This is a genomic window from Chthonomonas calidirosea T49 (assembly GCF_000427095.1).
Classification (GTDB): Bacteria; Armatimonadota; Chthonomonadetes; order Chthonomonadales; family Chthonomonadaceae; genus Chthonomonas; species Chthonomonas calidirosea.
The window spans coordinates 1459381-1516615 of record NC_021487.1 but is presented as its reverse complement, the minus strand read 5'-3'; the positions used below and the strand labels follow the sequence as shown (position 1 = coordinate 1516615).

The 57235-nt window shown below is 54.2% G+C and carries 55 protein-coding genes and 1 pseudogene (1 of these 56 cut by a window edge); 31 read left to right on the top strand and 25 right to left on the bottom strand.

Annotated elements, in window-relative coordinates; all coding sequences use genetic code 11:
* Window positions 1-265, top strand: partial view of a beta-galactosidase gene (locus tag CCALI_RS15035; protein ID WP_016482644.1) — the 3' portion only. The gene continues 2792 nt to the left of window position 1, outside the view; the window shows 265 of its 3057 coding nt (coding positions 2793-3057); its start codon lies beyond the left edge, outside the window; its stop codon occupies window positions 263-265.
* A gap of 301 nt (window positions 266-566) precedes the next feature.
* A complete protein-coding gene (locus CCALI_RS06330; protein WP_016482643.1) occupies window positions 567-1103 on the top strand; it encodes a hypothetical protein in 537 nt (178 codons plus the stop codon).
* Window position 1104: 1 nt separating this feature from the next.
* Here CCALI_RS06330 and CCALI_RS15030 read toward each other — a convergent pair whose 3' ends face one another.
* The 7 genes from CCALI_RS15030 to CCALI_RS16450 form a co-directional block, all read right to left on the bottom strand.
* The gene (locus CCALI_RS15030) at window positions 1105-2259 is read right to left on the bottom strand and encodes a GntR family transcriptional regulator (protein ID WP_016482642.1); all 1155 of its coding nucleotides are present in this window, start codon (window positions 2257-2259) and stop codon (window positions 1105-1107) included.
* Window positions 2260-2487: 228 nt separating this feature from the next.
* Window positions 2488-3288, bottom strand: coding sequence for a phytanoyl-CoA dioxygenase family protein (locus CCALI_RS06320; protein WP_016482641.1), 801 nt, complete (start codon window positions 3286-3288; stop codon window positions 2488-2490).
* Window positions 3289-3332: 44 nt separating this feature from the next.
* On the bottom strand, window positions 3333-4247 hold the full coding sequence (locus CCALI_RS06315) for an ABC transporter permease (RefSeq protein WP_016482640.1): 915 nt from the start codon (window positions 4245-4247) through the stop codon (window positions 3333-3335).
* Entirely contained in the window at window positions 4244-5182 is a 939-nt protein-coding gene (locus tag CCALI_RS06310) for an ABC transporter permease (RefSeq protein WP_016482639.1), read from the bottom strand. Before CCALI_RS06310 ends, CCALI_RS06315 begins: the two co-directional genes overlap by 4 nt.
* Before the next feature lie 3 nt (window positions 5183-5185).
* Window positions 5186-6856: a peptide ABC transporter substrate-binding protein gene (locus tag CCALI_RS06305; protein WP_016482638.1), complete on the bottom strand. Its 1671-nt coding sequence runs from the start codon at window positions 6854-6856 to the stop codon at window positions 5186-5188.
* A gap of 77 nt (window positions 6857-6933) precedes the next feature.
* On the bottom strand, window positions 6934-7848 hold the full coding sequence (locus CCALI_RS16455) for a heme o synthase (protein WP_016482637.1): 915 nt from the start codon (window positions 7846-7848) through the stop codon (window positions 6934-6936).
* On the bottom strand, window positions 7841-8821 hold the full coding sequence (locus CCALI_RS16450; RefSeq protein ID WP_016482636.1) for a COX15/CtaA family protein: 981 nt from the start codon (window positions 8819-8821) through the stop codon (window positions 7841-7843). The genes CCALI_RS16455 and CCALI_RS16450 overlap by 8 nt, the downstream gene beginning before the upstream one ends.
* Before the next feature lie 176 nt (window positions 8822-8997).
* Between CCALI_RS16450 and CCALI_RS06290 the strand changes: the two genes are divergently transcribed.
* The 12 genes from CCALI_RS06290 to CCALI_RS06235 all read left to right on the top strand — a co-directional run bounded on the left by CCALI_RS06290 (window position 8998) and on the right by CCALI_RS06235 (window position 22862).
* Window positions 8998-10368, top strand: coding sequence for an NAD(P)/FAD-dependent oxidoreductase (locus CCALI_RS06290; protein ID WP_016482635.1), 1371 nt, complete (start codon window positions 8998-9000; stop codon window positions 10366-10368).
* A 179-nt stretch (window positions 10369-10547) separates the two neighbouring features.
* Window positions 10548-11195, top strand: coding sequence for an MBL fold metallo-hydrolase (locus tag CCALI_RS06285; protein WP_016482634.1), 648 nt, complete (start codon window positions 10548-10550; stop codon window positions 11193-11195).
* A complete protein-coding gene (locus CCALI_RS06280; protein ID WP_016482633.1) occupies window positions 11176-11751 on the top strand; it encodes a DUF1802 family protein in 576 nt (191 codons plus the stop codon). Before CCALI_RS06285 ends, CCALI_RS06280 begins: the two co-directional genes overlap by 20 nt.
* A gap of 10 nt (window positions 11752-11761) precedes the next feature.
* Window positions 11762-12961, top strand: coding sequence for an L-2-hydroxyglutarate oxidase (lhgO, locus tag CCALI_RS06275; RefSeq protein WP_044949967.1), 1200 nt, complete (start codon window positions 11762-11764; stop codon window positions 12959-12961).
* Window positions 12958-13953, top strand: coding sequence for an ABC transporter ATP-binding protein (locus tag CCALI_RS06270; RefSeq protein WP_016482631.1), 996 nt, complete (start codon window positions 12958-12960; stop codon window positions 13951-13953). The genes lhgO and CCALI_RS06270 overlap by 4 nt, the downstream gene beginning before the upstream one ends.
* Window positions 13954-14190: 237 nt before the next feature.
* Entirely contained in the window at window positions 14191-15372 is a 1182-nt protein-coding gene (locus CCALI_RS06265; RefSeq protein ID WP_016482630.1) for a glycine C-acetyltransferase, read from the top strand.
* Between the two features lie 274 nt (window positions 15373-15646).
* A complete protein-coding gene (locus CCALI_RS06260) occupies window positions 15647-17878 on the top strand; it encodes a GumC family protein (protein WP_016482629.1) in 2232 nt (743 codons plus the stop codon).
* A 71-nt stretch (window positions 17879-17949) separates the two neighbouring features.
* Window positions 17950-19230, top strand: a complete 1281-nt coding sequence (locus tag CCALI_RS06255; RefSeq protein ID WP_172636634.1) for a polysaccharide biosynthesis/export family protein — start codon at window positions 17950-17952, stop codon at window positions 19228-19230.
* 77 nt (window positions 19231-19307) lie between these two features.
* Window positions 19308-20432 carry a glycosyltransferase gene (locus tag CCALI_RS06250; protein ID WP_016482627.1) on the top strand — a complete coding sequence of 375 codons (1125 nt, stop codon included), beginning with the start codon at window positions 19308-19310 and terminating at the stop codon, window positions 20430-20432.
* Entirely contained in the window at window positions 20425-21378 is a 954-nt protein-coding gene (locus CCALI_RS06245) for an exosortase/archaeosortase family protein (protein ID WP_016482626.1), read from the top strand. The genes CCALI_RS06250 and CCALI_RS06245 overlap by 8 nt, the downstream gene beginning before the upstream one ends.
* Before the next feature lie 12 nt (window positions 21379-21390).
* Window positions 21391-22014 carry an exosortase C-terminal domain/associated protein EpsI gene (locus tag CCALI_RS06240; protein ID WP_016482625.1) on the top strand — a complete coding sequence of 208 codons (624 nt, stop codon included), beginning with the start codon at window positions 21391-21393 and terminating at the stop codon, window positions 22012-22014.
* Window positions 22011-22862 (top strand): ABC transporter permease, encoded by an 852-nt coding sequence (locus tag CCALI_RS06235; RefSeq protein ID WP_016482624.1) that lies wholly within the window; start codon window positions 22011-22013, stop codon window positions 22860-22862. The genes CCALI_RS06240 and CCALI_RS06235 overlap by 4 nt, the downstream gene beginning before the upstream one ends.
* Before the next feature lie 2 nt (window positions 22863-22864).
* On the opposite strand, the gene CCALI_RS06230 is transcribed toward CCALI_RS06235, so the two are convergent.
* Complete coding sequence (locus CCALI_RS06230; protein ID WP_044948942.1) at window positions 22865-24778, bottom strand: DUF6785 family protein; 1914 nt, start codon at window positions 24776-24778, stop codon at window positions 22865-22867.
* Between the two features lie 320 nt (window positions 24779-25098).
* On the opposite strand from CCALI_RS06230, the gene CCALI_RS06225 reads away from it, so the two are divergent.
* Complete coding sequence (locus CCALI_RS06225) at window positions 25099-25545, top strand: hypothetical protein (RefSeq protein ID WP_016482622.1); 447 nt, start codon at window positions 25099-25101, stop codon at window positions 25543-25545.
* A 67-nt stretch (window positions 25546-25612) separates the two neighbouring features.
* On the opposite strand, the gene CCALI_RS06220 is transcribed toward CCALI_RS06225, so the two are convergent.
* The gene (locus tag CCALI_RS06220) at window positions 25613-26731 is read right to left on the bottom strand and encodes an SMI1/KNR4 family protein (protein WP_016482621.1); all 1119 of its coding nucleotides are present in this window, start codon (window positions 26729-26731) and stop codon (window positions 25613-25615) included.
* A 326-nt stretch (window positions 26732-27057) separates the two neighbouring features.
* Between CCALI_RS06220 and CCALI_RS06215 the strand changes: the two genes are divergently transcribed.
* The gene (locus CCALI_RS06215; protein WP_016482620.1) at window positions 27058-27975 is read left to right on the top strand and encodes a phenylalanine 4-monooxygenase; all 918 of its coding nucleotides are present in this window, start codon (window positions 27058-27060) and stop codon (window positions 27973-27975) included.
* A complete protein-coding gene (locus tag CCALI_RS06210; protein ID WP_016482619.1) occupies window positions 27965-28729 on the top strand; it encodes a hypothetical protein in 765 nt (254 codons plus the stop codon). The genes CCALI_RS06215 and CCALI_RS06210 overlap by 11 nt, the downstream gene beginning before the upstream one ends.
* A 36-nt stretch (window positions 28730-28765) precedes the next feature.
* On the opposite strand, the gene CCALI_RS06205 is transcribed toward CCALI_RS06210, so the two are convergent.
* The 4 genes from CCALI_RS06205 to CCALI_RS06190 form a co-directional block, all read right to left on the bottom strand.
* On the bottom strand, window positions 28766-29812 hold the full coding sequence (locus CCALI_RS06205) for a sigma-70 family RNA polymerase sigma factor (protein WP_016482618.1): 1047 nt from the start codon (window positions 29810-29812) through the stop codon (window positions 28766-28768).
* A gap of 264 nt (window positions 29813-30076) precedes the next feature.
* Window positions 30077-30769 carry a DUF1559 family PulG-like putative transporter gene (locus tag CCALI_RS15025; protein WP_052572347.1) on the bottom strand — a complete coding sequence of 231 codons (693 nt, stop codon included), beginning with the start codon at window positions 30767-30769 and terminating at the stop codon, window positions 30077-30079.
* Between the two features lie 306 nt (window positions 30770-31075).
* Entirely contained in the window at window positions 31076-31426 is a 351-nt protein-coding gene (locus tag CCALI_RS06195) for a tyrosinase family protein (protein WP_044948938.1), read from the bottom strand.
* Window positions 31427-31495: 69 nt separating this feature from the next.
* Window positions 31496-31918: a tyrosinase family protein gene (locus tag CCALI_RS06190; RefSeq protein WP_044948935.1), complete on the bottom strand. Its 423-nt coding sequence runs from the start codon at window positions 31916-31918 to the stop codon at window positions 31496-31498.
* Window positions 31919-32139: 221 nt separating this feature from the next.
* On the opposite strand from CCALI_RS06190, the gene CCALI_RS06185 reads away from it, so the two are divergent.
* The 3 genes from CCALI_RS06185 (at window position 32140) to CCALI_RS06175 (ending at window position 35871) form a co-directional block, all read left to right on the top strand.
* Window positions 32140-33354: a trans-sulfuration enzyme family protein gene (locus CCALI_RS06185; protein WP_016482616.1), complete on the top strand. Its 1215-nt coding sequence runs from the start codon at window positions 32140-32142 to the stop codon at window positions 33352-33354.
* A 4-nt stretch (window positions 33355-33358) separates the two neighbouring features.
* Entirely contained in the window at window positions 33359-33610 is a 252-nt protein-coding gene (locus tag CCALI_RS06180) for a hypothetical protein (protein ID WP_016482615.1), read from the top strand.
* A 200-nt stretch (window positions 33611-33810) separates the two neighbouring features.
* Window positions 33811-35871 (top strand): discoidin domain-containing protein, encoded by a 2061-nt coding sequence (locus CCALI_RS06175; RefSeq protein ID WP_172636633.1) that lies wholly within the window; start codon window positions 33811-33813, stop codon window positions 35869-35871.
* A gap of 100 nt (window positions 35872-35971) precedes the next feature.
* Here CCALI_RS06175 and CCALI_RS15020 read toward each other — a convergent pair whose 3' ends face one another.
* The 3 genes from CCALI_RS15020 to CCALI_RS15010 all read right to left on the bottom strand — a co-directional run bounded on the left by CCALI_RS15020 (window position 35972) and on the right by CCALI_RS15010 (window position 40992).
* Window positions 35972-37144, bottom strand: coding sequence for a redoxin family protein (locus tag CCALI_RS15020; RefSeq protein ID WP_081648295.1), 1173 nt, complete (start codon window positions 37142-37144; stop codon window positions 35972-35974).
* 439 nt (window positions 37145-37583) lie between these two features.
* Entirely contained in the window at window positions 37584-39590 is a 2007-nt protein-coding gene (locus tag CCALI_RS15015; protein ID WP_016482612.1) for an HD domain-containing phosphohydrolase, read from the bottom strand.
* A gap of 244 nt (window positions 39591-39834) precedes the next feature.
* Entirely contained in the window at window positions 39835-40992 is a 1158-nt protein-coding gene (locus CCALI_RS15010) for a VIT1/CCC1 transporter family protein (RefSeq protein ID WP_016482611.1), read from the bottom strand.
* Between the two features lie 208 nt (window positions 40993-41200).
* Between CCALI_RS15010 and CCALI_RS06155 the strand changes: the two genes are divergently transcribed.
* The 7 genes from CCALI_RS06155 to CCALI_RS14995 all read left to right on the top strand — a co-directional run bounded on the left by CCALI_RS06155 (window position 41201) and on the right by CCALI_RS14995 (window position 47139).
* Entirely contained in the window at window positions 41201-41590 is a 390-nt protein-coding gene (locus tag CCALI_RS06155) for an ArsR/SmtB family transcription factor (protein ID WP_016482610.1), read from the top strand.
* Window positions 41591-43024, top strand: a complete 1434-nt coding sequence (gene merA, locus CCALI_RS06150; protein WP_016482609.1) for a mercury(II) reductase — start codon at window positions 41591-41593, stop codon at window positions 43022-43024.
* A gap of 17 nt (window positions 43025-43041) precedes the next feature.
* Window positions 43042-43698: a mercuric transporter MerT family protein gene (locus tag CCALI_RS15005; protein WP_016482608.1), complete on the top strand. Its 657-nt coding sequence runs from the start codon at window positions 43042-43044 to the stop codon at window positions 43696-43698.
* Window positions 43699-43834: 136 nt separating this feature from the next.
* Window positions 43835-45331 (top strand): rhamnulokinase, encoded by a 1497-nt coding sequence (locus tag CCALI_RS06140; protein ID WP_016482607.1) that lies wholly within the window; start codon window positions 43835-43837, stop codon window positions 45329-45331.
* Between the two features lie 526 nt (window positions 45332-45857).
* Window positions 45858-46271, top strand: a complete 414-nt coding sequence (locus CCALI_RS16915) for a DNA methyltransferase (RefSeq protein ID WP_425481273.1) — start codon at window positions 45858-45860, stop codon at window positions 46269-46271.
* Window positions 46201-46812, top strand: coding sequence for a hypothetical protein (locus CCALI_RS06130; protein ID WP_156415946.1), 612 nt, complete (start codon window positions 46201-46203; stop codon window positions 46810-46812). Before CCALI_RS16915 ends, CCALI_RS06130 begins: the two co-directional genes overlap by 71 nt.
* Before the next feature lie 21 nt (window positions 46813-46833).
* Window positions 46834-47139 carry a hypothetical protein gene (locus tag CCALI_RS14995; RefSeq protein WP_052572343.1) on the top strand — a complete coding sequence of 102 codons (306 nt, stop codon included), beginning with the start codon at window positions 46834-46836 and terminating at the stop codon, window positions 47137-47139.
* A gap of 55 nt (window positions 47140-47194) precedes the next feature.
* Here CCALI_RS14995 and fliI read toward each other — a convergent pair whose 3' ends face one another.
* The 9 genes from fliI to CCALI_RS15995 form a co-directional block, all read right to left on the bottom strand.
* Window positions 47195-48565, bottom strand: coding sequence for a flagellar protein export ATPase FliI (gene fliI, locus CCALI_RS06125; RefSeq protein ID WP_016482605.1), 1371 nt, complete (start codon window positions 48563-48565; stop codon window positions 47195-47197).
* A 4-nt stretch (window positions 48566-48569) separates the two neighbouring features.
* The gene (locus tag CCALI_RS06120) at window positions 48570-49472 is read right to left on the bottom strand and encodes a FliH/SctL family protein (protein ID WP_016482604.1); all 903 of its coding nucleotides are present in this window, start codon (window positions 49470-49472) and stop codon (window positions 48570-48572) included.
* Window positions 49472-50491, bottom strand: coding sequence for a flagellar motor switch protein FliG (gene fliG / locus CCALI_RS06115; RefSeq protein WP_016482603.1), 1020 nt, complete (start codon window positions 50489-50491; stop codon window positions 49472-49474). The genes CCALI_RS06120 and fliG overlap by 1 nt, the downstream gene beginning before the upstream one ends.
* A 23-nt stretch (window positions 50492-50514) precedes the next feature.
* Entirely contained in the window at window positions 50515-52179 is a 1665-nt protein-coding gene (fliF, locus tag CCALI_RS06110; RefSeq protein ID WP_016482602.1) for a flagellar basal-body MS-ring/collar protein FliF, read from the bottom strand.
* A gap of 77 nt (window positions 52180-52256) precedes the next feature.
* Window positions 52257-52583: a flagellar hook-basal body complex protein FliE gene (fliE, locus tag CCALI_RS06105; protein WP_016482601.1), complete on the bottom strand. Its 327-nt coding sequence runs from the start codon at window positions 52581-52583 to the stop codon at window positions 52257-52259.
* A 20-nt stretch (window positions 52584-52603) separates the two neighbouring features.
* On the bottom strand, window positions 52604-53065 hold the full coding sequence (gene flgC, locus CCALI_RS06100; RefSeq protein ID WP_016482600.1) for a flagellar basal body rod protein FlgC: 462 nt from the start codon (window positions 53063-53065) through the stop codon (window positions 52604-52606).
* Between the two features lie 27 nt (window positions 53066-53092).
* Window positions 53093-53482, bottom strand: coding sequence for a flagellar basal body rod protein FlgB (gene flgB, locus CCALI_RS06095; protein WP_016482599.1), 390 nt, complete (start codon window positions 53480-53482; stop codon window positions 53093-53095).
* A 108-nt stretch (window positions 53483-53590) separates the two neighbouring features.
* Window positions 53591-54130 (bottom strand): sigma-70 family RNA polymerase sigma factor, encoded by a 540-nt coding sequence (locus CCALI_RS06090; RefSeq protein ID WP_016482598.1) that lies wholly within the window; start codon window positions 54128-54130, stop codon window positions 53591-53593.
* Window positions 54131-54314: 184 nt separating this feature from the next.
* Window positions 54315-54479 (bottom strand): hypothetical protein, encoded by a 165-nt coding sequence (locus CCALI_RS15995; RefSeq protein WP_016482597.1) that lies wholly within the window; start codon window positions 54477-54479, stop codon window positions 54315-54317.
* Window positions 54480-54672: 193 nt separating this feature from the next.
* On the opposite strand from CCALI_RS15995, the gene CCALI_RS14990 reads away from it, so the two are divergent.
* The 4 genes and pseudogenes from CCALI_RS14990 to CCALI_RS06075 form a co-directional block, all read left to right on the top strand.
* Window positions 54673-55347: a type II secretion system protein gene (locus CCALI_RS14990; protein ID WP_016482596.1), complete on the top strand. Its 675-nt coding sequence runs from the start codon at window positions 54673-54675 to the stop codon at window positions 55345-55347.
* A complete protein-coding gene (locus CCALI_RS06080) occupies window positions 55344-56729 on the top strand; it encodes an amidohydrolase family protein (protein ID WP_016482595.1) in 1386 nt (461 codons plus the stop codon). Before CCALI_RS14990 ends, CCALI_RS06080 begins: the two co-directional genes overlap by 4 nt.
* 207 nt (window positions 56730-56936) lie before the next feature.
* A pseudogene (locus CCALI_RS16910) lies at window positions 56937-57047 on the top strand (hypothetical protein); the annotation flags it as partial.
* Window positions 57001-57235 (top strand): flagellin N-terminal helical domain-containing protein (locus CCALI_RS06075; protein WP_484481993.1); only part of this gene is annotated, 235 nt, incomplete at its 3' end. The pseudogene CCALI_RS16910 and the gene CCALI_RS06075, both read left to right, overlap by 47 nt.

Below are 57235 nucleotides of genomic sequence, written 5' to 3'. Positions count from 1 at the left end.
GTGGCTTAATGGCCATAATTTAGGCCGTTATCCTGAGAAGGTGCCTATTGACGGCTACTACTTGCCTGAATGCTGGCTGAAGCCGGGTGTGAATGAGTTGATAGTGTTCGATGAAGAGGGCAACGCTCCTGTTGAGGCGCATCTATGGATCGAGAAGACGGCAAGCAGAACGGTCTATCAACTAGAAACAAGCGGAAAACTTTCCTTCGAAGCGTCGAAAGCGCTTTCTGCTGAAAGAAGTCCGCTCAATGAGCGTGCGAAGTAGGGACGCAGGGCCTTGCGCCCCTACATTCGCATCTGTTTGGCTGGGCTGGCGGGTCGCGTTCGTGGCTGCCCCCATTGCCAGTTGACTGCTGTAAGTTAGTCCTGCGGCTTTGAGGTAGATAGGTCGGTCCTGCTAGCGCAAAGCCGCCACCTTTAGACGCATAAGTCGTTTGCTGTGACCCCTGCTCGATCGCGGGAGCCGATTATCTCATTCTTCTTCGCATTCTCCTCATCTCTTTTTTGTTGGCCGTTGTTGCGCTAAATTCGGTGTATAGGAGAGATGGCAAAGGTACAATGAGGGTATGGCACGTGCGGTGGGTTTTCTTCTTCTCACGGCACTGGCGGGGTTGGTGGCCTACTGGCTGCTGGCGCCGCGCCTTCTTCGCACGACTGCCATCTCTCAGCCCAACGGCTCCTTGCCTACAACTCATGTTCCTGCCGCCAGGTCCACACCGGCTTCGAGCAGCGCAAATATGTCAAACGGTGCCACAATACCGCCATCCAGCATTCCTCCACCGTTGAGCCAGGAGCAGCTTAACGACATAGCACGTGAAAATCAGAGGACTCCCTACTACGCCTGGCTGCGTAATAGCTCCAATGGTCTTGTACAACAAGCCTATGCCGACACCGATCGCACGGTTCTTATTGTTCAACTGGCCGGGGCCGAGCCGGACGCGCTGACCGTGCTGTTTAACAGGGCTATTGTGCCTTATGCGAACCGCTATGGCTTCCTCCATGTGCGTTTCTATGTGCCGATCTCTCCGGACAACCCTCAAGACAGACGGCTTTACGCCGAGGCGTCTCTCACCAATAACAGCTGGCAGCTCTTCTTTCAGTAAGTCAATCGGGAGAGTCTGTCGTCGTGCCTAAGAGAGTAAGTGCGGCTTGCTCAGTGGAGTGCGACCACTGGACGGGGGAAGTAAGGCGCTGAATAAGCACCATGGTGACATAGCGATGTTGAAAGCTACCGGTTAACAGGTTATGACGTCGTTCCCACAAAAGATCGGCGGCCGTACGCCCGATTTCGTACCAAGGTAGGCGAAACGAGGAGACGTTGTGAATAGCTACTTCTGGCTGATCGTCAAAACCCACGATAGCTGGCCAGCGGTTAGGGGGGATGTTGGCGGTCTGTAGAGCACGAAGAAGCCCAAGCGCCGCCGAATCGTTAGCACAGACCACGGCCGTAACGTCTTCGCGCCGTACAAGGGGCTGGGCGGCCGTATACCCGAGGGCTTCCATGGAGTAGACCTTTTCATAAGAGAGCGTTTCTGGCGGGTGGTAGGCCAGTCCTTGAGGCGATAGTCCAACCTGGAGAAGGGCCTGTTTCCACCCTTCTTCACGCTGCACAGACCAGTCGAACACGAGGTCGAGAGCGTTCTTATGTAGCCCAAGAAAGGCGATGCAGCGATGCCCTAGTTGCAGAAGATGTTGCGTTGCCCTTCGCCCCCCATCGCGATCGTCGAAGGAGACGTGATCGCACATACGGAGAAAAGCGTTTGAAGCGCGGAACTGCACCTTAGGCACCCTACGCAACTTCGCTTCTTGCGGCCAGACGGGGTTCTCCTCATCGAAATAGAAGATGCCGGCAAGCGGAGGCAGCTGCTTTTTGTGGGTGCAGTCGGCAAACACCTCGTGGGTTAAAATCAGTGTAGCGCCGCCTAAAGCGGCAATACGCTCTTCAAAGCCCTCTCGCGTTTGCCAGGCGTGCCATTGAGAGCGCTCTAAACGGCGCACCAACATAAGATAGAATTCAGAGGGGGGTTGTGTGGGAGGGCCAATAAAGGTTCCAACACGGGGTATCGTGTAGATGAGGCCTTCGGCTTCCAACTCTTTAAGAACTTGCCAAACCAACATAGCCGAAAGACCAAACGTATCGGAAAGCTCACGTACTGGCGGTAACAGCTTATTGGGTTTGGCTTGATTCCGAAGGCACTCCTCACGAATATAGGCCTTCAGCTGAGCCTTTTTATGTTCTGTCTCCCGCCGAGGCGCCATATATAACTGTCTCCTTATTCATAAAATGTGCGCGCGGGAGGATGCGCGCCCCCTTCGTTGTTAAGTAGTTAAGTAGCTGACACTTATCCATAGAGAAAAAGAGGTTGTAGGGTGCGACGCATACGTCACCCGTTCGGCGCAGGCCGTAACCAGTCGTACGGCTCGGACGCCGATGTGTCTGTCGCGCCGGCGCAAAGCCATCACACCTTTAGATGCGCGCTCGTAGGGTTACGCAAGCTGAAGCGCGCGCTCCACCTCCTCTTGCCAGGTGCCGGCTATCCGTTTACCATACGCACGTGTGCCATCATCCGTTTCAGGGCCGGTGAGGGGAATACGTCGTTCTAGAGGATAACCTCCATCGGCAGCATAGTTCCCATTATGAAAGTGGTATGCAACTCCTGCTCTTTCCCTACTGGAGTGATTCGCTTTTGTGCAATGCGGGGTGCCATAGGCGAAGAAGACGACACCGCCTGCGGGCAACTCGATAGGAATGGCCTTCTCTTCCGGTGGATAGCAGCGGATATGGTGGTCGCTTTCTGGGTCGCGGCTATGAGGGAGCTTTTCGCGGAAGGCATCCGGAATGATGTGCATGGTGCCGTTTTCTACCGTGGCCTCATGCACAGCTATCCAAAGCGCGGTACCTTTCAACGGATCTTCTAATGCAAAGTAGGCGTTGTCTTGGTGCCAATTGGTGCCAGCCCCATGATGAGCCGGTTTCAGGAAAATCTGGTCGAGATGGAGCAGCACGGGGTCTCCAATAAGCAGTCGAACGGCCTCTATCACTTTCGGTTCGAAGGGAAGCGCCCGAAAGAGGGGGCTTTTGTCAGCCATAGGGCACAGTTGAAGGTTTTGGCGTGTTTTGGAGTGGGTTTTTCCATCACCTTCCGTGGTGACGTTACGCAGCAAGCCCTCTCGCTTAAAGCGCTCGACCTCAGCCTGCATGGCGGCCACCTCACGTGGCGTCCAAAACTCAGGAAGAGCTAAATAGCCGTGCTCTTTGAAAAAGGCGACTTGCTCTGCGGTAAGCATCGTAATACCTCCGTACGCAGGAGATGACGAACTCTCATTATATCCTATTTCATTCCACGTTGACGTGGGTCCAACGCATCGCGGAGAGCGTCACCGAGAAAATTGAAGGCCATGACTGTAATGGCTAGGAGAAAACAGGGGGCTATAAGCATCAGCGGAAAGGTCTCTTTGTAGGAAAGAGCATCAAAGATCATACGGCCCCAACTAGGGTAGGGGGGCTGTACTCCAAGGCCTAAGAACGATAGAGTGGCCTCTGCGATGATCACCCCCGCGACATCTTGCGTGGTTTGTATGAGGATGGCGTCGAGCAGGTTTGGCAAAATATGACGCCAAACGATCTGCCTGTGAGGCACACCAATGGCGCGCGCTGCCTCAACGAATTCACGGTGACGTAGGGCTGCAGCCTGTCCACGTACCAGTCGCGCGAGGGGAGGCCAGCTGACGATGCCTAGCGCAAGGAACAACGTGAGCACGTTGAGGGCGGGCGAGACAGGCTGCGTTCCTGAATTGAGAATCGCCATCAACAGAATAGCCAGCAGCAGGTCGGGGAAGGCAAACATCACATCGGTGAGACGCATCAGCATTAAGTCAACTCGGCCACCGTAATAGCCGGCGATGAGGCCTAGCGGTAGGCCGATGAGCACTTCAATAAGAACGGTGACGATGCTGACCCCCAGCGAGACCCTGGAACCATAGATGAGGCGACTTAGCACATCGCGACCCAAATTATCGGTGCCAAGCCAGTGATGGCTGTCCGGTTTAGAGGGGACTGAGACGTAGCGAGCCGTATCCTCAAAGTCGTAGCGATAAGGGGCGATAAGGGGCGCGAAGAGAGCCATAAGAACTAGCACAAAGATGGTCGCCAGACAAAACCAAACCACCCGGTGACGCAGCAGTCGGCGCAGGGCTTGCCGACCCGGACTAATGGCTTTGTAGGTGGGTAGCTCTTCTGCCGTCATTGGGAGGAGCCTCCTACAAGGCGAGCGCGCGGATCGAACCACCCGTAAAGAATATCTACGAGCAGATTCACCACCACAAAGATCAACGCGACAAGTAAGGCGGTCGCCTGAATGATGGGATAGTCGCGTGCAGCGATGGAGCGCACCGATTCATAGCCGATGCCAGGCACCTGAAAAATCGTCTCTACCACAAAGGAGCCGGTTAGGAGATAGCCTAACGTCGTTCCCAAAACGGTGAGAACCGGTAGAAAGGCGTTTTTCATGCCGTGGCGCCACACAGCCTGCGCGCGCGTAAGCCCTTTGGCCAAGGCCACGCGAATATAATCTTGTTGGAGAACTTCTAAAAGCGAGGAGCGCATCATGCGTGCCACGAGTGCGGCCGAACGCGCGCCCAATGTAATGGTTGGCAAGATGGTGCTGGCCGGCGTGTCCCAGCCACTGACGGGTAGCCAGCCGAGCCGCACCGCAATAAAAAGCACAAGAAGAGGGCCGAGCACAAAGGAGGGGACAGAAACAAGCAGTACGACGACCGTCATTAAAACCCGATCGAACCAGGAGTTATGGTAATAGGCCGCGAGAAGACCAGCTGGAACACCCACAAGAAATGTGAAGAGAAAAGCCTGGAGAGCGAGTTGGGCTGTAACCGGGAAATCGCGTGCAAAGATAAGGCGAACCGGCTCCTGACCGTGTACGAACGAGCGGCCTAAATCGCCATGTAGAAGCCCGACAAGATAGGCTCCAAACTGAACAAGGATGGGGCGGTCTAACCCATAGGCGTGCTCTAAAGCGCGTCGTGCTTGGGGAGTGCCCTTGCCGCCTAGGATGATGTCAATGGGACTAGCCGGGGCAAGCCGAGCGACAACGAAGACAATGAACACAATGGCCAACACCATCGGCACGGCTACCGCAAGGCGACGTAAGATGTAGAGCAGCATAGGCTAGACCGTGGTGGTTGTGTAGGGTAGATGTCCGAGAAGACTATCACGGATGTTGTGTACGTAGGAGCGAATGAGCTCGAGATCCCGCTGGAAATAGAGGGGAACCCAAGGGCAATCGTCGAGTGCGATCTGCTCTGCTTGCTGGTACAGCGCATAACGTTTTGCACGGTCTAGCTCGCTGTCGGCTTCATCGCAGAGGGCATCAAACTTAGGGTTGCTATAGCCCACATCGTTATAGGGATGGTCTTCCATGCCGTTGACCTTATGGCTTGTGTGTAGCAGCACGGAGAGAAAATCTTGTGGGTCCAGATAGTCGGCTCCCCAGCTGGCCAGTGAAAAAGGCATCGTTTTTTGGTCGCTCTCTTTCAAAAACTGTCCCCAATCCATGCCTTGACATTGCACCGTGATGCCAAGGTTGTTTTTTAGCTGATAAGCCACTACCTGGGCGGCTGCAGCAACCTCTGGCATATCGTTGCGATAGGTTAGCGCCAGCGCCGGAAACGGCTTTCCTCCCGGCCCATAGCCGGCTTGTGCCAGCAACGCGCGCGCCTGAGTGGGGTTAAATGGTATCGGTTTGGCCGTTGGCATGTAGCCTCCCATTCCGGGAGGCACAATGCTATTGGCCGGCGTCATTACACTTTTCAGAGCCACCCGAACCACCTCCTGCTTATCAATGGCCATATTGAAGGCCACACGCACCAACTTGCTGGTAAAAGGTGAGCCGGCCGCCGCTTGGTTCAGCGCTAAATACCATATTCTCGCTCGCGGAAAGCTGTGCAGATCCGATCTCAGCTTAGGGTCTTGGTTTACGTGGTCTAGATCGGAGGGTGCGATGCCGACGAGGTCGAGGTCTCCTGCTTCATACTGATTGAGGCGCGTGGAGGCGTCGGGAAGAATGGGGCGAACGATATGAGAAAGTTTTGGGCTGCCGGCATAGTAATCCGCGAAGGCGGTGAGCACAATGCGGTAGTCGCTGCGATAGTCCTGAGGCGATGCGATACGAAACGGCCCGCAACCTACAGCCGAGGTCGCGTCAATGATGCCACCGGTGCGTTCAACAGCCTCCTTACATACGGCATAGCCCGTTGGATAGGTCATCTTATCAAGCCAATAGGATTTAGGTGAGTCGATAGTTATCTGGAGGGTATAGGGATCCAGCACTTTGACACCGGATACCTCTTTTGCTTTACCTGCCCGACAGTCCAGTGCGCCTACGATATCGTTCAGGTAGGTGTAGGCGGTTTGGGAGTTGGTTGCTGGGTTGCAAGCACGGTCGATGCTGTATTTGAAATCTGCTGCGGTGACCTCACGCCCATTGTGGAAGCGCACGCCGCGCCGAAGATAAAAGGTGTAGGTGCGTCCTCCGTTGCTCACCTCCCATCTCTCGGCTACGCCAGGCACCACCTCGCTCTTGGTATTCCAGATAACAAGCCCTTCATAGATGTTTTGCAGAAGATCAATGGTGGTACCGTCCTGAACAGTGGCGGGGTCGAGGGTGGTTGGCGGGGACGTAAGGGGATAGCGGAGTGCGTTTTGCTGCTCTGTGGCATTGTGACTGCTTCCAGTGGTGCATCCGGATAGCATGGAGAGAAGTCCACCGCTTCCGAGCAAGAGGACCTCTCGACGCGAGAGAGATACGGTTCTGTTTTCTTTGGGATGGCTGTACGACACGTAGGCGCTCCTCTGAGAGTTTGAAAGCTAAGCGCAAAGCCGCTTGTTACTTAATTATAGCGGTTTCACAGAGTTGGTTAGATGTGTCGAGCGATGGCCATCGTCAAAAAGATGAGGGCGAGATAGATCATCGAGTATTTGAACAGCCAAAGCGCTTGTGGGCGTGACGGGTTGCTATGGATGCGGCAGACGTAGTAGATAAGCCCAGCGTTAATGATCACGCAGCTAAGAAGGTAGAACGTTCCCATCGCGTAGATTTTGAGAGGGAGTAGAGTGGTAAGAACTGTTGGCACCGTATAAAGGGCGATCTGGTTGACGGTAGTTTTGTCTCCGCGAATCACCGGCAGCATCGGGACGCCAGCCCGCGCATAGTCGTCTTTGATGAGCAAAGCAAGCGCCCAGAAGTGCACCGGAGTCCAGAAGAAGATAATAGCAAAGAGCAACCATGCCATGGGCGCCAGGTGATGGGTAACGGCTGCCCAACCGACCAGCGGGGGGAAGCAGCCGGCGGCTCCTCCAATAACGATATTTTGGGTTGTTCGTCGTTTTAGAAGCAGCGTGTAGATGACAACGTAGAAGAGCAGACCGGAAAAGGCCATGAGCGCGGAGAGCAGCCCGGTAACCGCCCAGAGTAGACCAAAGGAACCCACCGTAAGGGCAGTGCCGAAGAGGAACGCATTGCGGGGCGTGACCTCCTGGGTAACGGTGGGGCGTTCCGCGGTACGAACCATGGTGGCATCAATATCGCGGTCTATCAGCATATTGAAGGTATTGGCAGCTCCTGCGGCCATATAGCCGCCGATGGCTACGGCCAAAAAAGCCGTCCACGTAACCGGATGGTGCGCGTCTGAAGCGATGAACATCGCCGTAAGCGCCGTAAAGAGCAATAGGCTAATAATACGTGGTTTGGTAAGTGCTAGGTAGCTGCGCCAACTTACCGTGCGAGAAGCGTGTACGGTTGTAGCTTCCGGTAGATAGACAGATTCATGCATTTCTTGTAGCGACATAGTGTTTTGGTAGGGCGGCGGCAGCCAGCAGCACCACGTTGACCCAAAGGAGGTCGGCGATGAGAAGATGAAGACCGCGCGCCCAAATAGGTGCCAACAGGCTAAGGTTTATAATACCGGCCGTCAGTTCGATCAGGAAAAGGAGATACACACGCTGCGCATAGCGTTTTGTGTGAAGGGTAGGTCTCAACTGCCATATGCGTGAGGCCACGTAGCAGGCAAAAACCATCACGATAATGGCCAGGAACGGATGAAATGTCCGCAAATGAATGAGATAGGGTGTTCCACTGCGAAAATCGTCACCAATGGCCTGGGCTAAGTTATGCGCTGGATAGAGCGTGTCGGCAAGCCCTGCGATGGCACCGCTAATCGCTACGATAGGCACAGCGATGAGAAGACCCAACAGTAGTTTGGCTACGATGCCCTGATCGCGCCACTGGACTCTTGCTCCGCCAGCTCCCCACCAGGCGGTGAGAGCGATAGAGGCCAGCAGAAGCAGCGTGTTGGACTGATGAGCCGACATGGCGATAACGCGCGCCACCGAGGTGTTCTTATCTACCAAGCCAAAGAGAACGAGGATCGCGCCGAGAAGTGCCTCGAAAAAGGTGAAAAGCAGCGCAAGCAGCGCCCCAAAACGCGCGGGGTGACGCTTTGGAAATGCTAGGAAAGCCCAGCCAACCAGGATCAGCAGGAAAAGCGTATCTACGCCGGTTGAGAGGCGATGAAGGTACTCGATGACGGTGGCGAGACGTTTAAAAGTGGGGATAAGGTGATCACCGCAGAGAGGCCAACGGTCTCCACAGCCATCTCCCGACCCTGAAGCCAGCACCACCTGTCCCCAGACGATCACCAAGATATTGTAGCCAAGCACGATCCACGCATAGGTGGGAAAGTGGCTTCTGGTGGCGGCGAGCCGGCTTAGTAGCGCTCTCCAAAACCGTTGAGCTTGAAACTTCATTCAGTCCTTCTTTCGTGCACTCTCAGCTCTTTTTGAGACCCTCTAATCTATTCTACCTTCAAACAAGAGCTTTTATCGTCCTTATTCGGCCAGATTGCGAAAAATTTCACAAATTGGCGTTCGAACCTGAAGGCAAAGCGTAGCAGGAGATAAAGAGCGGTTAAGGAGGTGGTCGTATGAGAGCGTTTGCGAATCAAGGGAACAGGGCTAGGAGACCGCGCGTGGTCATCGTAGGTGGCGGGTTTGGAGGCCTTTATGCAGCCAAAGGCCTGAAAGGAGCGCCTGTTGCCATAACCCTTTTAGATAGAAACAACCATCATCTGTTTCAACCGCTTCTCTATCAAGTAGCGACCGCCGGTCTTTCTCCAGAACAGATAGCCGCCCCCATACGCTCTATTTTGAGCCGCCAACAGAATGCGGAGGTCGTGATGGCCGAGGTGGTCGGTGTGGATACGCAGCGTCAGCGTGTGCTGACTGATAGAGGCGAGATCCCTTACGATATTTTGGTACTGGCAACAGGCTCACGGCATAGCTATTTTGGCCATGAGGAGTGGGAACGGTTTGCACCCGGGTTAAAAGAGATCACCGATGCTATGGACGTGCGACAGCGCATTCTGACAGCGTTCGAGATGGCCGAAGTAGAAGAGAGTGCGGAAGCGCGTGAAAGGTGGTTAACTTTTGTACTAGTAGGCGGGGGACCAACCGGCGTGGAGATGGCCGGGCAGATCGCCGAGATGGCTCGTTTTACGCTCGTGCGCGATTTTCGTCATATCGACTCGCGTTCTGCGCGTATTGTGCTCGTTGAAGCCGGGCCACGTATCCTCCCCAGCTTTCATCCTGAGTTAAGTGCGGCTGCTACGCGCTTTCTAGCGCATAACGGTGTCGAGGTAAGAACCGGCGTGAAGGTTACGCACATTGACCAGGAAGGCGTGGTGTTGGAGACGTCTTTGCCGGCAACGCACGGGCAGGGCGAAGAGCGCATCTATTCCCATACAGTTATCTGGTCAGCCGGTAATAGGGCCTCGCCGGCCGCCCGTTGGGTTGGTGCTCCAACCGATCGAATGGGGCGCGCTAAAGTTGCCCCTGATCTCAGTGTTCCAGGTCATCCCGAAATCTTCATCATTGGCGATGCCGCCTATTTCGAGCAAGATGGCAAGCCGCTTCCGGCTGTGGCGCCAACCGCCATTCAAATGGGTACCTATGTGGCCAAAGTCATTCGCGCCCGTGTGGAGGGAAGGCCCCAACCACCCACTTTTCGCTATTTTGATAAAGGTGACCTTGCCACAGTAGGCCGTCATTTCGCTGTGTTTTGTCGAGAGAGGGGAGGAGGTTTCCCTAGAGTACGTCTGAAAGGGTTCATCGCATGGGCACTCTGGTTGAGCGTGCACATCTACTTTCTCATTGGCTTCGCCAATCGGTTGTTGGTGATGCTCAACTGGGCGAGGGCCTACTTTACCTATGGACGCGGTGCACGACTTATTATACGCGGGGTTGTCTGTGGGCAGCATAGGCCCTCTGAGGAGGAGAGTGCCCCTGTATGCAGGTGAGGGGGCGCTCTTGTCCTCAACACACTATTTCGCCTACGATGTCGTCGCCTCTTTGATATTGACAGGAGAATAGACACTACGAACGGGTATAATTTAGCGAAAAGAACACAGTTTCTGTGTTCTTATAGTCCATTTGCACACGGTGCAAAAAATTACCCCGAAGAAAAGCAAGTACGATAATGCCTATCTATCGCCACCTACTCGGTCCAATGGACAACAACACCTATCTCATCGTGGATGAGGTTACCGGGGAGGCAGCGCTTGTAGACCCCTCCTTCGATAGTGAGCAGCTTCTCCCCGAAATAGAGCAGCTCGGCTACAGCCTTCGCTACATCCTCAACACCCACGCTCACCTCGACCATGTGGTCGGCAACGCCTTTTTCGCCGCTTGGACGGGAGCCCCCATCGCCCTGCATAAAGATGATCTAGGCCTGCTCCACGCGGTTCCCGAGCAGGCTAAAGCTTTTCAAGTGGAGGTAGAACCATCGCCTGAACCGGAGATTCTCCTGGAAGACGGTCAAGAGCTACCGCTAGGTGAGCTCTCCATAAAAGTGTTGCATACGCCGGGGCACGCGCCAGGACATGTTACCTTTTTAGTGGAGGACGCCGCTCTTGTTGGGGACTGTCTGTTCCAAGGGAGTATCGGTAGAGTAGACCTGCCAGGCGGATCGGCTGAACAGCTAATGGCCTCTCTTCACAATCGTCTCTTAACATTGCCGGACGAGACCCGGGTCCTTCCTGGGCACGGGGAGCCGACCACCATTGGTGCAGAGAAGCGCCACAACCCGTTTTTAAGATCATCGGGCCATGTGGAACACGAACGATAGGGCCTTAAAAGAGTGGGCACTCGCCTGCAAGATGCTGCAGGAGGGGCGACAGCTCTTGCTGATCCGCAAAGGAGGCTTGCGCGAGGAGGAAGGGCGCTTTGTGCCGCGTTACCCCGAGTTCTTTTTGTTTCCGACTTTTGAACACCAGCGGGCTGAACTGTTGCAAGACCGTTATAAGAGCGAGTTGGAGCCGCTGACATCTTCGTCGAACCCTGGGCAGGTGGTTATCTCCGCCTATGCAGTGGTAACCGATGTTTTTCAAGCTCGCTCCGAAGAGCAGGTGATGGCCGCCGCTGAAGAGCACATCTGGAATGCGGAGTATGTGCGCCAGCGTTTCGACTTCAACCCCTACGATCCGCTGACCCTCCTTGTGCTGCGTGTCTATGTGCTTCCTCAACCGATTGTCCTGCCTTTTCTGAAGGCTTACGAAGGCTGCCGCTCCTGGATCACGCTCGACAGAGCGCTCTCCACGGAGGGAGCTATACCGGTGTTGCCGACAGCGGAGTTTGAGAGGCGTCGTGAATCGCTGAGGACGATATTGGCGCGGTCATTCTAAAATGGCGCAGATGTTCGATTTTGCCGTTGTAGGGGGCGGTTTGGTTGGCCTAGCCACCTGTCTTGCCCTACAAGATCGATTCGGGCCGATTAACCTCTTGGTTCTTGAGAAAGAGGGGAGTTGGGGGGCGCACCAGTCTGGGCACAACAGTGGGGTTATCCACTCCGGCATCTACTATCGGCCGGGAAGTGCGAAAGCGCGCCTCTGTAAGCAAGGGCGGGAAGCTCTTATCGCCTTTTGCGATCGTCACGCAATTCCCTATCGCATCTGTGGAAAACTGATCGTGGCCTGCGATGAAACGGAACTTTCCCGCTTAAAGGGTTTACAGCAGAGGGCTGTGGAAAACGGCATTCCAACGCAGTTTTTGAGTGGGGAGCAAGCAAAGCAGTGGGAGCCTCATGTGCACTGTGTGGGGGCGCTACGTGTGGAGACGACGGGGGTAGTGGACTTTAAGCAGGTATGCCGTGCCTATGCCCGGGAGGTAGAAGCGCGCGGAGCCGAGATGCATCTGAACACGCTTCTGATGGGTGTGCGAACTGAGGCGAACTTTACCACACTGGAATCGAGCCAAGGTGACTTTCGTTGTCGGTTCCTTATCAACTGTGCCGGTCTTTTCAGCGATCGCGTGGCGCAATTGGCTGGTCTACGCCCGCCGGTGCGTATTCTTCCATTTCGTGGAGAGTACTATACCTTACAACCTCCCAGTGCTGACTGCGTAAAAGGGCTCATCTATCCTGTGCCCGACCCTGCTTTCCCGTTTCTAGGGGTCCATCTCACCCGAACAGTGGAAGATCACGTCCATGCCGGCCCAAATGCGGTGTTAAGTTTGAAGCGTGAGGGATATACCAGAAAGGATTTTAGTCTCAAGGACTGCTGGGAGTGCCTCAGTTACAGGGGGTTTTGGCGTCTTGTTTTGCCCTATATGCGAGAGGGACTTCGAGAGATACGTCGTTCCAGAAGTCGCGCTCTTTTCGCGAAAAGCGTTCAGCGTATGGTGCCGGATATATGCGCTAGCGATCTGATTCCTAACGGCGCAGGCGTTCGGGCGCAGGCGGTGACTCCGGAAGGGAAGCTCGTAGATGATTTTCTTATTTTAGAGGCCCCAAACGCACTCCATGTCTGCAACGCGCCGTCGCCGGCTGCCACGGCCTCTTTAGCGATTGGGCAGGAGATAGCGAAGCGAGTACCTGCTTGTTGGAGAGGGCAATGAGCCAATTGCCGCTACTTCAGGTACGAGGGTTAAGGAAGCACTTTCCTATACAGCAGCGCATCGGGGGGCGTTGGCGACGCGCATGGATCCGCGCTGTGGATGGAGTAGACCTCTCCATCGCAAAGGGCGAGACGCTGGGGCTTGTGGGAGAGAGCGGCTGTGGAAAGTCCACGGTAGGGCGCGCGCTTTTGCGGTTGATCGAGCCAGATGAGGGTGAGATGTGGTTTCTGGAGCACGATGTGCGTTCTCTGAAAGGGGAAGCCTTACGCCAGTTACGTCGCGAGATAGGCTTGGTCTTTCAAGACCCCTTTGCCGCTTTTAATCCTCGTCTTTTAGTGGGTGATATTGTGGCGGAGCCGTTGATGGCGCATGGTTTGGTTGGTACAAAAGCAGATCGGTTTGCGCGAGTATGCCAGCTTCTCGAAAGCGTTGGACTGCCTGCTTCCGCTGCTGAACGTTATCCGCATGAGTTTTCGGGGGGGCAGCGCCAGCGTATCGGCATTGCGCGTGCGATTGCCACGAAGCCTCAACTGCTCGTTTTAGATGAGCCTACATCGGCGCTCGATCTCTCTATTCGTGCGCAGGTGCTCAATCTGTTGCTTGGCCTTCAAGAGAGCTTAGGCATGGCTTACTTGCTGATCTCGCACGATCTGACGATGGTGGGGCATTTCGCGCATCGTGTGGCGGTCATGTACTTGGGCGTGATCGTGGAGGAGGGGCCGACAGAGGCGATTTTTCAAAACCCCCTGCATCCCTATACCCAAATGCTTCTTGCAGCGGCACCGCGCCCAGATCCATCGCGTCGGGGTGTGCGAAAACTGTTGGAGGGCGAGCCACCCAGCCCTATAGAGGTGCCCAGCGGATGCCGTTTTCGCACGCGTTGCCCCTTTGCCAGAGAGCGCTGCGCCCAGGAGGTGCCTATGCTTTTGGAAAGGACTCCGGGGCACAAAGCGGCCTGTCATTACGCAGGGGAGCTTAATGCGCTACAATGAGATAGAGCTTTGTTAGAGCTCTCTGCATCGCGGGAGCTCTCTCGCAGTTTTACGACACATCGCGAAGGGTGTGGGGATGCGGCTTAGGGTAAGACCCCGGAGCGGTGAATTTGGATAACTAAAGAAAAAACTGCAACCCCGCACGAGCGGAGTGCTTTGCGCCAATAACCAAAGAAAGGAGGATGCGGCTTTCCCCTTCTGCCCTTGTGGCAGAAGGTCTCTGGCCGCAACTTTGTTATGAACGGCACACTATTCCAATGGCTCGAAGCCCAACTAGAGAGTCTAAAAGAGCAGAACCTCTACAAGCCGTTGGTGGTGATGGAAACGCCGTCAGAGGCACGCATCACCGTGAATGGGAAGAAGGGAGTGATCAATCTCTCCAGCAACAACTATCTTGGGTTGGCCAATCATCCAAAAGTCAAAGAGGCGGCTATTCGCGCCATCGAACGCTGGGGAGCCGGGGCAGGGGCGGTTAGACCCATCATTGGAACGATGAGTCTGCATATGGAGTTAGAGAGACGATTGGCGGCGTTCAAACATGTGGAGGCCGCTCTGGTCTTTCAAAGTGGGTTCACAGCCAATGCTGGGGTCATTCCAACCATCACCGATGCGGAAGATGTGATTCTGACCGATGAGTTGAACCACGCCAGTATCATTGACGGGGTGCGCCTCTCAAAAGCACAACGCAAAATCTACAAGCACCTCGATATGAACGCTTTGGAAGAGGCCTTAAAAGAATCGCAGGGTGCGAAGAAAAGGCTTATTATTACCGATGGCGTATTCAGCATGGATGGGGATGTGGCGCCTCTAAAAGAGATCGTGGAGCTAGCCGAGCGCTATGATGCCGCCGTTATGGTGGACGACGCACATGGATCGGGCGTAATGGGCGGCGGACGTGGCACGGCCTATCATTACGGAGTGCATGAGCGCATTGACATTCAGTTAGGCACTCTCTCGAAAGCGGTTGGAGTGATGGGTGGCTACATTGCCGGCAGCGCTCGCCTCATAGACTGGCTAACACAGCGGGCACGCCCCTTTCTTTTCAGCACAGCGCAGCCACCGGCCGTCGTTGCAGCCGTACTAGCCGCCATCGAGTTGATGGAGACCGATAGTTCGCTAACGGAGCGTCTTTGGGAGAATACGCGCTACTGGAAAGAGGGGTTGCGCAAACTGGGCTTCGATACCGGTGTATCGGTAACGCCCATAACGCCGGTAATGGTTGGCGACGAAGGTCGAGCCCAGCAGCTGCAGCGCGGGCTTTTCGAAGAGGGGGTGATGGCTTTAGCCATTGTCTACCCGACGGTGGCAAAAGGGAAAGCACGCGTTCGTACCATGCCCTCCGCCATGCATTCCAAAGCCGATCTCGACGATGCCCTGATGGCTTTCGAGAAGGTGGGGAAGCGGCTTGGAATAATCTAAAAAGAAACCCGTATTTTTAACTATCTAAAGTGTCGTGTGTTTTAACCGAAAATAGTGGTCGCCTATTTTCACGCAAGAGGGGGCCGCTAGAGGTCGGCCAAAGAAAAATTTGGCACGGAAATTGCAGAATACATAAGTGCAAACACTTTGTGTAGGGTTGAAGTCATAGGAGGCGAAGCCGGCTTCCTCCTTCTCCTGTGGCTAGCCCTCAGAGATGTGGAAATTAAAAGTCTAAGAAGGAATAACCTTTGGATAGCAGGGAGGCATTAACCGAATGAATGCGCCTCAGATGATAGTAGATGCTACGCCCACACCTGATGCCCGCGATGCTTTAGGAGTCGTGTGGCGACGGGGATGGGCGTTTATTGTTGTGCTTGCGCTTTGCTTAGGCGTTACAGCCCTTGTCAACAAATATATGCCGAAGAAATGGACGGCTCAAGCGACGCTTTTGGTGCAGCCCCAGCCGCCCAGTCTTGTTGGAGCCGACCAAAGTACACGCAACGCTGTGGAGACCGAGACTCCAGCCACGGAAATGCAACTGCTGCAGTCCGAACAGATTGCAGCACGCTCCCTCGATTGGGCTCAGAGGCATGCCAATGGGCTTACCGTGCCGTCTATGTCTACCAAAGAGTTCCTTGACCGACTTGACATAGAAAACCCCCAAAATACCCAGCTGATCAACATCTCCTTTGAGTATGGAAACCCGCAAATTGCCACGTTAATGGCCAATGCGGTAGCCAATGCTTTTCTACAGTATAAGCGTGAGTTAGTGGAGGAATACGCTACGGGTGCCATTAACAGCCTCTCCCAGCGGGTTGCGATGGCCAAAGCAAAGTATGATGCGGCTCTTGCGGCCGAAACACAGTTCAAAGAGCAACACAACCTAACTGATATTGGGGCTCAACAAACAGCTCTACTGAGCAACTATCACAATCTACAAGATCAGATAAGTCAGCTTCAAGCCAAGATTGCGGGAGAACAGCAAACCTATAACCTCTACAAAAAGCAGCTGGCCGCAGAGAATAGTGCTATTCTTACGGCAAAAACGGTCATTGACCCTGAAACGGTTTCTCAAGATATTCAGCAGTACAACGCCGCCCAGCAACAACTGGAACAGGATAAGCTAAAATATACCCCCCTCTATCCGGGCGTTATTCCCAACGATGAAGCCCGTGTGAAGATGTTGAAGCAGAAACTCGATCAGGACCTTGCGGCCATCACCAACAGCAAAGTGCCCTCACTGAATAACCATACGCAACTACAGCAGAACTATTACCAGGCCATGACTGCTCTGCTTGCTGACCAAAAACAACTTGGTCAGATGATGGAGCAAAGTGCGGGCATTGCCGCAAAGCTAAGGGATTTGCCGGCGCTCTACGAGCAGTATCAAAAGTTAGAGCAGCGGTATCAATCGGCTGAAAACGTGTATCAACAGCTAAGAAATGACCTCGATGCGGCAGACGCCAACCGAGCGGCCGCCCAGCCTAACATACAGATCGCTCAACTTGCTACAGTGCCTACTGACCCCTCTAGCCCACGGATTCGATTTAACTTCGGTATTGGAGCGCTTATCGGGGTGATTTTGGGTATCACCGTTATGCTCTTGTTGGAGCAGAACGACAGTCGGATGCGCTCGCTTAAGCTGGCTCGTCAAATGTTGCCCGGCCCTGTCATCGGCACTCTCCCACGTATATCCGGTTCGCATATACGTGCTCTTGAGGCAGGAGAGCCGGCAGGGCCTATTGCCGAGGCCTATAGCCTGGCAAGGGCGAACCTCGCGCTTGCCTTGCGCGATCTCCGTCACGAAGACCTCGAAGGCAGCCAAGTGGTTATGGTGACGAGTGCACTACCTGGAGAAGGAAAGTCCATTACCGTAGCCTCTCTGGCGCGTTCTGCCGCGCGTGCAGGCAAAAGAGTGATACTTATCAACGCCGATCTACGACGCCCCGCTATGAACCAGATATTTAGAACCAATGAGAAGATCGGCCTGGCCGAGGTATTGATCGGCGCCGTCAGCGTAGAGGATGCTCTTGTAAGCTCTGATACGCCCTATCTCACCATTTTGCATAGCGGTACGCCCGACCGAAATCCCTCTGATCTTCTGGCATTGCCCACCATGTCAGAGTTGATCGCGTATCTTCGCAAAGAGGCCGATCTCATTCTCATAGATACGCCTCCCTGCTCGGTAGTGGCCGATGCGCTAGTTCTGGCACCGCTCTGCGACTGCATTCTGCAGGTGGTCAGCCTCGATATGGCCGATCAGGTCACCACTTTAGAGACCGCAGAGGCTCTTCGAGCAGCCGAGCCGAAAAAGCTGCTTTTCTTCATCAACCGCTCGGATACGCGCGCGAATCGAAATTACCATAGCTACTATTACTACAATAAAAACGGTGCGAGCGCGCGCAACGGGCATACACCGGACAAGGACAAACCGTCTGTGCCCTCTCTTGCGCCAGAGACAAACGTGTCGGGGGAGATGGCGCTGCCTCAGGAAGAGGAGGGTTAAAACCAATGGGGCTTGTTTCCCAAAAGGTTGTTCAGTTGCAAAGGATGGCCTTTGACCAAAGGAGTGTAGCGATGCAAATTGGTAAGTGGACTCTTCTGCTAGGTTTCGCGCTGCTAGCGCTTAAAGCCGGCGCTCAGACGACACCCACAACGCTGCCGGCTAACGGATCGGATACACCCATTGCACCAACCAAAGTGGTGCCCAAATATGCTCTGGGACCTGGCGATGTGATCTCCATTCGCGTGGTTAATTTCCCAGATCTTTCGATGGATAGCGTGCAGATTCCACCCGATGGCAAGATCACTCCTCCCTTGTTGGCCGGGGAACCGATTAACGTCCTTGGAAAAACCGTCGAGCAAGTTGCCGCAATGCTTACTGAGGCTTGGTCGAAATATGTGATCAATCCTAGCGTGAGCGTGTTCTTGGTTCAAAAACGGCCTCAGGATGCTGTTATTGTGTATGGTTATACACCGAAAACAGGTGCCGTGGAGATGCGCCCTGGCCTGCGTATTTTAGACGTGATCTCGGCGATGGGCGGAGGAGGGGAGACCGGAGACCTGAGCCATGTAACTGTGACGCATGAGGACGGTACCTCGCAAACCCTCGACCTAAGCAATCCAGAAACAAAGGGTGATTCGCCGGAAAATATCCTTTTACACGAAGGCGATATCGTCTATGTGCCCAAGCTGTATCAGTTTATCACAGTGCTTGGTGAGGTCAAACAGGGCGGGCAGTTCCCCTATGAAAAAAAGATGACGGTTGCCGACGCCATTGCACGTGCAGGTGGCTATATTGAGGGAGAAGCCGATCTCAGCGCCGCTACTATTACGCGCAATGGCAAGACGATACCCATCGATCTGCAACGATTCTACCTCGATGGGGATACCTCGCAAAACTTGACGCTCCAACCCGGCGATAGCATTCTTATCCCTCGTCAGACGAACATTGTCTACATTTATGGCGCAGTGGCTGGACAAGGGCCTTACGATTTTCGCCCAGGCGATCGGCTATGGGATGCTATCAACCGTCGCGGAGGGCCCACTCAAGAGGCAAACATCGGGGCTGTGGAGGTGATACACACCGAACTGCAGAGTAAGCTTCAGGCAGAACTTACCCAGAAATATCCCAAACAGGCCAAAGACTCCAAATGGATGTTTGACCAACTTAAGAAGCAAGGTGCCATACAAGTTGTGGATTTGAATCGCTATTTTCGCGGGGATCAGAGCGTCAACGTTCCTCTGAGCGCAGGAGATTTCATTTACGTTCCGTCTCGGAAGCATGGATTTGGGATTGGTGAGCTGTTCCAGATTCTTTCGAGCGCTAACCTCCTACGTCTCTTAGCGGGCTTCTAAAAAAGCCTGATGCTGGTTGCCAGGCACCCTACACTACAGCGGTGTCCTGGCAACAGCTCGATAGAAGGGAGTCGTCCATGCGGGTCGCTATCGTGCATGACTATTTGGCTCAGATGGGGGGAGCAGAGAAGGTTGTCGAGGTGCTTCATGAAATGTTCCCAGAAGCGCCGGTCTATACCTCTGTCTATGTGCCTGAAGCCATGCCCGCTAGCTTCAAAAGCTGGGACATCCGCACGAGCTTTCTTCAACACTTACCCGCTCTTAAAAAAACGCACCGCTTTGCGTTACCCCTCTATCCATTGGCGTTCGAATCGTTCGACCTTCGGGACTACGATCTGGTCATCAGCTCCTCATCGGCCTTCGCCAAAGGCGTGATAACACAACCGCACACCGTGCACATCTGCTATACCCATACCCCCATGCGTTTTGGCTGGATGACCCACTCCTATCTTGAAAGAGAGGAGATAGGGAGACTGGGACGCATTCTGCTGGAACCGCTGCTCTATCGCTTGCGCCTGTGGGACGTGGTGGCCGCTCTGCGAATAGATAGATATATCGCCAACTCCACGGTAGTGGCACAGCGCATCGCCCATTTCTATCGCCGAGAGTGCGATATCGTCTATCCTCCGGTGGATACGAGCCGTTTCAAGCCCTCCGCGCACAAAGAGGATTACTATCTTGTGGCAGCACGTTTTGCACCCTATAAGCGGCTAGACTTGGCGATAGAGGCCTGCAATCGCCTGAAGAGGCCTCTTAAGGTGGTGGGAAGTGGGCGCCAGGAGGCCTATCTTAGGCGAATCGCAGGACCTACCGTTGAGTTCCTTGGGCGCGTAAGCGATGCCGAGCTCGTTCAGCTTATGGCGCATGCGCGCGGCTATATTATGCCGGGGCAAGAGGATTTTGGCATCTCACCGGTGGAAGCAAATGCTTGCGGCTGCCCCGTTATTGCCTATGCAGCCGGTGGGGCACTTGATACACAGGTGGATGGAGTTACCGGTGTACTCTTCTCCGAACAGAGTGTAGAAAGCTTGTGTGAAGCTCTCTGCCGTGCCGAAAACCTAGCGTTCGATATCCATGTTATGCGCCAGCATGCGCAACAGTTTGATACGTCAGTATTTAAAGAGCGTATACGACAGATCATCGGAGAGGAGATGGCGAAACATCATAAGGTCGTGTCTGGAGAGAGAAGACAGAATGTCTGAAGCATCAGAACAGGAGACCGTGATAGCCCCGTCGTGGCAAAAAGATCTGCTGAATACTGTAGCCGAAATAGGGCGCTGGCCCCTGCACATTTGGCTTGTTATCTTAACAGCCATAGCGCTCTATATACCGGTGTTTCTAGACGTGATCCCGTTTCAAATTCAAAGTGGTATCTACTCCTACGGCGTGCTTATTCCTCCCATTTCGATCGGACTACTCTACCTTCAAAAAGATCAGCTGCGTAAGGCTCGACCGGCTCCAGACCCCGTTGGCTTTTTCTGGATCGCTCTCGGTGTTTTAATGGAGTGGACAGGGTGGTTCTTGCGGGTGCGATTTCTCATGATGGCCTCGCTTACACCGGTGGTGGCCGGCTGCCTTCTCGCTCTGCATGGGCGGGAACTCTGGCGGGCGGCACGTTTTCCCGTGTTAGTGTTGCTATTAGCGGCTCCCGTGCCCATGCCTATCATCAATCCGCCAGACGTCTGGATTCAGCATCTAAGCGCCGTCGGCTCTGCTGGCATCATGCAGACTTTGGGTTTTCCCCTCATCCGGCAAGGAAACACCATTCAGATCCCTGGAATGACGTTGGATGTGGCCGAAGCCTGCAGCGGATTTAAGAAGCTGTTGGCCTTTTTCTGCTTTGCGGTGCTTTATGGCTGGTTTTTTGCGCTTCCCAAAAAACGTTGGCTTCTCCTTACACTTTTGGCGCTGCCTGTGGCGTTAACGGCCAATGTAATACGCATCGCCGGTCTTATCTTTATCGGAACAGAGTTCGGTGAGCACGCGTTTCACATTGCGCACGAGTACGCCGATTTCTTTGTGATCGCGCTCTCTTGTGTGCTCTTTCTCACGGTGGGCAAATATATGGGGTGTGATCGCAGCCGATTTGCGCTAGAGAAAGCACATGAACGGCCTGCCGAGGTGGAGGCCGCATTGCATGGAGGGTAGAAGGGGAAACCTATGCGCCAAAAACTCTATAGCTTTTTGATCTGCGTTCTGCTGTTGCTCGCTCTAGCGGCCAATTGGGGGTTTGGACGGCTAAAATTCGCCGCACCGCATCCGGTGCCTATCGAGAACTTCCCTCGCCATATTGGCGATTGGACTTGCGTAGAGGATGATCCGGTGGACCCGGCCGTTCAGAAAGCGCTGCCCACGGCCACCATCATCCAAAGAGAGTATCGCAACTCCGCAGGGCATGTCGTTACCCTTGAGCTGATTACGGGAAAGAGCTATGACGATTTTCATGATCCCAACGTCTGCTTCCCTGCTCAAGGATGGACCCTTTTCGACCATAAGATACTCAATTGGAATGGGCAAGAGGTTAACTTTATGAAAGCCACACTAGACGGCTACACCGAAGATTTTGCCTACTACCTAGCCGGTGGCTATCTCGCGAACATCCCGATGGGCGGCATCGCCCAAAAGAAGTTTTATGCCTGGCGCAAGTTATTGACAGGGGAGGGGGGTGGCTCGTTGGTAGTGCGCATGAGCAATGCCGAAGGGCCGGGCAGCATGGACGTGCTAAAAAGTTTCGCGCTAACCATTCAGCCCGTCGTTAACTCTATGGTGAAAGAGAGAAAATGAGTCTAGAGAGTTTTCCAGAGACGGCTCCGCGGCCGCTAACCACAATTCAACCACCCAAGGGATGGCAACTCATAGATTGGAAGGAGCTATGGCGCTATCGTGACCTCCTGCTCGCTTTGGCCGGCAAAGATATTCGATTACGCTACCGCCAAACAATTTTAGGCGTGGCCTGGGTCATTATGATCCCCCTCATCTCGGCGGGCATCTTTACCTTTGTCTTCGGGCGCGTGGCCAAACTGCCAAGCGATCATGTGCCCTATATTTTGTTTGCCTTTGTGGGCACCATGGCGTGGAACCTTTTCAACAGCATTATCACCAACTCCATCACAACGCTTTTGGGTAACGCCAACATGATCTCCAAGATCTACTTTCCACGTCTGATCTTGCCTTTATCTACGGCGCTGGGCGGTCTTTTAGATTTTAGTATTGGTCTATGCCTGCTCATCGTGCTGCTTGTTTCTTACCATGTCAGCGTTCATTGGACTCTGCTACTGTTTCCTTTCTGGCTTTTACTTCTGCTGGCTATGGCACTCGGCATCGGATGTATCAGCTCTGCCGGTGCGGTGACCTATCGGGATGTGCGCCAAGTGATGCCGGTGCTACTCAATATTCTGCTCTACGCGAGCCCAGTGGCCTACGGGGCAAACGCTGTGCATGGCAAGCTGCATGCTGTCTATATGCTGAACCCGTTGGCGGTGATTTTACAAGGTTTTCGGTGGGCGGTTTTTGGTGTTTCTCCACCGTCTTTAGGCAGCATAATTTACGCGATGGTCTGCTCTTTGGCGATCTTTTTGGTAGGTGCCATGGTGTTTAGAAATGCAGAACGAGGTTTTGCCGATGTTATCTAGAGCTATCCGAAGAAGACCGGATAGCCCTGTACGGCACTACCAACCCAGGCACCCATAAGGCCCCACAAAATGCCGGCAACGGCAAAATGTCCTAAGGCCAAGCCAAGAAAGAAGGGGATAAGCCGCCGATACAGCCGCATGCCACCATAGCGAAGCACAAGCGATTTGACGAGCCAGACCACAAGAAACGGCCCCCAAATAAGCGAGCCATAGCTGCATGTCATCACATAGCCGATGGGGTGGAACCAAAATCCGGTGAATCGAATGCGGCACCACCATAGTGAGAAGGCGATAAGGGCTCCGATAAGAGTGGCGTAGATACGCGGAATGTCGGGAAGTTTTGGAGTTTGCATATAGCCGGTGGCGGCGCTATACTCCGGTTCCGTTAACCACTGACCCCATATTTCGCCGCGCAACTGCACGACCCCGTGTTGGTAGTAGGGCACAAGATGATTGTACCAACCAAGTACAACGCCCACCACGACCGCCAGGGCTAGAAACGAAAAAAGTTTTGCAGCATGAATTTTCACACGGCGTGCTATCTCTAAACTCTCTATCTGGTAACCGGTCATTTCTGGAAAATAGCCTCTGGCGAGAAACACAAAGAGCGCCCACACGGTTAAAGTTGATGGGCTGTTGCGGGCAAACGGGGCCGAGCCAAAGGTGTACAGAAAAAAAGCCTTTTGTTGTTGATAGGGAAACAGCCAGATAAGTGGGACGCCGGCTTCAGCACGAAGCCGGCCGTAAACCATGGCGACCGCCACAACGAGGGCGAGATAGGCCAGCGCGATCCACCAACCCATTCCCGCCATCCACATGTAGCTCCAGGTGATGAGGAACCCGCCAAAAAATCCTAGCCAAAGTCGGCGATAGCGGGTGTTGTCTGGGCCGGTAATGTTGTGCCAGGCCGATTTCCAAGCCTCTTTTAGGCGTCGTCGGGCTAACCATATCAGCAGCACGGCAAGCACCATGTAGGCACCTATGCCCTCTTCTTGAAAGTACGGCAAAAGGCCAGGAGAAGCTCCATGGGCTACCCCGAAAACAGCTGCGAGCTTTAGCACAAAGTAGGATACCCACACGGTAAGACTTATCTCTGTTGAAACCAGAAAACCCAGCCCAATCAGCTCTGGACGGATATGGAAAATAAGCGGTTTCATCTCACTCCAAGGTGGTGAGGTGAAAAGAGGCGAGAGATCGAACTGTTTGCCCATGGCGGGAAATGCCGGGGCTAGGGCATGGGCAATGTTGATGAGATTATATACGGCAGCAAGCGCAAAGCCAGACCACATCAACGGGTTCCGAAAGAAGGGTGGGCCTTGAACATCCGTTTGCGACATCTCTAATGGTAGCGCGACAAGGGGGAAGGAGAGCCGCTCATCATCGGCCCATGCATGGTAGAGCAGCCCCATGAGGCTTGCTAAACACCACCAGAGCGCTAGAAAGAAACCAAGCCAGCAGAGCAATGGAACGATCCAGAGATGCCATGGCACCACGCCGTTGGGCGCACCCTCGTAGAGATGCTTGATAGCCTGCAGATTGTGAGGGGCAAGCCACCTCGGTAAGTAAGCACGATTGGGGATGATATCTCGGGTTTTAAGATAGAAGGGGAGAGTCATTAACGAGAACAGGAATTGGGTTACCCCAATGCCCATGATGGTTGTGCTGATAGTTACAAAAAGAAAGGTGGTGAGCAACTCGGCTGTTGAAAAGGAACCCGCTTTACGGAGCTTATGCAGCAAGTAGTTGAGGGCGATGAGCAGCGCTAAGGCCGCAAGGCCAGGTATGGCAGGGACGCTCTCGGTGATCTGGGTGGCTAATACCATAATCTCGGAGCGCCTCACCCAAAAGCCTGCCAGAAGCGACAGAAGTAGCGCAAGAACGAATGCGCGTTTTGAAAGGCCTTGATAGTTCTCCAAGGACGGTGTTGCGACTCCTCTCCAATACAGTTCCTGCATTCTATGGTACCTCGAAGACGGTCATTTCTAATATCACGGTTTGTCACGGATGTATCTATATGCAGAGTTTATATGTCGTCTTCACATAAGAATAGAGATATTCTTGTCAAGATCTGGCAAGTTTGCCTTAGCTCTTAGGCGCAGATGTCCCCTAGAACACGGCAAAAAATTTTCTAAAATAGGTTGACATAAGTCTACATATTTTGGTTTAATAAGGGGGCTAGGAAGAAAGCTCCTAAGCCCTTCGGTGAACTAGGGGGCTAGGTAGAAAGAAGGCGACAATGCTACACAAGCAACAAGAGCTATTGACAGTTGGACAACAGGTGGGAAAGGTCTCTCCCACCAACACGTTGCCCATTCTTTCTGAAACCGCGGATGCTGCCGTGATAGAAAGCACGGTCAGCTCAAGAGACTTCACCAACCAGGTGCCAATTGTGAGGACGATGGAGCATACGGCAACAGCGCTTCAGGATACCTCTTCCATCCTGTCTGCTGGCACCTCATCGGAAATGGAGTGGACTGGGGTTTTGGAGTGGGCTCAGGTGCGTGCTGCAAGGCACTATGTGCTTGAGCGCTGCAAAAAACACGTCTACATCGAGTGCAGCGAGGTAGCGCGCCTTACAGGTTGGTCAGGACCAAGAGTGCGGCGTTTCATTTTGGAAGTACAGGACGAGTGGCGGCAGCTTCAAGGCATTCGCCCACGCGGTCGCCCGCGAAAAAGCCTTTAGAGCGTTTCCACAGGCTCGCGCAGGACGCTTCGAGTTTTAGAGCTTCGGCCAGTTTACGCCCTCTACTTTAGGTATTTGGAGGTGGAAGCGTTCGATCATAGCGAGCGAGGCTCGCTTCTCGCGCGCGACCAGTGCGCTCATAGAGGATGATCAGGGAATCGTAGAGGCGGTCGGGTTGATCGCTCTCTTCGCCAACGGCAAGAGTAAGCGCGTTTAGAAACTCCCGCTCGGCCGCCTCGAAATTTCCTTGGGCCAGATAGGTGTTTCCCAGGACTTCACGCGCTTTGGGATCGTAAGGATCATCAAATACAGCAACATGCCAGAGGGGATCACTACGGAAGCGCGCGTCGGCGTAACGGCTAAACTGCACAAGGGCGTCGGCTGCGACCTCATAGATATCAGCCTCTGGGTGATCTGCGCCCAGATCCCATTCCCAAGTGCGTGTGCACAGCGGAATGAGGTGATTTAAGACGGCCCACCACTCTTCCGTGGCTCTGGCGAGGTTACCTCTTTCTCGATAGACATCGGCCATGAGGTAGCAAGGGTCACCGAACCAAGGAGCGGCCTCAGCTGCCCGATGAAAGTAGTCGAGCGCTCGCTCGTCATCATTGCTTGCCCGCCGGCGACATCCTAAATGGCATAGACTAAGGGCAGCTTGCGGATCCGATTCAACAATGGCAAGATGCAGCTCGGTTTCGTTGCGCGGGCAGGGGACATCTTTATAGTGCGTAAGGCCGAGGTGAGCAAGAAGATGATACTGTTCTGGGTCGCAAAATTCCATCTCCGCCCACTGTTCTTCTAGTTCATAGCGTCCAACAAGCGCACAATGACGGAGAAAAGCCCCAAAATCGGAGGCCACTGGGCGTAAAAACATCTCATCTTCATCCCAATAGAGCACCGGCCATTTGTCTACCTCGGTCTTCTGCCGCGGCGCATAGAAGGCATATAGACCGCCTTCGTCTACGGCGCGTCCAAAAGGTAACAGTTGGGGAAGCATGCCATACTCTCTGCCAGTGCCGGCGAGAATGGCGTCGAGTGTAAAAAACTCGCAGTGGCCGAGAAACGGTTGTTCTTGTTGCCGATAAAGGGTACGGAACAGTTCTGGTAAACGAAGCTGCCAAAACCGTTCTAAAGCGCGAAGAGCTGCATCCGTCGCGGCCTGTCGGCGTTCTTCTCTTCGGCTCATACGATGGGTTGTCTCCAAGAATGCATACGGTTTTACCTATTGGCCTGTAGATAGAAAGCGCCCTCTGCAGAAAATGTTGATGCCGTTAATATATCGGCCGTAAACGGCTTTCTGCTTAGCTCTATTTGAATAGTCTTGAATAGTCTATCGCGGGAAGCATTCGCACGGCGAACGGGCGCTTTCCCGAAGCCCTTTAGTCAAAGTATACCTGAATAACCGTGTACGCTAGACTCTTTTGCCCCAATCAGTACGTAATATTTGAAAGAAGGCGCCAAAATAAATAAGGTGCTGCGGCTACCGCACAACGACGTGCAGGAGAAAAAGCCATGAATATCGGATTAACGACGACAAAGGCCCCCTTTATTGAGGAGGCACGAGGCGCAGGCCAGCTCTTCATCACACAGCCTTATGCCCTCTATAGTGAGGAGAACCACGAGGCTTGGCGACAGCTCTATGGGCGTATGCTGCCCCTGTGGCAGCGCTACGCGAACCCGCATTTTCTGAAAGGGCTACAATGTCTTTGTTTGCCTCCCGATCGGGTACCAAAACTAGAGGAGGTGAACCGCTTCCTCGAACCACTTACCGGGTTTCGTGCGAAAGCGGTAAGCGGTTACGTGCCGGCCTTCCTTTTCTTCGATTGTCTGCGGAATCGAGAGTTCCCGACAACGATCACGGTGAGGTCGCTAGAAAACCTTGATTACCTGCCCGAACCCGATATCTTCCACGACATTGCCGGCCACGTGCCGATGCACACCGACCCGGCTTTCGCCGAGACACTCGTTCGCCTCGGCGATTGTGCCCACACCGCCGTGGAGATGGTGGCCGGAATAAGCGACCCGAAGGAGCAACTGCGCCGGCTGACCAGCATTCTGAAAGCGTTCGCTCGATTCTTTTGGTTTACCATTGAGTTCGGACTCATGAATACACCCGAAGGGCTGAAAGTCTACGGAAGTGGTCTTTTAAGCTCCTATGGGGAGATCGTGCACAGCATCGAGTCGCCAGAGGTACAGCGCTATCCTTTGCAGATCGAGTGGGTCATCAATCAAGCATTCGAGATAGACCACTATCAGCCACTGCTGTTTGTGGTGGAGAGCTTCGATCAGCTCTATCAGCTGGTGGACACACTAGAGAGATGGATGCGTGAAGGGCGGCTTAACAATGTTGCTCCTGGCGAACCTACGATGCATGAAAGGGACCTGCAGAGTTTCCTTCATGTTGTCAGTGAGGAAGTCCATGATGCGTGATGCTCTTCATACGGTTCGCGATGTTCGTCTAGTGCGTCCAGATGATACGGATTACATCGCGTATCGTCGTCGCATGGCCGATCTGCGTCCCTCACGGGGTGGGCCACGCCAAGCCGGTGAGGTGTTGGGTGGCCTAGTGGAGCAGGCGGTGCGGCACTGGATTGGGAAGCAAGTGCCTTTACAGGAGGAGCGCATTCTCAGTTGGGAGCAGCGTCTTGCAAATGGGCGACATGGCCGTCTCTATAGAGAGCTCGATGCCGTTTGGCCTATTGACCATGAATCGCTCTGCATTTTTGAGATCAAGTTCACCACGAAGGAGCGCATGGAGATGGGGGTAGGCCTGGATCAGCTCGATGCGGCCGCGGAGATTCTAGCCCGTTCAAAGCAGGTTCGCTATCTTCTCTTACGGCTTGTCTATGTGGGCGCAGAGCCAGTTCCAGTGCTGGTAGACGAAGAGAACCCGGAGGGACTTTTAGAGGTGCCACCTACCGAAGAGTATGAAGAGTTGGGAGTGGTGTGGGTTCCTCCTGCGGCTGTAGAAGAGAGCGCCTTGGAACTGGGTTTGGAGCTACCAGCTAACTGGCTTGAACCGGAAGCGCGTGAGGGAGCTGTAGAGGATCCAGAACGGGATGCCTGGCGCTTCTATGTGGAGAGCACGCAAGAGACAACGTTATCAGAAAATCCTTTAGCAGCAGCTCTTAAGCGTTTGTTGAAAGAAGCTCAAGAAGACGAAGCGAGGGGCCACTCTGTATGAGAAGCCCCTCGCATTAACTTTAACTTCGGCTATCCGCTACTCCGGCGTGGGCTTCAGGCCGATCACCTCGCGCAGGCGCGGATTGTTGCGTTGTTGGCGCAGCTTTGCGAGGGCAGACGACTCGATCTGGCGAACGCGTTCACGGGTTAAACCAAGGGCGTTTCCTACCTCCTCTAGGGTGCGTGGTTCTGCGCCATCCAGTCCGAAGCGAAGAATGATGACGTCACGCTCACGAGGCGTTAGCTCGGCAAGCACCTCCATGAGAGCGTCACGCACGGCCATGTGCGCGGCTTCTGTTGCCGGATTATGGGCGTCACCTGCAGGAATGAGGTCAGCCAATCGGTTCTCGCCCTCTTCACCCACCGGCATTTCTAAGGAAAGCGGCTCCACGGAGCTACGCAGCAACTCGGTGAGCTTCTCCTCTGACATGCCAAGTTCTTTAGCCAACTCGGCCCGTGAGGGGGCGCGCCCTAGCCGCTGACGCAGCGCAAGACGCGTTTTATTGATGCGCCCAAGCGTGTCGGTAACGTGCACCGGCAGGCGAATCAGTCGCGACTGATCGGCGATGGCGCGCGTGATGGACCGACGGATCCACCAGATAGCGTAGGTGCTAAATCGGTAGCCACGCCGGTAGTTAAAGCGATCCACCGCGCGCATAAGGCCGATGGCGCCCTCCTGCATAAGATCCTCTATCGGCATGCCGTGCCCCAGGTAGCGGCGTGCTACCGATGCCACGAGCCGAAGATTGGCTAGCACGAGGCGCTCTTTTGCTCGACGCTCTAGCTCCTTATCTCCAGTCTGACGTGCCGTCTCGATCTGGCGGGCAAGCTCGATCTCCTGCTCGTGAGTGAGCAAAGCCATCTTCCCGGCGCGTCGTAGCCAGGCTTGTGCACTCTCTTCCAATTCGCTGGCATCGGCTATCGTCTCCTCACCAGGTGCAAAGCCCGGCTCCGAAATCTCTATCTCTTCTACCGTAGAATCCTCTATGTCAGAAGGGGACAACGCCTCGGTTGTCTCCTCCATCTCATCCAAATTGCGCTCCAGAACGCCTAATTCATACATCTCTGCCATCTCCAGGGGCATCGCGCCTCCCTCCTAAAACTATCAACAAATTTTATATTGTGATGACTCGCTCTATCTCGTGTAGCCCACACCTTTTGCCATGCTACCTCGGCACACCGCACCCATCGTAGGATGGTTCCAACTCATTTATACGTGTTTTTGCGTGCCTAAGTCGTGAAACCAGCTTTCCTCTAGGAAATACTTTCTCCAAAACCCATCCTTTCCTGCGCGATATATAGACATATTTCACGCAGGAAAAGTTTCAGTAGAATGGCTCACCAAAATTTAGGGCTGATTTAGGGCAAACCAGGCATCGGCCGGTTGCTGTGCCCAATAGAAGCCGTTAAGCGGAAACCATTTGGCATGGCCGTCGGCTAAGGTAACCACAGAGCCTTCGTTATGGCGTGGGTCTGGTCGGCCCCAATAGTCTGCATCCGGCTGCGAGGGCGGGAGCAGATAGGTGCTTACATGGTTTGGCGGCGGTCTGCCAATAATGCCTTTTGCATCGGCCATCATTACAGTATGTGCGGGCTGCTGAATGGCCGCTAACGAAACTCCTGGTGCGTTGTTAAGCGTGTAGATGTTGTTCACAACAACCCCAAGGTTTAAGTAGTAGGCATTCCAACCATATTGGCAAACCGGCTTGCCATAACTGTTGTACTGCTGCAGATTTGAGGATGGACATATCCATATCTGCTTATTGCGCACATAAGGGTCAAGCAGATCGTGCCAGTTCAAAAACACGAACGGCGAAAGAGAGGTTGCAGCTAGGGGCAGCTGCTCATCGTAGTCCTGAGCATACAGCTGCGCTGCAAGACCCATCTGTCGCATATTAGAAAGGCAGACCGTTTGTCGTGCCTTTTCTCTCGCCTGCTCGAATACAGGGAAGAGGATGGCTGCAAGTACGGCAATAATAGCGATCACCACGAGCAGCTCTATAAGCGTGAAGCCCGTATCTCTGTCGTGTTTCCTCTGCATTCTCCCCGTTCCTCCCTCGGCCTGTCCCAGAGCGTGCATTATGACATACAAAGCCCCGCTCCTACAAGAGAGAAACGGGGATTGCCCTTTTGTGCATTATGGCTATACGTATAGAAAGACCTCACTGTTCCGAAGGCAACCCTTTGTTCGAGGGCGAAATTTGATTTTGGTCTCCTTCTCCAAAAACTTTAGCCTGTTAGAATACTGTGCTGACCAAGTATCTTCCCCACCGCACTTATATCCAAAAGAAAAAGAAGGACGTATCCATGCCTACGTCCTTCCTTCCTAAGTTGCCCCTTTCTTGTGCTACTGGTAGGTGTAGCCAAGAGCACCGATGTCGCGGGTTTGTGGCTCCGCTATATTCCAGGGGTCCATCTGGGCTGCTAGGCCCGACAGATTCGGATTCTTGCCTTGTCCCTGAGCACTGACGTGCCACAGCCACCAGAGCCTGTCAATGTTGGCATGGTGCATCCAGAAGATGGGGTCGGCAGGGGCCGTCGGAATACTCGACATACTTCCACCTACCCATACATGTACGAAGTTATGCACGCCTTCAAGCTGGAAGGTAAAGTCATTAAATGTTGTGTTTTGGAGGATGCTGGGCACATTGGCAGCTGTGGTCACAAGATCGGCAGGGGAGCCTGGCGCACGCACCACACTAATCGGCCCGTTGGGAGTATTGACCGTGGGAGTAACGTTTTGAAGCCAAGCAGGGATAGATTGTTCTTAAGGGTTTGTCCAGTCCCAGTAGGGAATGGCCACGTCGGGGTGGATGGCTCGAAGCGCCATTTCAAGTTGGAGAAGAAAAACCCTGTGCCACGGTAAGAAACGGATAGTTCCATGCTGCTGATGCATTTGGGCGTGGATAGCAACAAGGTTACCCAAGGTGCCATTTGCATTGAGTATTGAATAGGCACACAAGAAACGCTCCTTTTCGTGGTCGGTAAGGTTTAGCTGATCCTTGCGCGCATAGGGTTGCTGCGTGAGAATGGCGACAAGCCACGGCGGCAACTTTAAAACCTTTCCGATTTGCCCTCCCTGCATGAGAAGGTGGTGTGTGAAGGTGGGGTTCACATCAATGAGATCGAAGAGATGTTCGGTCTGCCGATCGGCCATCTGTCTCTCTAAGTTCGTTGTTCTAGCGCACATCGTTGTCCTCCATAGAGTTTGAAACCTTCTTAGAGACATCCCTATGAGAAATGGCTCTGATTTATAATATAAGATTATCGTATCCAGCTGTTACCCATTCCACATTTTCTATGTTAAATTGTTCATAGTCTCTTTCCCGCAGCTTCTCCGTTCAAAATCGAGCGTTCTTAGGATAAACTAACTTCTGTTCAATACAAGACCCTGTTTTAAGGAAAAGTTGCATGTTCGACAGAGACCAAGATCGGCCGCATTTCGAAACCCTTTGTGCTCATTTTGCGGAAGACCCCTCCAAGTTTCATGGTGCAGTGATCCCACCTATCTTTCAAAACTCCCTGTTCACGTTTCCTACCTATGAAGAGCGAGCGACCAACTATCAGCTCGATCCGACAGAGGTCGAAGAGGCCGCTGGGGGCATCAGCCGTTTTTACGACTACACGCGTGTGACGAACCCAACCACCGATATCGTAGAGCGCAAAATTGCGGCGCTAGAGGGAGCGGAGATGGCACGTTGCTTTGCCAGTGGGATGGGGGCCATCTCCGCCGCCATTTTCTCGTGTGTGCGGGCAGGCGCTCACGTCATCGCGCCACAAACCGTCTACGGCCCTACGCGTCAACTGCTGCAGGACTACCTAAAGCGTTTTCAGGTAAGTGTCACTTTTGTGGACGGGGCCGACTCTGCTGACTATGAGAGCGCCCTGCGACCAGAGACTACCCTGCTGTATCTCGAATCGCCCTCCACCGTGGTGATGCGCCAGCAGGATTTGGAAGCGGTTGCGCAGATCGCCAAACGTCAGGGAGCGGCCACTATTTGTGATAACTCATGGGCCTCCCCTTACTTTCAAAACCCAATTCATTTTGGGGTAGATCTCGTGGTACACTCCGCAACAAAGTATCTCGGAGGCCACAGCGACATCGTGGCGGGCGTCGTTGTCGGCTCGCGTGAAAGAATGCAGCGGCTTGCAATGGAGGAGTGCTGTCTGCTCGGTGCCACCCTCGATCCCTTTGCGGCTTGGCTGCTTCTACGCGGAATTCGCACTTTGCCTGTTCGCATGGAGCGTCATCAGCAAAACGCAAAAGCCATCGCTTTATGGCTGCGTGAACATCCGGCCATCGCAGAGGTCTACTATCCGGGCTTGCCAGACGACCCTCAAGCCTCTCTTACAGCAAAGCAGCTGCGTGGCACAAGTGGTTTGCTAAGCGTGCGGCTGAAACGCCCCACGAGAGAGGCCGCTGCACGCTTTGTGAACCGGCTACGGTATTTTCAGATTGGGTGCAGTTGGGGCGGCTTTGAGAGCCTGGCTTTGCCTATGGCGCTTCCGGCAGAAAGGTTAGGAGGTACGCCGGGCGAAACCCTTTGGTTTGTGCGACTGCATATAGGACAAGAGCATTTGGAAGACCTACAAAAGGATTTGGATCAGGCTTTACGGGAGGACTGACATCATGGGAGATAAGAGTGTTCGTATCTGGCTTCTCTTGCTAACGCTGCTAGTGGGGCTGTTGGCGCTACAGCAGTGGCGCCCTGTGGAGGTTCGCGCGGCTGGAACCACGATGGCACCGGTGTCGGTCTCTGCCGATAAAAACGGCGCGTCCGCGTGGGTGGCACATGGGGATAAACTCTACTATTATGTCTGGGATGGGGGGCATCGGCTGATGCTAAAAGGTACCGCTACCCTAGGCCTTTCCACTCCTTGAGAGAGTTAAGAACACTGCTTCAGAAAATTGCACGATTCTCTAGGGGCGATTCTTCCTACTTTGAAATGAGGCTCTTGCGTCCCTATGCAACAGGAATCGGCCTCCTCTGTTTTCTCGCGGTGCTCGTCGCAGCGAACAGGCCGAGCAAACGGATACACGCGCCTTTAAAAGGAAGCGTGGTAATAGCGTCGGAGGTCCCTTTGCGAGCATTCCGACCGGAAAGCGCGCTCGGTGCCTGCGTTGATGGCATGGAGAAAGGAGATATGGCCGGTATTTTCACTCCGGCCAACATCGCTGCGATGAAGACGGCCGGTTTGCGTTCGCTGGCCTATCGGCTGCGAACGGAGCTTGGAGTAGAGTGCTGGCATTGGAACCCACAAGGGCACTGGAGCGATGAGCGGCATCATCAGGGCTACTGGATATCGGAGGCCACACCCACCGCACCGATCCAGCTTTCCAACGGCTACCGGCTTCCCCGACGTGGAGATACCATTGATCAGGCCAATAATGAGGGCTACTCTCGTCTCGATGATGGCGACTTGCACACATTTTGGAAAAGCAATCCTTACCTCGACCGTTACTACACCCACGAAAGCAACGCACTGCACCCCCAATGGATTCTGGTTGATCTCGGAAAGCCACGACCGGTAGATGCCATTCGAATTTTTTGGGCGGAGCCTTACGCAACCCGTTTTTGTGTAGAGTACTGGCGAACCGCCGACGGTGAGACCAATCAGTCTATTGACGATACCTTCGATACGAACGGCTGGCACACTTTCCCCCATGGGCTCGTAGAGCATGGAACAGGGGGGAGTGCGCTGATGCCACTGTGCAAGAAGCCCGTCGTCGTGCGGCTCGTTCGTATTTGGATGACTGAAAGCAGTGAGCGCGCCCCGAAGGGAGCCACGGATGTACGCGATGGTCTGGGGTACGCAGTGCGCGAAGTGCAGATCGGCTGGCTAGATCGGCATGGCCGATTACATGATGAAGTGCACCACGTGCCAAACAGACATCAGACTCTCATTTACGTCTCTTCGACCGATCCCTGGCATCGGTGGAAAGATAGAGACGCCAATGTGGAGCAGCCCGGTTTTGACCTTGTAAAGAACAGCGGGTTGTCTCACGATTTGCCGATGCTTGTGCCGGTAGGCTTGCTTTATGACACGCCGGAAAATGCCGTTGCCGAGCTGCGTTGGTTGGAAACACGAGGTATCCACATTAAATGCGTGGAGCTTGGCGAAGAGCCGGACGGCCAGTATGTATCCCCAGAGGACTACGGGGCGCTCTTTGTGCAGTGGGCCACAGCTATTCACCGTTTCGACCCTCATCTGCCGTTGGTTGGGCCGGGGTTTCAAACGGAGCTACAAGATGTGCTCTATTGGCCTAATGCTTCCGGCGACCGCTCTTGGGTGCATCGCTTCTTGGTGTACTTAAAGCAACATGGCCATCTCGACGATCTTCGTTATTTCTCTTTTGAATGGTATCCCTATGACAATGTTTGTACCAAAGATACCGAACGTCAGCTGTTGCGCGATCCGCTTCTGATACGGCGCATCCTAGCACGCTGGAGGGCGGAGGGGGTACCCAAAACGGTAGCGTGGATCGTTTCAGAGTACGGTTATTCGGCCTTTGCCGGTAGACCGGAGGCCGACAGGCCAGCCGCTCTACTCAATGCTGAGATCGTTGGGATGTTCTTAAGTTTAGGGGCAGATACGGCCTACCTTTACGGTTATGCGCCGCAACCCTTGATGGATGAGCTTCAATGCAACTCATGGGGCAACCTGGCCTTGTTTCTTTCAGACGACCGGCATCGCATTAAACAGCCGTTAGCCACCTACTATGCCGCTTGGCTACTGACCCATGTTTGGGCATCGCCACCACAAGCGAGGATACTTCTCTACGCTGCTCGCTGTAGGGTGGAACGAAGTACAAAACGGGTATTAACTGCCTTCGCAGCCAAACATCCCGATGGACATTGGACGATCATGCTGCTAAACAAAGATGCAAAAAGGGCCATTGCTGTAAAACTTGTGTGGCACACGAAGGAGGGCGATCGGGAAGCGAAAGGACCTTTTGAGATTTGGCAACTCTCTTCGGCAAACTATCTTTGGCACCCTCATGGCGCCGAGAGTTATGCCGCCCCGGACACGCCTCCGTTGCACTTTGTAGTCAAAGCACCCTCCCAGATAATTCTGCCTCCTACCTCTTTGACGGTTGTGGGGTGTGCTCCGGAGGCTGCCAAAGGGACGGCCTATCCCTAGAAAGCCTACAGGATACCCTTTGGTTTGAGGATTGACACATGTAGGAGAGGTCGCACAAAGGGGCAGGCTCACGCGCGCACGCAAACTGCCCCTTTGTGACTTAACCTTCTGTACAGGAGGTGAAGGTGAACGAGTAAAGCGCAAAGTCGGGTGAATTCGACGTAAGGGTTAGGATGTGACTTCCGAACGTTCGGTTATGAATCAACTGGTACATGCGGGGCTGATCTACAAGAATATAGCTTTTGCCCGTTTCGTCGTAGTGAATGTCGTCGCCTTTGTCCGAGGGGTCAACTGGCTTGCCATCTTGAAAAACGTAGACACGGAAGGGCACGCCGCTCTCTGGTTTAATGACGGCGTTGGCCGTAATGGCATGATAGCGTAGCAAGATGCTATCCTCGAAATTATTGGTAGCGCGGCCATGGCGCAGGCTTTCTGGCTCGGTGATCCAGACGCCTACTGGGGTGATGACGCCGTCTTCAAGTGTTCCTGAGGGTGCAGGTAACTGCTGGAGGCGTCCTGGCGCCCAATTTGGGATATTCCCAAGAGCGCCTTCGAGAAGTCCTCTCTGGCCGGCATAAAGCTCGGGAGTCATGGGATAGCAGCGAGCACCCGGAGCATCTTCAGGGCGCAGTGGTTTCAATAAAGGAGGAAGTTTAAGGTTTGGGTGCAGTTGGTGCAACAACTGCTGAATAAGAGCTTCCGCCTCCTCGTATCCTCCCTCACCGGCATGGTCGGCCACAATATAGCCATGCATGTTAATAAAGTAGTCTCTGGGCCAGAAGTTGTTATGATAGGCGTTCCAGTTCTCATAGTTGCTGTCCACGAGGACGGGCCAGGTGATACCGAGCCGTTTTACCGCCGCAGCCACATTGCTACGATTATGTGCAAAACGGAACTCAGGGGTGTGGATACCAATAATTACCAATCCATCTTTAGCATAACGTTGGTTCCAGGCTTTGAGGTAGGGTAGAGTCCGCAGACAGTTGACACAGGTGTATTCCCAGAAGTCAATCAGCACCACATGGCCACTTTGCAAGAGTTGTTTGAGATCGAGGGCTTTACCGCCGGTATTAAGCCAATCTTGAGCGGTGCCGTAGAAACGTGGGGCTGGTTGCGGCCAGTTCTCACTTTGGATTTGGTAAACGGGGTTTACCACGTCGGACACTTTTACCGTGTTCTGTTGCGGGGCAGCGCCGTTGGTAAAGAACCAGGCCCCAATGCCGAGGGCTAAGGCCGTTCCTATGAGACCTAGGGAAGCACGGCGTGACATCATGATGTTCTCCCTTGTGAAATGAAGATGTACACTTGTTAGTTAATACGTGCATGGGGGCTATAAGTAGCACCAGATGGTGATCTATGTGGAGCTGCACTTTCAGAAGCCGCGCGATTTAGAGGCACATCCCGTATCTTCGAAAGTCTACGATTTCTCTTATACGTTCGAAGGGCTACCGTGTGGTTGGCGTCTTCTAAGAATTTCATTGTGAAGGCAGAATGCACGAAGCGCGCGATTGCGTTGGAAGACATATCTGTCGCGCCAAAGCCGCCTTTAGGCGCGCGGCCGTTGACATGGTTTTTCGGTGAGTTTACGGATGCGGAGCTACGCGCCACGCAACATCCTTGAGATCGCCCAACCTCGTCGAGCGAACCGACACCTACTTGCTTGATTCGCGATATTCTGTAAGAAAGATCTAAGATCGCGTAGGGAGGTCCTTTCACACCGCGACGGTCTCGAGTTGGAGTCGAAGGAAGAGCCGAGCGATCTCCGGATCAAAATGCTTGCCAGCTTCTGAACGGATATAGGCACGTACCTTCTCTTCCGGCCAACCTTTACGGTAGGGCCTATCGGAAAGGAGTGCGTCCCAAACATCCGCAAGAGCAAAGATGCGAGCCGCAATAGGTATCTGCTCTCCTTTTAGCCCACGAGGATAGCCTGTGCCATCCCATTTCTCATGATGGCAATAGGGAATATCAAGGGCTGGGCGCAGATAGTCAATTTTTGCCAACATCTCGTAGGCATAGATGGGGTGTCGTTTCATGATCTCCCATTCGGTCTCATCGAGAGGGCCGGGTTTAAAGAGAATGCTATCTGGAATGGCCATTTTGCCGATATCGTGCAGCAGCGCACCGCGGCGCACATGCATCAGTTCACTTTTGCTAAGCCCTACCTCCTGCGCTAATCGTAGGGTAAGATCGGTAACTCGGCGGGAGTGGCCCTCTGTCTCTTGATCTCGTAGGTCGAGGGCATGAGCCCAGCCTTCGATAGTGGCATCGTAGGCAAGCGTTAGCTCAAGATTGGTGCGCTGAAGGTCTTCAAAGAGGGTGGCGTTTTCGATGGCAATAGCCGCCTGCTCGGTAAGGGTTTCTAGGAAGTTGAACCACTCGGCATCGAACTCTCGTGGTCCGCGATAGTAGATTTGGAGCACGCCACGAATATGATTGCGCGCGATCAGGGGGACGGCAAAGTAGCCCACAGCTCCCGCTCTTAAGAGGGGGGAGGGGTTGCCTTCTGCACCGCGTTCAAGGTCGGGAACGCTTACAATTCGGTGCTCTAAGGCGGCTCTGCCAGCAAATCCCTCGCCGAGCCGACAGGAATCAACGCGTTTGTCCCAAGCACAAACACCACGACGCGCGGCAAGCTCAAGGGTTTGGGTATAGCTGTTGATGAGAAGGATGTCGGCCGCTTCCACTTCTAATTGGGCGACGGCCTGATCAAGAAGGATTTCAAGGGTGATGCGTAGGTCGAGGCTGGCGTTGATGGCCATTTCAATGGAGCGCAGGGCTGCTAATCGGCGCAGTTGACGTTCTAAGCTCTCTTCCGCCCGTTTGCGGTCTGTAATATCGCGCGAAATATCCACGACGCCAAGAATACGCCCATTTTCATCACGGCAAAGGCTTTTTGTGGTTTGATAGACGCGGGGGCTTCCGCGCACAGTGATGATCTCCTCCACCATGCGCGTTTGGCCGGAGCGGAGCACCTCCAAATCGCTCTGAATCAAGCTGCGCGATTCCTGCTCCGTAAAAAAGGCGCGGGCATCACGACCCAGTATCTCCTCCTGAGGACGACCAATCAAAGAGGCGGCTGAAGGGTTAACTTTGAGATAGCGCCCTTGGGTATCCTTCACGAAAATGGCATCGCTCGTGCTCTCTACCACGGCGTTAAGGATGGAGTTTTCAATACGACGGGCATCTTCAGTCCATTCCCACTCCACCATGAGGCGTTTCAGCTCCGCCGATTTGCGATCAAGCTCCATGCGATGCATGATGCTGGTAGCCAAGGTTTGCAGCACAGAGAGCTTATTGCGATGTAGGCGCCGGGGGCGAACATCCAACACGCTGAGGGCGCCGATTACATAGCCATCCGGTGTGATCAGCGGCACGGCAACATAAAAGCGGATGAAGTGCGGCGACTGGATAAGAGGGTAGTGCGCAAAACGCAGGTCACGCTGAGCATCGGGAACGAGCAAAGGTTTGGTTTGAGGAACCACGAGGGAGCAGAGGGCAGCCTCGCGTGGAAGTTCCACAAGGTTAAGGCCTACCTGTGCCTTATACCAAACTCGTTCTTCGTCCACGAAACCAATAAGCGCGTAGGGAGCTGCGCACAAAGCGGCAGCGGCAAGCGCGATATTGTCGTAGGGCTCTTCCGGCAGCGTATCGAGGATGGCATACTGCCGAAGCGCCCGCACTCTTGCCTCATCGGCAGAGTCGACCGGCGTCTTCATGATACTTCTCTGGCCCTCCAAAAACACGCCTAAAAGGCATTCTTCAGACGAACTGCATGTTCTCTTATGTCTTTTAGATATAGACTTTTGTGTTCACACGTTGCAGACTACGTAGTCTGTTTGAGCTTCACGACAAAAATCGCAACGCCGGGAGCGATTCGTTTCTAAAATTATCGCACAAATCTACTGTTGTGTCAACAACTTTTTTCAAGCGGTATCGAAAGAACATTCAAAAGCTTGCTTGCTAAGCGCCGACATGTCCAAGTCCGATACCAATAATATAGGTAATGAGGCCTTCAAGAGCGCCCACGATCGTCATCTCCAGGCCGCTACTCCACCAGGGGCGCACCGTTAGCAAGCTTTTGGCGGCTCCTACAGCAAAATGAGCTGCCATTGAGACAATGGCCGCTACGATAACGGCTGTGTAGCCGGTGAGGAAAAAGAAGGGGATAATGGGGATGAAAGCTCCTACTGCGGTAGAGAGCATGCCGGATAACGCTGAGATGATAGGGTTGGAGAGCGCCTCATCCGTTAGGTTGAGCTTTTCGGAGGCCAGAGTGCGCAGAAACTGCTCTGGCTTAGCCGCCAGATACTCCGCGATCTTAATGGCGTCTTTTTCTGGAATGCCTTTCAGTTGATAGAAGATAGCTAACTCCTCTTTGGCCTCCTCTGGGTGCGCCTCATAGGCCTCTTTTTCCCGATGCATCTCCGCTTCATAGATCTCCCGCTCACTCTTTGCCGACAGGTAGGCTCCAGCACCCATGGAAAAAGCGCTAGCGATCATACCGGCTAGGCCGGCTAGTAAAACATACTTACTGTTGCCTAGAGTAGCCCCCGAAACGCCACTAACGATTCCAAAAATAGCCCCAAGCCCGTCATTAACTCCGTAAACGGCATCGCCGATCCAGCTCCCTGTAGCGCGACGCTCTTTGCTCAAAAGAAAATCGAGTACAGAACGCGGACTGCTTTGAGCATATAGACGACGTAGAATACGGGCTTGGGCAAACTCATCTAGCACCACTTCGCGCAAAATGGAGGCGATTGTCTCTTCCTCTATTTGCTGCATCTGTTGGAGGTAGTTGGCAATGTCACGACGCTCCTCTGCCTCAATGGCCAGAATGATCTGTTGTATGTTACCGGCGCTAAAGGCTAAGTGAACCGAATGCTTCTCTCCTTTATGCTCTTCGGGAACGTCAGCTCCCATCTCCTGCAGCTTTTTGGCCCACTGCTCGGCATGGCGGCGCTCCATCTCCGCCATTTTCCGAAAAATCGTTTTACGCTCAGGCACGCGATCGCGCTCGGCAAGCGCCGAATACATCGCATACCCGTCCATCTCCAGCTCCCAGTTATGACGGAGAAGGGTTAGCAACTCGTTTTCGATTTGGGGGCTGACCTTAACCATTGCTTGGCCTCCATGCGCGCTTACTCTGTTCTGTTTCTACGATCTAGCGGAGCTAGCTTCTTCATTTTCAAAGGATTTAAGGGCTTCCTGGTCGCTATTGATAGCGCCACCAGCTAGCTGTGCGGCAGATCCTAAAAATCGTCTCTTTGAAGCGTAGCGGGAACATTTATCAATTAAACAATCGTACAATTGTTTGAAGGAGGAAATAATGCCGACACATCTGAAGCGTTCCCTTGAAGAGATCTCCTGCGAGGTCTATAATAGCGACCCAACGCGCGTGCGGCGTGTCGCAAAGGTTATGCCGTCAGAAGAGACTTCGGACGAGGCCGCTCGCCAGCTGAAGGCCGTGGCCGACCCCGTGCGCCTGCGCATTCTCTATGCCCTCTCCAAAGAGCCGCTCTGTGTTTGCGAGCTGAGTGTCCTGCTCAACATGTCCATGCCGGCCGTATCGCATCACTTACGTATCTTGCTTTCCGCCGGGCTTCTGAAAGTGCGCAAGGAGGGAAAATTCGCCTGCTATCATCTGAGAGATAGCCATTTTGCGCGTACGATGCTGCAACCGATCCTGCGGTCGCTCTCACAGAAGGAGGAAGCCTAGATGCCTCAAGACCATTTCGACCTCGTGATCCTTGGCTCGGGCTCTACCGCTTTTGCCGCTGCCTTACGTGCACGCGAGTTGGGGAAACGCTCTGTGATGATCGAAGAGCGAATCGTGGGAGGTACTTGCGTGAATCGAGGCTGCCTTCCATCCAAAAACCTTATTGAGGCCGCACGCATTCTTCACGAAGCCCGTCATCCACGCTTTCCCGGACTGCAACCGACCACAATGGCATTCGATTTTAAAGCGCTCATTGCCCAAAAAGACGATGTAGTACACGCTTATCGGAAGAAGAAGTACACCAGTCTCTTAGACAACTCTATACAGATTGAACAAGGACACGCTCAATTCCTCGATCCGCATACGGTTTCTGTGGATGGAAAAATATTGACAGGAGAGAAAATCCTCATCGCTACCGGCTCTCGACCCCATGTCCCGGCCATTCAGGGCCTTCAAGAGATTCCCTATCTTACCAGCGATCTGTTAACAGCTGATGAGGCACAAGAGCTTACCCAGTGTCCACGCTCGCTCCTAATCATCGGTGGCGGCTATATTGCTGTGGAGTTAGGGCAGATGTTCCGTCGCTTTGGAGCCGATGTGACGCTGGTGGAGAGATCCGCTCAACTTTTCCCACGTTATGAGCCGGAAGTAGGCCCCACTATCTCGGCGCTTCTACAAGCGGAGGGTGTTCGCATACTCACAGGTGCTACGGTGGAATCGGTGGTTCAGGACAGTGAGGAGGTTGTGGCGCAGATCGTGCAGAGGGGACAGAAGATCAGCCTTCATGTTGAAAAAATCCTAGTTGCCACCGGTCGTACTCCCAATACCGATTCAATTGCTCTTGAGAAGGCAGGTGTAATGAAGAACGAGTATGGTGCCATTCCCGTAGATGAATATCTCTGTACCAACGTTTCTCATATCTACGCTGCAGGAGATGTGATCGGAAACGCGGTGGGCAGCCAGATGGCGACCCCTGTTGGTAGTCAGGATGGGGGGAAGGCCGCGTACAACGCTTTTGCCGATCCCGACAAGAGAGTCGCTGTAAATCATAGAGTGATACCGCGCGCCGTCTTCATCGATCCCCCTCTTGCCAGTGTCGGTATGACAGAGGCGGAGGTACAAGCCGCAGGTCGTCGTTGCTGGTGCACTGTGGTGCCAATGGAGCTTGTGCCGCGTGCTGGTGCTATTCGTAACCCAAAAGGGTTTATCAAAATGGTTGCCGATTGGGATACGGGTGAGGTATTGGGCGTCACCATGATCGGGCCTAGTGCCGAAGAGGTCATTCATGAGGCGGCGATGGGGCTGCGCTTCCATGCGACCCTGCATGATTTCATTGACATGCTTCACGTCTATCCGACAATGGCAGAGGCCCTTAAGATCGCGGCGATCGCACGCTATAAAGACCCCGCCAAGCTCTCCTGCTGTGCGGAATAGCCAAAAGGAGGTTCCCTATGAAAAAGATGGGTTTCCTTGTAGGAGCCGTGCTGACGGCGTTGGCCGCATCCGCCTGTTGTGTGTTGCCGGCACTTCTTGGGGCGATTGGTGCTGGAACGGCTGCCGGCTTCGGGGCTGTGCTGACCCCTTACCGCCCCTACTTTATCGCGCTCACGCTACTGTTCCTCGGAACAGGGTTCTATTTCGCCTATCGCTCCGAACCGAGTGAGGAGGGAAGCTGCTGTGCAACCGATTCCCCAACAGGACGCTTGCGCTTATCCCGCAAAATCTCGCGGTTCATACTTTGGGGGGTTACTGCCCTCGTGCTCGCAACCATTCTCTATCCTTGGCTATCGGAGGAAAAGCTACGTCGGGAAAATCAGCAGGCTCAGATCGCTTTCTCGCAAGACACATCGCGATCTGCTGCTACAACGGCCGTCTTTACCGTTAAAGAGTTGGATTGCGCTGCATGTGCCCTGCGCATTCAGCAAGCGCTGACTCACCTGAAAGGGGTATACGCCGTGAGGACCGACCTTAAAACGCGCCGTGTAACGGTGCTCTACAACCCTAAACAGGTCGCTCCTGCGGCGCTTCAGGCTCAATTGACACGTCAGGGATTTACGGTTTATGGCCTGGCCGATAGCAAAGCAAAAGGGGAGAGGTGTTGTCCATAGGGTGCTTGGATTTCTAGGGTCGTGAAACTGCTTATGTTACTACGTTAGCGCGATGTTGGCTAACGTAGTAGTTTTGTATGCAGGAGAAGGGCCGAGGAAGGGTGAAAAAAAGGAAAAACAGCAGCGGTGAAAGGTTATGGCAAACGCACAAAAATACCTTGCTTTTGATCTGGGGGCCGAGAGTGGCCGGGCCGTTGTAGGGCTTTTTGATGGGAATGGGTTGCGGCTTGAGGATGTGCATCGGTTTCCAACAGGCGGCACGCTGGTGCTCGGAACGCTCTACTGGGACGTGCTGCGTCTCTTCGAAGAGTGCAAGAAAGGGCTTGCGTTGGCCGTGACCCAGTTTGGAAAAGACCTTGCGGGGATCGGCTTTGACACATGGGGAGTGGATTTTGGGCTGCTCGGCCGTGGCGATGTGCTTCTAGGCAATCCGCGCCATTATCGCGACCATGGCAACGATGGCATGCTGGATATCGCCTTCGCCCTTGTGCCTCCAGAAACCATCTTCGAGCGAACCGGCATTCAGTTTATGCAGATCAACACGCTCTATCAGCTCTTGGCGCTCAAACTACGCAAATCGCCTTGGCTTGAAGCCGCAGAAACGCTTCTCATGATGCCCGACCTTCTCGCTTTCTGGTTTACCGGAGAAAAAAGCTCCGAGTTTACCATCGCCTCGACGAGCCAGATGGTGGATCCACGAACTCGACAATGGGCCTACGATCTGTTGATACGGCTCGGTCTACCTACCCACCTCTTTACCACCATCAGCGAGCCAGGGACGCAGAAGGGGGTTCTGACCCAAGAGGTGGCTCAAGCGTGTGGATGCGGAGCGATTGCGGTCTATGCACCAGCAGAGCACGATACCGGTTCCGCGGTCGTTGCCGTGCCGGCCTCCGATACCGACTTCGTCTATCTGAGTAGCGGCACCTGGTCGTTAATGGGCATAGAGCTGCCTCAGCCCTTGTTGACCGAGCAGGTACGCAAGGCAAATTTCACCAACGAGGGAGGGGTATTCGGAACGACGCGACTCCTGAAAAACATTATGGGGCTTTGGCTGGTGCAGGAGTGCCGTCGAGCTTATGCACGCCGCGGGCAAGACCATAACTATGCGGAGCTGACGAAGATGGCTGAACAGGCCCCACCGTTCGGTGCCTTCATAGACCCCGACGATCCCACTTTCTTGGCGCCGACGGATATGGTGGAGGCCATCGCCAATTTCTGCCGGCGAACTGGCCAAAACCCGCCGGAGGGAATCGGAGCTACCATTCGCTGCTGCCTGGAGAGCTTGGCGCTGAAATATCGTCGAACCTTGGAGCTATTAGACGGTTTCCGCGGGCATCCACACGCCATCGTCCATGTGGTTGGGGGTGGCACACAGAACCGTCTACTGTGCCAACTGACTGCCGATGCCCTGCAGCGCCCGGTGATCGCGGGGCCTGTGGAGGCCACCGCCATCGGCAATGTCCTGATGCAGGCGATGGGACGCGGAGAGATCGGCTCGCTGGAGGAGGCACGTGCCATTGTGAGAAACTCTTTCCCGCTGGAGACCTATTCTCCGAGCGCTGCAACCAAAGATCGTTGGGAGGAGGCCTATATCCGCTTCCGCAAGCTCTGCGGCATCGAGGATTCCTAAATGCCCTGCTGGACATAGAGGTCCCCTGAAAGAATCAAAACCGTCTACACGATACTCCTAATGCAGAGAATCGGTACGCTTGGCTCAACGCCGCAGTGGTGCCTGAATGGAAAGCTCTCAAGAACCTTCCTGCTTGGAGGAAAGGTATCATGGGTATACTTACCGATGGTCAGAGCGTCTGTTGGGAATTTTGGAGGTGCAGGCTAGCGAATGTCGGCCGATCTTGAGTTGGTAACCTTAGAGGAGGCCGCGTGCATTGTGGCTAAAACGCCCCATAACATTCGCGACTACATACAACGAGGCCGTATGCTAAATACAACCCTGATGGGGAAAAGATCAGCCATGCAAGTAGTGGCCAGCTGCGCGTTTCGCTCAAAGAGTTGCGCCTTTTTCTTTCCCTCATAGAAGCTGGACTTGAAAAGCATCATCATGCTGGGCTTCACCCCGAGCTCGGTTTTTACCACCTTCCAGAGCCAAGCACGTTCATCGGTTGCACCCCTATCTCGGTAAGTTCATCCCCCAGCTAGTGGAGTGGTTTCTTGCTCGTTTTTTCCGCCCAAAGGATGTCATCCTAGACCCCTTTATGGGCTCTGGGACCACTTTAGTTCAGGCCAATGAGATGAACATGCACGCCATCGGGGTTGAAATCTCCCCTTTTAACTGCCTGATCGCGCGCGTTAAAACAGCCAAGTACGATATCGCAAAAGCTTGCTTTGAGATCCTCGATATCGAAAAAAGGACAACCCTTTTCTCCAATGCCCTGCTTGGTTCTGCTTCTAACGACCTTTCACTGTTTCCAGAAGAACGGGGTGGTTTTTGTAGGGAGGAGTTGGCAGCACTGAAAGAGTGCTTATTAAGGGAGTGCCAAAGTGAGTATCTACACACATGGTTTGCTCCCCGCGCGATTGGAGATGTCGTACTATCGTCAACTTATTCCTGATTACAGCTACCAAGACCTATTACGTGTCGTACTGAGTCGTGCCGTGCGATCGTCTCGGCTGATACCTCACTACGATCTTGTCACCCCTAAGGCTCCCCTCCCGGTAGGCAAAGAGTACTGGTGTAGAAAGCATCATCGCTACTGTGTTCCGATTGACAACTGTATCGAAAAGATATATGCCTACAGTGAAGATACGGCGCGTCGGATCGCTCAGTTCGACAAATTGCGTTCAGACTGTGTGGTGACGATTCTCCAGGCCGATTCGCGTACAGTAAACCTCAAGAATGAATTGGCTCATTTAGGATCAGCCGATCTCTTCCTGAAAGAGGGTGAGCGCTTTATTGACGGAATCTTTACCTCTCCGCCCTACGTAGGCCAGATAGACTATCACGGTCGGCATATCTACGCCTATGAACTGTTTGGTTTTCCTCGCAAGGATGAGCAGGAGATCGGCCCGAAACGTAAGGGCAAATCACGTCGTGCTCAGCAAGAGTATGTGCACGACATCGCTGCTGTGTTTCGCAATTTCCTGCCCTATTAAAAACCGAACGCGAAGATCTTTGTGGTTGCCAACGATCGATTCCATCTGTATCCGGAGATCGCGCGTCTGAGCGGTTTGCGGATCGTGGTTGAGTATCATCGTGCAGTTACAAAACGTACGAAACAAGGAGATGATCCCTATCAAGGGACGATATTCTTTATGATGCGAGTAGGGGAGCAGGGACCTGCGCCCCTACATTCGCACCTGTTTGGCTGGGCTAGCGATGGGATCGCGGCTGGCCCGATTGCCAGTCGAGCTGCCGTAAACCGGCTCTACGGCTCGGAGGCAGCTTCGTCTGTCGTGCTAGAGCAAAGCCGCCACCTTTAGGCGCGTGGTCGTTTACGTATGCTTAATAGGAAAAGACAAAAGTGCGAGACTATCTCTAGTCCGGAAAGCAGCTAAGGAGGATCTGTAGGGTTTCTGAGAGGGTGCTTGTCTCGTCGAAGCGCTGTTGTAAAAAGGCGTTTGCCTGCTCGATGCGGGCGCGCGCCCGATCGATCTTGGGGTTGCTGCCGTCCACATAGGCGCCGATATTGATGAGGTCTTCCGCGTTGCGATACGTGGCGATGGTGTCCCGAAGGCGTTCCGCTGCCCGAAGATGCTCTGGGCTTACGATTTGTGGCATAACGCGGCTTACGCTCTGCAAAACATCTATCGCTGGATAGTGCCCACGTTGGGCCAATTCTCGCGTCAGCACAATATGGCCATCGAGAATACCGCGTACGGCATCGGCCACCGGTTCATTCATGTCGTCGCCCTCCACCAGAACCGTATAGAGCCCTGTGATGCTGCCGTTTTCTGCCGTGCCGGCACGCTCGAGTAGGCGAGGAAGCATGGCAAAAACGCTGGGGGTATAGCCGCGTGTGGCTGGTGGTTCCCCGATGGCCAAACCTATCTCGCGCTGAGCCATGGCAAGACGTGTGATCGAATCCATCATTAAAAGAACATGAGCGCCCTGATCGCGGAAGTACTCGGCGATGGCGGTGGCCACGAAAGCCGCTTTAATGCGCACCAATGCCGGCTGATCGGAGGTGGCCACGACCACCACAGACCGTTGAAGGCCCTCCGTGCCTAAGCTCTCCTCGATGAAGTCCCGTACCTCACGTCCACGTTCCCCAACGAGGGCGATCACGTTGACATCGGCATTGGTGTTACGGGCGATCATGCCAAGCAGGGTGGATTTTCCTACACCGGAGCCTGCAAACACGCCCACGCGTTGGCCTCTTCCTAAGGTGAGGCATCCATCTATAGCGCGCACCCCTACCTGCATGATGTCGCGAATGCGTGGGCGCGTAAGGGGGTTAGGGGGATTCGCGTTAACTGGGACGATGGAAGGAAGGTCAAGAGGTGCTCCACCATCTATAGGCCGTCCAAGCCCATCTAACATACGTCCGAGCAGACCTTCACCCACCATCACTTGAAGGGGGTGTCGTGTCGCCACAACCTCGCTGCCGGGGCGAATGCCCTCCATAGGGCCGATAGGCATAAGGAGGACACGCCCCTGACGAAAGCCCACCACTTCCGCTTTGATGGGAGGACGCGCTGGATCGTAAAGGTTTGCCCGATCGTAGTAGATGTCGCAAAGCTCGCCTACCATGGCTGGAGGGCCGTTGGACTCGATGACAAGGCCGATGACCTGGATCACCTTTCCGTTCTGTCGCACTGGGTCGAAGCGCGCAATGCGTTGCCGATAGCGTTCTAGGTTCACCGGGTTTGGGGGAATAGGAGGTAAATCGAGGATTTTTCCCTGCATGGGGCTATTCTTCCTCCACGGATGGGGGTGGAGAGGGCACGTCGAAGAGAGGATTTAGCTCCGCTAGCTGAGTTTCGATGCGTGCATCCACATTACCGTTGGGCGTCTCCACAATGCACCCACCATCGCCCACACGGCGGTCGCCGATGATCTCCACGTGGGGAAGATGATCGAGCATTTCGAGCAGTTCTTCACGGTGGCTTCGCACGGTCTCGAGGTCGCGTGGACTTACACGGATGCAGAGGGAGGCGCTATCGGCTACCCGCAGCAGCGCATTCTTAATGACGGATAGCGCCACCTCCTTAGAGGCTTCTACCTCCTGCTTGATCACTTTTCGCGCCAGCTCGAACACTAGTTGAACCACCTGCGGCTCCAGTTCCTCCCAGATGCGGCGACGCTGTGCCTCCACCAATTGAACAAAATTTTGAAGGTCTTGGCGCAATGCTTGACGTTCCGCCTCTGCTTGACGGGTTAGCTCGGCCCGAACCTCCGCTTCTCCTTTGATTTTGCCGTCGTAATATCCCTTTTCGAACCCTTGGCGGTAGCCCTCTTCCTCCAAAAGTTTGGCTTTTTGTTGAGCCTCATCCAGCAGCGCTTGGGCGGCCTGCTCGGCCTCCTGGCGCATCTGGGCGATTTCGGGTGGTTCCATAAGGACTTTTACCTGTTGGCGTCGCAGCTCTTCGGCCATCTCCTCCACCGGCCGCAACGGAAAGGGGGTGACGTGCGTTCCGGAGGTCGGTGGTGGAGATGAGGGTTCAACGGCCACGGTCGCGCCCACTTCTAGCTTAGGCGCCAGCACCTGAAACCAGTTCACAGGGGTGGGGGATGGGCGGGATTTTCCCTGGATGCGAGGTGCCGTCAGCGGCTGGAAGTCGGGGTTTTCCGCTCGCGAAGATTCGGCTGACATTAGATAATGATCTCCTCACCACCGCCGCGTGCAATGACGATCTCGCCGGCCTCTTCGAGTCGACGAATGATGCCGACGATGCGCTGCTGAGCCTCTTCCACATTGCGCAAGCGCACTGGCCCCATAAACTCCATATCCTCTTTGAGCATAGTGGCGGCACGCTCGCTCATGTTCTTGAAGATGCGGTTCTGTACCTCTTCTCCTACCCCTTTGAGCGCGAGGGCGAGCTCTTTGGTATCCACTTCCCGAAGAACCTTTTGAATAGAGCCGTCGTCCAGCAGAACGATGTCCTCGAACACGAACATAAGCTTTTTCACCTCTTCGGCCAGGTCGGGCGTGGTTTCGCTAAGGTTTTCGAGGATGGTTTTTTCGGTGGTGCGATCGACCCAATTCAGTATCTCTACGAGGCTTTTAACGCCACCGACCGAAGTGAGGGCCGAGGAAACCACCGAGGTGGAAAGCTTGCGTTCAAGTACGCGCTCGATTTCTCGAATGACCTCCGGCGGGGTACGGTCCATAATAGCGATACGTCGGGCGACCTCTGCTCGCAACTCTTGAGGTAGGCCGGAGAGCACGGTTGCTGCCTGGTTTGGGTTCAGATGCGATAAGACGAGCGCAATGGTCTGCGGATGCTCATCTACAATGAAGGAGAGCAGCTGGGTCGGATCGGTCTTTTTGACAAAATCAAAAGGCATCACCTGGAGCGCCTGTGAGACTCGACTGACGACCTCGTTGGCCTTATCGGCCCCGAAAGCCGCCTCAAGCGCCTTGCGGGCCTGATCGATGCCACCTTCCGCAATAACCTCTTGGGCGAGACACATCTCATGAAATTCGGCGATGATTTGGCGACGGGTTTCCGAACTCACTCGACCCAATCGGGCCACTTCGAGAGTGATATTCTCGATTTCGTCTTCGCGCAGGTGTTTAAAGACACGAGCGGCAGCCTCGGGCCCTAGAGCCACCATCAGCACGGCGGCTTTTTGACGGTTGGTTAAATTATTCGTTTGTGCGCGTGGCATAGCTTCCTTTTCCTTAAACCAGGCTAGTTTTCATCGCCGAGCCAACTTTTTACAAGCATAGCGACCATTTCCGGTTTAGAACGTGTGAGGTGAAGAATGCTTTCGAGGTTCGCGTCGAAGGCCTCTTCGATAACCTCGAAGGTCTTAGGAGTACTCGAACCCGGCACAAGGGGGATAGGCCCTTCCTGTCCGGGCAGCGATTCCGAGGCACCATCGCGCGACTCGGAAGGGGCGGCCGAGCCGAGTGCGCCCGCCGGCAAGCTGCCGCCGCCAGCCAAAGCGAGTTGAGCTTCACCAGCCATGCTAGGCCGTCGAAGGGCACGGGCGAGCATCCAGACAGCAGCCCCCATAATCAGGAAGGGAATAAGCACGGCGAGGAGATGGCGCATATTGGCCGCGCTTGCGGCAGCCGCGGCCGCTTGCTCTTCAGCTTTCTCGGTAGAGTGATCGAAGGGGATGGCGCTGACGGCTACTTGGCGCGAGTGCGTTGGATCGTTGGGGTCGTAGCCGATGGCGGTCTGTACCATCTGAGTGACGGTGGCGATGGTGGATTGCAGTTGATCGGCGGGAATTTTGGAGGAATCGAGCAGAACGCTTACGTCTAACCGCCTGATCTGGCCTGGCGCAACCGTTGTATCCACGGTGCTTGTCGTAGGCTGATAGGTGGTAGTGGTTGTTTCATGGCTGTAGTTGCTGTTAGGGCCGGTAGTCGCTGCCATGTAGTTAGGTACGCCTGGGCCGTTGGGCTGTGCAGCTGCGATATTGCCGGCCGCTCCTACCTGAGCGCGGGGAATCGTGCTTCCTTGGCCGTTAAGCTGCTCGGTCTCGTCGTATTTGGTGACCGGTGCGCCTGGGGTGGTCGTGACGATGTGGCGTTTTTCTTGGTCGTTGCTTAGCTCTTCATGGACTAAAACAATGGAACGATGAGGGCCTAGAGCCCGGTCGAGTGCGGCTTGTAGGTCGGCACGCTCTTGCATCTGCTGTTCACGTGCCTGTTTTTCCAAGTCATCCACCTGTCCCCCAGCCATATGAAGGCCATCCCAAAGCAGATCGCCGTTAGAGTCGACAACGCTGATGTTTTTGTCGGAGAGGCCGGTAAATGCCATTTGAACGAGGCGCACGATGGCGCGCACGTTCTCGTCGGAAAGCTGATGTCCAGGTTTGAGGGTGAGGAGCACGGAGGCCGAAGAGTCGTGGTGATCTACCAACAGAGGGCTGTCGTCTGCTGGTGCATAGTGCACTACGGCGGAGGCGATATCGTCCATGCTCATAATGGTGCGCGCGATGCGGTCTTCACGAGAACGGCGAATGCGTAGGTCTTCAATCTCCTGCGGCTCGCCCATGTGGGAAGAGTTAAGAATGTCATCGGCTCCGTTGAGCGTGCTGGAAGATTGTGCCGGCAGGTTTTGGCTAAGCAGCTTCATCTGCCATTCGTCGTGGTCTTGGGCTGGCACTTCAATAGCCGTGCCGCCCTGAGTGAGACGATAGGGAACGTGCGCCTCCTGTAGTTTCTCGGTGATCGCGTTGGCATCTTGGGCTGAAAGGTTAGAGAAAAGCGGCACGAATTCGGGGGTGCTCGCCCAAGAGAGGAAGCCGATCAACGCGATGATCGTTCCTAGAGAGGCTGCAACGAAGATGATCTGATTGGTGCGGCCTAAACGCTCCCACCATTCTCTAGCTCGGTTCACGGTAATAACTTCCTTCCTACCTTTCTGCAGTGCGCTTGCATTGAAGAATGAGCTGCCTCGTTAGCTCGACACAGCCATTACACGTTGAGGCTGATGATCTGTTGATAGGCATCTAGCAGGCGATTGCGCACCTGCACGGCCAGGTCGAGGGCAACAGAGGCCTCTTGAGAGGCAATCATCACCTGGTGAACATCGAGTGGCTCACCTGCAGCGAAGCGTGCCGTGAGGTCGTCGGCGTGCAGCTGGGCCTGGTTCACCTCGTTAATGGCCTCGCTAAGAAATTGTCCAAAGCTCTTTCCTGGGGCAGAGGCCTCTGCAGAGCCAGGCAATGCTGACGCAGGACTCGCCGATTGTTGCACAGCGGGGGCGATGTCAAAGAGCGGGGTTAAAGCCTCCATACGCATGAAAGGTTCTCCTTGAAGAACTATGCGCGACCAATATCTATGGCGCGGGTCTGCATCTGTTTCGCAGCGTTAATGGCGGTGACGTCGGCCTCGTAGGCACGGGAGGCGGAAATCATATCCACCATTTCGATAATGGGGTTCACGTTAGGCATGCGCACGTTGCCATTTGCATCGGCGTCTGGATTGCCCGGATCGTGAATCACTTTGTAGGGGGTTGAGTAGTCCGGTTGAATAGAAGTTACCTCCACACCGGCGCCTGGAGCTTCGTCCTCAGGGCCGCCACGTAGGGCGATCAACATGGCGTGGAAGCTATCTCCTCCGGGCTGACGTTCCGCCAAAGTGACGATCTCTCGACGATAAGGTTGGCCATTAGGGCCGCGAGTGGTATCCACGTTTGCAAGGTTATTGCTGATCACGTCGAGGCGTAGACGCTCTGCAGTGAGACCAGAAGCACTTATCTGCATAGCCGAACCAAGTGACATGATGTTTTCCCTCCTTGAACAGATAGCTTAGCGTCCGTTGATCACGGTTTTGAGGTTGGTAAACTGTAGAGATATTGTGGTCACCAGCGCATCGTAGCGAATAGCGTTCATAGCAAGAGCGACGCTCTCCGATTCTGGATCCACATTGTTGCCATCTGTACGGTCGGTTGTGGTGTTGACGGTATAGACGGTCGGTTGAATAGAGGAGATAGGGTGCGGATCGAGAGCGGCGAAGGGAGTATGGCGTATCTCTAGGGCACTCTGCAAGGCCGATTCGAAACTAACGGCTTGACGCTTGTAGCCGGGCGTATTGACGTTGGCTAGATTGTTGGCGATGACCTGTTGGCGTAGAGCAGCTGCGTTAAGGGCTGCCGTCGCTGCCTGAAACGCATCGCCACCAAAGAGCATATCGAGCATGGGTCTACTCCCTTTACCTAGTGGTGCTGGGCACCTCAGAAATGAAAGTCGGTCGCCACGTTCTAATGTAGGCTTCACCGGAATTATTGGCTATCTAAAGTGTGAACTTCAGGGAGAATTTTGGCCCTGCTCGGTGTCTATAGCGGCGAGCGATTCGGCTTCGAGCGACTTATAGGCCTCGCGGATACGTCGTACATGGTAGGCCACATTGGCGGGTGAACACCCTAAAATCTCTGCGACCTCTCGTGCCGTGTAGCCTTCGAGAAGCGCCCGCAGAATACGCTGCTGCAACGGCGAAAGAAGCTCCATGAGGGCGATGAGATCGAAGATCTCCGTTGGATCAAAGGAGGGAGCTTCGAGGCACCCTTCGGGTATCGACACGGTGTGGGCGCGCCAGTGCGCCCGAATGGTATCGAGTATGCGCCAGCGTGCGCGTTGTAGCAGATGTTGCTCGGGATTGCCGATGCGCATGTCAAGCCGCGGCAATGTTTCTAGAACAGCTACCCAGGCTTCCTGGCGTAAGTCATCGGCCTCAACGCCCGAAATGCGCCCGAAGTACGCGGCCATTCTTTCAATGCGCTGTTCGATCGCCTCTATAAGTTTTTGTTGGGTGCAGGAGTCAGGACACCCCCGTAAAGCTGCTTTCATGGTTCAAATCCTTCTCGAAATCACGCAAACAAAGAACGCTAAGCGAATGAAGAGTTGAGAGTGGTCTCTAGCGGTCGCGGTGGCTGTAAATTCGCTTTGTTACCGTTGTGGGTAAAAGCGGAGGAGCACGCGCCCTATGTTTGCTTCGAGAAGGCGCTTTTCCAGGGGCGCCCTCAGAGGAATGTCAGAAGAGGTGGTAGGAGCGCTTGCTACGACCGGTAGGACCAAAGACGGGTGGTTGTGCATTGCCGTTGGGCAAAAAGGCGGCATCAAATAGCTTAAGCCGCAGGAGTGTTCGTTCCCGGCTCGGCACTACAAACCATTGAGGGCATAGCCTTATGTCCACCATCGTAGCTTCCTTTCTAACAAGCGGCGCACGTCCGGCTATGGACGTGCATCCATCATTATTCTATCCTATATCGTCAGAAATAGGCAAATCGTTAAAAACCGGATCGAGAACCTCATAGGAGGTATAGAGGTATTGTAGGGTAGTATTATGCCATTAGAGCTTTTATCGAACAGCTCTGAAAGGAGTGGAAAAGATGTGCTCCAAAAGAACTGCGTTTCGTCCATTGCGAAAAGCCTTTACGCTCATCGAGCTTCTTGTTGTTATCGCAATTATTGCGCTACTAGCTGCACTGCTTTTTCCCGTTTTTTTAACAGCTCGCGGAAAAGCACGTGAGATCGCTTGTCTGTCTAACCTGCATCAACTCGGACTGAGCATCGGTATGTACATGCAAGATTACGACAGCTACTATCCCTATATGGTAGACCCTGCCGACCGCTATACTCCACAAATTTGGGGAAGCGACCCCAGCTTTATGGCGCAAATTCCTACCATAACCCCGCTTCAGGTGGCCTTATTTCCTTACACGAAGTCAAAAGAGGTTTTTCATTGCCCCGCTGATACTGGGTTCGACGTGGAAGATTTTACCGGCCTCTACATTGACCCCAACGGCAACCCACCCAATGCCAACCCATCGAGCTTCGCGAAGTTTGGGACGAGTTACTACTATCGCACCGAGCTGGCCGAGCGCCATGCCACCGACAGTATGCTGCAGCACCCTGCCGAGGTCAATGTGCTTTTCGACGGGGCCGGAAAATGGCATGGTAGCCTCATTCCCCATGTATGGCGTTACAATACGCTTTTTGCCGACGGTCACGCCAAAAACATCACCTATGATCAGCTCAACGCCTATTGGGCGATGCCTCTATGAGCGACCGCTTCGTTTTACGGGCCAACTGGGTAGTGCCGGTGACGAAACCTCCCATCGCTCAAGGTGAGGTTGTGGTGGAAGAAGGAAGAATCGCGGAGGTACGACCGGCTCGCGGCGTTTTAGATGCGCGCACGGGGCGCGATTTTGGTGAAGCCGTCATCTTACCGGGGTTCGTTAACGCCCACACGCACCTGGACTATACACTGTTTCGTGGCCTTGTGGAGGACCGAGAGTTCTTTGCTTGGATCCGCGAGTTGGTCAAGCGCAGCCGTCTGCTTTCTAAAGAGGACTGGCGCGTTTCTGCAATGCTAGGGGCTGCGGAGGCGGTGGCTAGTGGCATAACGACGATAGGAGACTGTACGCCTACCGGTGCCTCGTTAGAGGCGGCCAAGATGTTTGGGTTGGGCGGGGTGATCTATCAGGAGGTATTTGGTATTGGGGAAGATCAGACAGTCGAGGAGATCCTGAGGGAGCTAGCGCAAAAGGTAGTCACTTTAAAGGAAGCAAGCAACGACAGTCGTTTGACGATCGGTATCTCTCCTCATGCGCCGTATACCGTGCGACCGGCCTTGTTTCAGGCGCTAGCCCGCTGGGCGCATCGGCAACAAGTGCCTATCTGCATCCACGCTGCCGAGTCGCGTGAGGAGCTGGAGCTGTTGCTCGAGGGGCGTGGGATAATAGCACAAAGTTTTGAGGAACGCCGTATCTCTTGGCGTGTTCCTCACCAAAGCGTGGTTGCCTATCTAGATGCATTGGGCATTGTCGGACCACAAACGCTTTTGGTGCACGGGGTGAACGTTTCGGTTAAAGACTGTGTGCTAGCGCAACAGCGCGGCGCGGCCTGGGTGCACTGCCCCAAATCGAACGCGAAGCTAGGCAACGGAATAGCTCCTTTGGCGCTACTCTCCACTTATCATGGTGCGGAATCGCGAGTCGGGTTGGGCACCGATAGTGTAGTAAGTAACAACACTTTAGATATGATCGAGGAGATGCGTTTTGCCGTTTTGCTACAACGTGCTGCACGCCGACAGGTAGACGCCCTGACAGCTGAACAGGCCGTAAAACTGGCCACGTTGGGTGGGGCTAATGCGTTGGGGCTGAAGGATGTTGGTGTATTAGAAATAGGCAAACGAGCCGATCTCTGCGTGGTGCGCCTTGATAGACTGCACACCACACCATATTATGATCCCTACAGTGCGCTCGTCTATACGGCCCGCGCCTCCGACGTGGTGCTGGCGATGATAGATGGCCGAGTGCGTTATGATGCAACCCTTCATGCAAAAATGAAGTACCGTTTCCCCGAAAATGATTTAGTACCGCTCTTTGAATCGCTTTCTCACATAACTGCGCGTCTACAAGCATCGCTTGAGATCCACAGATAGCTGCCTCGGTTCGCAGCGCGGTAGCTTCAAGAAAAACCCCCTCTAAAAATTACGGGGCGATCCTCCGAAAATCATTGCGGAACAACCAAGACGCTTCTCTTCTATAGTTCACGTACAAGGTTGTTCAAGATTCCAAAACAACGCTTCGCCGGCAGGAGGCCGGCAAACGGCCAAATGGGCCGAAAGTAAATTCACGGAGGATCGTTTATGCTACAGCTCAACACCAATGTAACGGCGCTTGGCGCCCTTTACAACCTGAACCAGGTTTCCGATGCCGTCGCTAGCAGCATCCAAAAGCTCTCTAGCGGTCTGCGCATCAACTCCGCCGCCGATGACCCCGCAGGGCTCATCATCTCCGAAAAACCTGCGCGCGCAAGTCACCGGCCTCAATCAGGCTATCGCCAATGGACAAGACGCCACCAACCTCATCAAAACCGCCGACGGCGCCCTCTCCGAGGTCAGCAACCTCCTCAACAACATCCGACAACTCGCTGTGCATGCCGCCA

Bases quoted from the DNA above. Each gene is read 5' to 3' on its own strand.
- CCALI_RS06330 (WP_016482643.1), top strand. From the start codon at position 567: ATGGCACGTGCGGTGGGTTTTCTTCTTCTCACGGCACTGGCGGGGTTG.
- CCALI_RS15030 (WP_016482642.1), bottom strand. From the start codon at position 2,259: ATGGCGCCTCGGCGGGAGACAGAACATAAAAAGGCTCAGCTGAAGGCC.
- CCALI_RS06320 (WP_016482641.1), bottom strand. From the start codon at position 3,288: ATGCTTACCGCAGAGCAAGTCGCCTTTTTCAAAGAGCACGGCTATTTA.
- CCALI_RS06315 (WP_016482640.1), bottom strand. From the start codon at position 4,247: ATGACGGCAGAAGAGCTACCCACCTACAAAGCCATTAGTCCGGGTCGG.
- CCALI_RS06310 (WP_016482639.1), bottom strand. From the start codon at position 5,182: ATGCTGCTCTACATCTTACGTCGCCTTGCGGTAGCCGTGCCGATGGTG.
- CCALI_RS16455 (WP_016482637.1), bottom strand. From the start codon at position 7,848: ATGCATGAATCTGTCTATCTACCGGAAGCTACAACCGTACACGCTTCT.
- CCALI_RS16450 (WP_016482636.1), bottom strand. From the start codon at position 8,821: ATGAAGTTTCAAGCTCAACGGTTTTGGAGAGCGCTACTAAGCCGGCTC.
- CCALI_RS06290 (WP_016482635.1), top strand. From the start codon at position 8,998: ATGAGAGCGTTTGCGAATCAAGGGAACAGGGCTAGGAGACCGCGCGTG.
- CCALI_RS06285 (WP_016482634.1), top strand. From the start codon at position 10,548: ATGCCTATCTATCGCCACCTACTCGGTCCAATGGACAACAACACCTAT.
- CCALI_RS06280 (WP_016482633.1), top strand. From the start codon at position 11,176: ATGTGGAACACGAACGATAGGGCCTTAAAAGAGTGGGCACTCGCCTGC.
- lhgO (WP_044949967.1), top strand. From the start codon at position 11,762: ATGTTCGATTTTGCCGTTGTAGGGGGCGGTTTGGTTGGCCTAGCCACC.
- CCALI_RS06270 (WP_016482631.1), top strand. From the start codon at position 12,958: ATGAGCCAATTGCCGCTACTTCAGGTACGAGGGTTAAGGAAGCACTTT.
- CCALI_RS06265 (WP_016482630.1), top strand. From the start codon at position 14,191: ATGAACGGCACACTATTCCAATGGCTCGAAGCCCAACTAGAGAGTCTA.
- CCALI_RS06260 (WP_016482629.1), top strand. From the start codon at position 15,647: ATGAATGCGCCTCAGATGATAGTAGATGCTACGCCCACACCTGATGCC.
- CCALI_RS06255 (WP_172636634.1), top strand. From the start codon at position 17,950: ATGCAAATTGGTAAGTGGACTCTTCTGCTAGGTTTCGCGCTGCTAGCG.
- CCALI_RS06250 (WP_016482627.1), top strand. From the start codon at position 19,308: ATGCGGGTCGCTATCGTGCATGACTATTTGGCTCAGATGGGGGGAGCA.
- CCALI_RS06245 (WP_016482626.1), top strand. From the start codon at position 20,425: ATGTCTGAAGCATCAGAACAGGAGACCGTGATAGCCCCGTCGTGGCAA.
- CCALI_RS06240 (WP_016482625.1), top strand. From the start codon at position 21,391: ATGCGCCAAAAACTCTATAGCTTTTTGATCTGCGTTCTGCTGTTGCTC.
- CCALI_RS06235 (WP_016482624.1), top strand. From the start codon at position 22,011: ATGAGTCTAGAGAGTTTTCCAGAGACGGCTCCGCGGCCGCTAACCACA.
- CCALI_RS06225 (WP_016482622.1), top strand. From the start codon at position 25,099: ATGCTACACAAGCAACAAGAGCTATTGACAGTTGGACAACAGGTGGGA.
- CCALI_RS06220 (WP_016482621.1), bottom strand. From the start codon at position 26,731: ATGAGCCGAAGAGAAGAACGCCGACAGGCCGCGACGGATGCAGCTCTT.
- CCALI_RS06215 (WP_016482620.1), top strand. From the start codon at position 27,058: ATGAATATCGGATTAACGACGACAAAGGCCCCCTTTATTGAGGAGGCA.
- CCALI_RS06210 (WP_016482619.1), top strand. From the start codon at position 27,965: ATGATGCGTGATGCTCTTCATACGGTTCGCGATGTTCGTCTAGTGCGT.
- CCALI_RS06205 (WP_016482618.1), bottom strand. From the start codon at position 29,812: ATGCCCCTGGAGATGGCAGAGATGTATGAATTAGGCGTTCTGGAGCGC.
- CCALI_RS15025 (WP_052572347.1), bottom strand. From the start codon at position 30,769: ATGCAGAGGAAACACGACAGAGATACGGGCTTCACGCTTATAGAGCTG.
- CCALI_RS06190 (WP_044948935.1), bottom strand. From the start codon at position 31,918: ATGTGCGCTAGAACAACGAACTTAGAGAGACAGATGGCCGATCGGCAG.
- CCALI_RS06185 (WP_016482616.1), top strand. From the start codon at position 32,140: ATGTTCGACAGAGACCAAGATCGGCCGCATTTCGAAACCCTTTGTGCT.
- CCALI_RS06180 (WP_016482615.1), top strand. From the start codon at position 33,359: ATGGGAGATAAGAGTGTTCGTATCTGGCTTCTCTTGCTAACGCTGCTA.
- CCALI_RS15020 (WP_081648295.1), bottom strand. From the start codon at position 37,144: ATGATGTCACGCCGTGCTTCCCTAGGTCTCATAGGAACGGCCTTAGCC.
- CCALI_RS15015 (WP_016482612.1), bottom strand. From the start codon at position 39,590: ATGAAGACGCCGGTCGACTCTGCCGATGAGGCAAGAGTGCGGGCGCTT.
- CCALI_RS15010 (WP_016482611.1), bottom strand. From the start codon at position 40,992: ATGGTTAAGGTCAGCCCCCAAATCGAAAACGAGTTGCTAACCCTTCTC.
- CCALI_RS06155 (WP_016482610.1), top strand. From the start codon at position 41,201: ATGCCGACACATCTGAAGCGTTCCCTTGAAGAGATCTCCTGCGAGGTC.
- merA (WP_016482609.1), top strand. From the start codon at position 41,591: ATGCCTCAAGACCATTTCGACCTCGTGATCCTTGGCTCGGGCTCTACC.
- CCALI_RS15005 (WP_016482608.1), top strand. From the start codon at position 43,042: ATGAAAAAGATGGGTTTCCTTGTAGGAGCCGTGCTGACGGCGTTGGCC.
- CCALI_RS06140 (WP_016482607.1), top strand. From the start codon at position 43,835: ATGGCAAACGCACAAAAATACCTTGCTTTTGATCTGGGGGCCGAGAGT.
- fliI (WP_016482605.1), bottom strand. From the start codon at position 48,565: ATGCAGGGAAAAATCCTCGATTTACCTCCTATTCCCCCAAACCCGGTG.
- CCALI_RS06120 (WP_016482604.1), bottom strand. From the start codon at position 49,472: ATGTCAGCCGAATCTTCGCGAGCGGAAAACCCCGACTTCCAGCCGCTG.
- fliG (WP_016482603.1), bottom strand. From the start codon at position 50,491: ATGCCACGCGCACAAACGAATAATTTAACCAACCGTCAAAAAGCCGCC.
- fliE (WP_016482601.1), bottom strand. From the start codon at position 52,583: ATGCGTATGGAGGCTTTAACCCCGCTCTTTGACATCGCCCCCGCTGTG.
- flgC (WP_016482600.1), bottom strand. From the start codon at position 53,065: ATGTCACTTGGTTCGGCTATGCAGATAAGTGCTTCTGGTCTCACTGCA.
- flgB (WP_016482599.1), bottom strand. From the start codon at position 53,482: ATGCTCGATATGCTCTTTGGTGGCGATGCGTTTCAGGCAGCGACGGCA.
- CCALI_RS06090 (WP_016482598.1), bottom strand. From the start codon at position 54,130: ATGAAAGCAGCTTTACGGGGGTGTCCTGACTCCTGCACCCAACAAAAA.
- CCALI_RS15995 (WP_016482597.1), bottom strand. From the start codon at position 54,479: ATGGTGGACATAAGGCTATGCCCTCAATGGTTTGTAGTGCCGAGCCGG.
- CCALI_RS14990 (WP_016482596.1), top strand. From the start codon at position 54,673: ATGTGCTCCAAAAGAACTGCGTTTCGTCCATTGCGAAAAGCCTTTACG.
- CCALI_RS06080 (WP_016482595.1), top strand. From the start codon at position 55,344: ATGAGCGACCGCTTCGTTTTACGGGCCAACTGGGTAGTGCCGGTGACG.